At 37.3% G+C, this 57,671-nt stretch carries 50 protein-coding genes and 1 pseudogene (1 of these 51 running past the window's edge); 42 read left to right on the forward strand and 9 right to left on the reverse strand.

The annotated features are described in order from the left end of the window. Window positions 1-483 precede the first annotated feature (483 nt). The 7 genes from rpoB (at window position 484) to tuf (ending at window position 12,843) form a co-directional block, all read left to right on the forward strand. Window positions 484-4,398 carry a DNA-directed RNA polymerase subunit beta gene (gene rpoB, locus HPY74_02190; protein ID NSW89486.1) on the forward strand — a complete coding sequence of 1,305 codons (3,915 nt, stop codon included), beginning with the start codon at window positions 484-486 and terminating at the stop codon, window positions 4,396-4,398. An 81-nt stretch (window positions 4,399-4,479) separates the two neighbouring features. Further along, window positions 4,480-7,977, forward strand: a complete 3,498-nt coding sequence (gene rpoC, locus HPY74_02195) for a DNA-directed RNA polymerase subunit beta' (protein NSW89487.1) — start codon at window positions 4,480-4,482, stop codon at window positions 7,975-7,977. A 106-nt stretch (window positions 7,978-8,083) separates the two neighbouring features. Then, on the forward strand, window positions 8,084-8,326 hold the full coding sequence (locus tag HPY74_02200; GenBank protein NSW89488.1) for a ribosomal L7Ae/L30e/S12e/Gadd45 family protein: 243 nt from the start codon (window positions 8,084-8,086) through the stop codon (window positions 8,324-8,326). A gap of 23 nt (window positions 8,327-8,349) precedes the next feature. Further along, entirely contained in the window at window positions 8,350-8,778 is a 429-nt protein-coding gene (gene rpsL / locus HPY74_02205; GenBank protein ID NSW89489.1) for a 30S ribosomal protein S12, read from the forward strand. Between the two features lie 82 nt (window positions 8,779-8,860). Then, window positions 8,861-9,331, forward strand: coding sequence for a 30S ribosomal protein S7 (gene rpsG / locus HPY74_02210; protein ID NSW89490.1), 471 nt, complete (start codon window positions 8,861-8,863; stop codon window positions 9,329-9,331). 91 nt (window positions 9,332-9,422) lie between these two features. Then, entirely contained in the window at window positions 9,423-11,489 is a 2,067-nt protein-coding gene (gene fusA / locus HPY74_02215; GenBank protein ID NSW89491.1) for an elongation factor G, read from the forward strand. 151 nt (window positions 11,490-11,640) lie between these two features. Continuing rightward, entirely contained in the window at window positions 11,641-12,843 is a 1,203-nt protein-coding gene (tuf, locus tag HPY74_02220; protein ID NSW89492.1) for an elongation factor Tu, read from the forward strand. A gap of 70 nt (window positions 12,844-12,913) precedes the next feature. On the opposite strand, the gene HPY74_02225 is transcribed toward tuf, so the two are convergent. Then, window positions 12,914-13,480 carry a biotin transporter BioY gene (locus HPY74_02225; protein ID NSW89493.1) on the reverse strand — a complete coding sequence of 189 codons (567 nt, stop codon included), beginning with the start codon at window positions 13,478-13,480 and terminating at the stop codon, window positions 12,914-12,916. Window positions 13,481-13,713: 233 nt separating this feature from the next. Between HPY74_02225 and HPY74_02230 the strand changes: the two genes are divergently transcribed. From HPY74_02230 to lon, 6 genes are all read left to right on the forward strand, one after another. Next, complete coding sequence (locus tag HPY74_02230; GenBank protein ID NSW89494.1) at window positions 13,714-14,331, forward strand: hypothetical protein; 618 nt, start codon at window positions 13,714-13,716, stop codon at window positions 14,329-14,331. A gap of 26 nt (window positions 14,332-14,357) precedes the next feature. Next, complete coding sequence (locus HPY74_02235) at window positions 14,358-15,035, forward strand: YkgJ family cysteine cluster protein (protein ID NSW89495.1); 678 nt, start codon at window positions 14,358-14,360, stop codon at window positions 15,033-15,035. Window positions 15,036-15,069: 34 nt separating this feature from the next. Next, a complete protein-coding gene (locus tag HPY74_02240) occupies window positions 15,070-16,026 on the forward strand; it encodes a MoxR family ATPase (protein NSW89496.1) in 957 nt (318 codons plus the stop codon). Then, complete coding sequence (locus tag HPY74_02245) at window positions 16,027-17,166, forward strand: DUF58 domain-containing protein (GenBank protein NSW89497.1); 1,140 nt, start codon at window positions 16,027-16,029, stop codon at window positions 17,164-17,166. Next, window positions 17,156-18,538: a hypothetical protein gene (locus HPY74_02250; protein ID NSW89498.1), complete on the forward strand. Its 1,383-nt coding sequence runs from the start codon at window positions 17,156-17,158 to the stop codon at window positions 18,536-18,538. The genes HPY74_02245 and HPY74_02250 overlap by 11 nt, the downstream gene beginning before the upstream one ends. Window positions 18,539-18,769: 231 nt before the next feature. Then, window positions 18,770-21,223 carry an endopeptidase La gene (gene lon / locus HPY74_02255; protein NSW89499.1) on the forward strand — a complete coding sequence of 818 codons (2,454 nt, stop codon included), beginning with the start codon at window positions 18,770-18,772 and terminating at the stop codon, window positions 21,221-21,223. Between the two features lie 72 nt (window positions 21,224-21,295). Here the strand turns inward: lon and HPY74_02260 are convergent, their stop codons facing one another. Beyond that, window positions 21,296-21,919, reverse strand: a complete 624-nt coding sequence (locus HPY74_02260) for an adaptor protein MecA (GenBank protein NSW89500.1) — start codon at window positions 21,917-21,919, stop codon at window positions 21,296-21,298. Window positions 21,920-22,113: 194 nt separating this feature from the next. Here HPY74_02260 and HPY74_02265 point away from each other — a divergent pair, with 194 nt between their 5' ends. From HPY74_02265 to pdaA, 13 genes are all read left to right on the forward strand, one after another. Further along, window positions 22,114-22,386: a hypothetical protein gene (locus HPY74_02265; GenBank protein NSW89501.1), complete on the forward strand. Its 273-nt coding sequence runs from the start codon at window positions 22,114-22,116 to the stop codon at window positions 22,384-22,386. A gap of 7 nt (window positions 22,387-22,393) precedes the next feature. Further along, window positions 22,394-22,966, forward strand: coding sequence for a septum formation inhibitor Maf (gene maf / locus HPY74_02270; GenBank protein NSW89502.1), 573 nt, complete (start codon window positions 22,394-22,396; stop codon window positions 22,964-22,966). A gap of 327 nt (window positions 22,967-23,293) precedes the next feature. Further along, window positions 23,294-23,992: a DNA repair protein RadC gene (radC, locus tag HPY74_02275; protein ID NSW89503.1), complete on the forward strand. Its 699-nt coding sequence runs from the start codon at window positions 23,294-23,296 to the stop codon at window positions 23,990-23,992. A 1-nt stretch (window position 23,993) separates the two neighbouring features. Next, the gene (locus tag HPY74_02280) at window positions 23,994-25,016 is read left to right on the forward strand and encodes a rod shape-determining protein (protein ID NSW89504.1); all 1,023 of its coding nucleotides are present in this window, start codon (window positions 23,994-23,996) and stop codon (window positions 25,014-25,016) included. A 25-nt stretch (window positions 25,017-25,041) separates the two neighbouring features. Beyond that, a complete protein-coding gene (mreC, locus tag HPY74_02285; GenBank protein ID NSW89505.1) occupies window positions 25,042-25,881 on the forward strand; it encodes a rod shape-determining protein MreC in 840 nt (279 codons plus the stop codon). Between the two features lie 28 nt (window positions 25,882-25,909). Continuing rightward, a complete protein-coding gene (gene mreD, locus HPY74_02290) occupies window positions 25,910-26,428 on the forward strand; it encodes a rod shape-determining protein MreD (GenBank protein NSW89506.1) in 519 nt (172 codons plus the stop codon). 45 nt (window positions 26,429-26,473) lie between these two features. Then, window positions 26,474-27,166, forward strand: coding sequence for a septum site-determining protein MinC (gene minC / locus HPY74_02295; protein NSW89507.1), 693 nt, complete (start codon window positions 26,474-26,476; stop codon window positions 27,164-27,166). Between the two features lie 91 nt (window positions 27,167-27,257). After that, window positions 27,258-28,058: a septum site-determining protein MinD gene (gene minD, locus HPY74_02300; GenBank protein NSW89508.1), complete on the forward strand. Its 801-nt coding sequence runs from the start codon at window positions 27,258-27,260 to the stop codon at window positions 28,056-28,058. A gap of 24 nt (window positions 28,059-28,082) precedes the next feature. Continuing rightward, entirely contained in the window at window positions 28,083-28,370 is a 288-nt protein-coding gene (gene minE / locus HPY74_02305; GenBank protein ID NSW89509.1) for a cell division topological specificity factor MinE, read from the forward strand. A gap of 14 nt (window positions 28,371-28,384) precedes the next feature. Next, window positions 28,385-28,789: a methylglyoxal synthase gene (mgsA, locus tag HPY74_02310; GenBank protein ID NSW89510.1), complete on the forward strand. Its 405-nt coding sequence runs from the start codon at window positions 28,385-28,387 to the stop codon at window positions 28,787-28,789. 266 nt (window positions 28,790-29,055) lie between these two features. Further along, window positions 29,056-29,853 (forward strand): M23 family metallopeptidase, encoded by a 798-nt coding sequence (locus tag HPY74_02315; protein ID NSW89511.1) that lies wholly within the window; start codon window positions 29,056-29,058, stop codon window positions 29,851-29,853. Then, window positions 29,840-30,685, forward strand: a complete 846-nt coding sequence (locus HPY74_02320; GenBank protein ID NSW89512.1) for a peptidase M50 — start codon at window positions 29,840-29,842, stop codon at window positions 30,683-30,685. The genes HPY74_02315 and HPY74_02320 overlap by 14 nt, the downstream gene beginning before the upstream one ends. A 105-nt stretch (window positions 30,686-30,790) precedes the next feature. Further along, a complete protein-coding gene (gene pdaA / locus HPY74_02325; GenBank protein NSW89513.1) occupies window positions 30,791-31,849 on the forward strand; it encodes a delta-lactam-biosynthetic de-N-acetylase in 1,059 nt (352 codons plus the stop codon). 11 nt (window positions 31,850-31,860) lie between these two features. Here pdaA and HPY74_02330 read toward each other — a convergent pair whose 3' ends face one another. Then, window positions 31,861-32,262: a hypothetical protein gene (locus HPY74_02330; protein NSW89514.1), complete on the reverse strand. Its 402-nt coding sequence runs from the start codon at window positions 32,260-32,262 to the stop codon at window positions 31,861-31,863. 359 nt (window positions 32,263-32,621) lie between these two features. On the opposite strand from HPY74_02330, the gene HPY74_02335 reads away from it, so the two are divergent. The 4 genes from HPY74_02335 to proB all read left to right on the forward strand — a co-directional run bounded on the left by HPY74_02335 (window position 32,622) and on the right by proB (window position 35,944). Further along, on the forward strand, window positions 32,622-33,797 hold the full coding sequence (locus HPY74_02335) for a hypothetical protein (protein NSW89515.1): 1,176 nt from the start codon (window positions 32,622-32,624) through the stop codon (window positions 33,795-33,797). Beyond that, on the forward strand, window positions 33,784-34,203 hold the full coding sequence (locus tag HPY74_02340; protein ID NSW89516.1) for a 4Fe-4S binding protein: 420 nt from the start codon (window positions 33,784-33,786) through the stop codon (window positions 34,201-34,203). Before HPY74_02335 ends, HPY74_02340 begins: the two co-directional genes overlap by 14 nt. Window positions 34,204-34,284: 81 nt before the next feature. After that, window positions 34,285-35,007, forward strand: coding sequence for a UPF0280 family protein (locus tag HPY74_02345; GenBank protein ID NSW89517.1), 723 nt, complete (start codon window positions 34,285-34,287; stop codon window positions 35,005-35,007). A gap of 43 nt (window positions 35,008-35,050) precedes the next feature. Then, window positions 35,051-35,944: a glutamate 5-kinase gene (gene proB, locus HPY74_02350; protein ID NSW89518.1), complete on the forward strand. Its 894-nt coding sequence runs from the start codon at window positions 35,051-35,053 to the stop codon at window positions 35,942-35,944. Between the two features lie 13 nt (window positions 35,945-35,957). Here the strand turns inward: proB and alr are convergent, their stop codons facing one another. The 3 genes from alr to HPY74_02365 all read right to left on the reverse strand — a co-directional run bounded on the left by alr (window position 35,958) and on the right by HPY74_02365 (window position 39,601). Further along, window positions 35,958-37,043: an alanine racemase gene (alr, locus tag HPY74_02355; protein ID NSW89519.1), complete on the reverse strand. Its 1,086-nt coding sequence runs from the start codon at window positions 37,041-37,043 to the stop codon at window positions 35,958-35,960. Continuing rightward, window positions 37,024-38,049: a peptidoglycan bridge formation glycyltransferase FemA/FemB family protein gene (locus tag HPY74_02360; GenBank protein ID NSW89520.1), complete on the reverse strand. Its 1,026-nt coding sequence runs from the start codon at window positions 38,047-38,049 to the stop codon at window positions 37,024-37,026. The genes alr and HPY74_02360 overlap by 20 nt, the downstream gene beginning before the upstream one ends. A gap of 103 nt (window positions 38,050-38,152) precedes the next feature. Beyond that, window positions 38,153-39,601: a hypothetical protein gene (locus HPY74_02365; GenBank protein NSW89521.1), complete on the reverse strand. Its 1,449-nt coding sequence runs from the start codon at window positions 39,599-39,601 to the stop codon at window positions 38,153-38,155. Between the two features lie 190 nt (window positions 39,602-39,791). On the opposite strand from HPY74_02365, the gene mrdA reads away from it, so the two are divergent. Further along, window positions 39,792-41,924, forward strand: coding sequence for a penicillin-binding protein 2 (mrdA, locus tag HPY74_02370; protein NSW89522.1), 2,133 nt, complete (start codon window positions 39,792-39,794; stop codon window positions 41,922-41,924). 7 nt (window positions 41,925-41,931) lie between these two features. On the opposite strand, the gene HPY74_02375 is transcribed toward mrdA, so the two are convergent. Next, a complete protein-coding gene (locus HPY74_02375; GenBank protein ID NSW89523.1) occupies window positions 41,932-44,361 on the reverse strand; it encodes a PBP1A family penicillin-binding protein in 2,430 nt (809 codons plus the stop codon). Window positions 44,362-44,585: 224 nt separating this feature from the next. On the opposite strand from HPY74_02375, the gene yunB reads away from it, so the two are divergent. After that, the gene (yunB, locus tag HPY74_02380; GenBank protein ID NSW89524.1) at window positions 44,586-45,272 is read left to right on the forward strand and encodes a sporulation protein YunB; all 687 of its coding nucleotides are present in this window, start codon (window positions 44,586-44,588) and stop codon (window positions 45,270-45,272) included. A gap of 33 nt (window positions 45,273-45,305) precedes the next feature. Here the strand turns inward: yunB and HPY74_02385 are convergent, their stop codons facing one another. After that, entirely contained in the window at window positions 45,306-45,680 is a 375-nt protein-coding gene (locus tag HPY74_02385) for a polymer-forming cytoskeletal protein (protein NSW89525.1), read from the reverse strand. 88 nt (window positions 45,681-45,768) lie between these two features. Then, the gene (locus HPY74_02390; GenBank protein ID NSW89526.1) at window positions 45,769-46,941 is read right to left on the reverse strand and encodes a M23 family metallopeptidase; all 1,173 of its coding nucleotides are present in this window, start codon (window positions 46,939-46,941) and stop codon (window positions 45,769-45,771) included. Between the two features lie 329 nt (window positions 46,942-47,270). On the opposite strand from HPY74_02390, the gene rlmD reads away from it, so the two are divergent. The 10 genes and pseudogenes from rlmD to HPY74_02440 all read left to right on the forward strand — a co-directional run. Continuing rightward, window positions 47,271-48,644 (forward strand): 23S rRNA (uracil(1939)-C(5))-methyltransferase RlmD, encoded by a 1,374-nt coding sequence (gene rlmD / locus HPY74_02395; GenBank protein ID NSW89527.1) that lies wholly within the window; start codon window positions 47,271-47,273, stop codon window positions 48,642-48,644. Window positions 48,645-48,863: 219 nt separating this feature from the next. Continuing rightward, window positions 48,864-49,457: a type IV toxin-antitoxin system AbiEi family antitoxin domain-containing protein gene (locus HPY74_02400; GenBank protein NSW89528.1), complete on the forward strand. Its 594-nt coding sequence runs from the start codon at window positions 48,864-48,866 to the stop codon at window positions 49,455-49,457. Further along, window positions 49,454-50,293, forward strand: coding sequence for a nucleotidyl transferase AbiEii/AbiGii toxin family protein (locus HPY74_02405; protein ID NSW89529.1), 840 nt, complete (start codon window positions 49,454-49,456; stop codon window positions 50,291-50,293). The genes HPY74_02400 and HPY74_02405 overlap by 4 nt, the downstream gene beginning before the upstream one ends. Window positions 50,294-50,424: 131 nt before the next feature. Beyond that, window positions 50,425-50,520: a hypothetical protein gene (locus HPY74_02410; protein NSW89530.1), complete on the forward strand. Its 96-nt coding sequence runs from the start codon at window positions 50,425-50,427 to the stop codon at window positions 50,518-50,520. Window positions 50,521-50,722: 202 nt separating this feature from the next. Continuing rightward, window positions 50,723-53,647 (forward strand): DEAD/DEAH box helicase family protein, encoded by a 2,925-nt coding sequence (locus HPY74_02415; GenBank protein NSW89531.1) that lies wholly within the window; start codon window positions 50,723-50,725, stop codon window positions 53,645-53,647. Window positions 53,648-53,663: 16 nt separating this feature from the next. Next, window positions 53,664-54,194, forward strand: coding sequence for a hypothetical protein (locus HPY74_02420; GenBank protein ID NSW89532.1), 531 nt, complete (start codon window positions 53,664-53,666; stop codon window positions 54,192-54,194). 57 nt (window positions 54,195-54,251) lie between these two features. Next, entirely contained in the window at window positions 54,252-55,172 is a 921-nt protein-coding gene (locus HPY74_02425) for a radical SAM protein (GenBank protein ID NSW89533.1), read from the forward strand. Between the two features lie 26 nt (window positions 55,173-55,198). After that, window positions 55,199-55,438 carry a hypothetical protein gene (locus HPY74_02430; protein ID NSW89534.1) on the forward strand — a complete coding sequence of 80 codons (240 nt, stop codon included), beginning with the start codon at window positions 55,199-55,201 and terminating at the stop codon, window positions 55,436-55,438. A gap of 400 nt (window positions 55,439-55,838) precedes the next feature. Continuing rightward, complete coding sequence (locus HPY74_02435) at window positions 55,839-56,351, forward strand: hypothetical protein (protein NSW89535.1); 513 nt, start codon at window positions 55,839-55,841, stop codon at window positions 56,349-56,351. Window positions 56,352-56,435: 84 nt separating this feature from the next. Continuing rightward, window positions 56,436-57,671 (forward strand): annotated as a pseudogene (locus HPY74_02440) (toprim domain-containing protein); it runs 459 nt beyond the window's last position.

Below are 57,671 nucleotides of genomic sequence, written 5' to 3' on the forward strand. Positions count from 1 at the left end.
ATTGCCTAAAAAAATTGTTGACAAGGACCAGACTCTATGTTAAAATTTTATTCTGTGTTATTATAAAAAAGGAATAATATGCAATTTTATAATTTTTTTATTAAGGAATGATTTTATGGGTACATTTACCTATTATAATTATAACATAGAAGAATAAATAAAACAATAAGTGTTAATAATAATTTAATAGTATTATAAATAAGCAGGACAGAATAAGTAGAACAGTATATTATTTAACTGTTATTTAAATTAGGTATTTATTTGATATACTTCAAATATATACTTACTTTTATATTAAAAAAATTATAAATGTGAATTTCATTGTTTTTTATAATTAAAAATATATAATGGTAATATATGGTATATGGGAAATATTATCTATTACAATTCTTTAACTTAAAAATAAAATAATAAAGTTTATACTTTGATGTTGAAAGAATAGGATTTCTGTCTAAAACACAAAAAACTATGAGGTGATTTTTAATGGTGCATCCCGTGTCTGTGGGAAATAAAAAAAGAATGAGCTATTCAAGAATTGAAGAAATCTTGGAAATACCCGACCTTATTGAAGTCCAGAAAAATTCTTACAAATATTTTTTAGAAGAAGGCCTTATGGAGGTACTAAGGGACGTTTCTCCAATTACTGATTATACAGGGAATTTAATAATGGAGTTTGTGGGCTATTCACTTGAAGAGAAACCTAAATATTCTGTTGAAGAGTGTAAGGAAAGAGATACTACCTATGCAGCTCCTTTAAAAGTAAAAGCTCGTTTGATAAATAAAGAAACAGGCGAAGTTAAGGAACAGGAAATATTTATGGGCGATTTCCCGTTAATGACAGAGAACGGTACCTTTGTAATTAACGGGGCAGAGAGAGTTATAGTCAGTCAGTTGGTACGGTCACCCGGAGTTTATTATGACATGAAAATAGATAAGACAGGCAAGAAACTCTACTCAGCTACAATAATTCCCAATAGAGGAGCTTGGCTTGAATATGAGACTGATTCAAGCGATGTTTTATATGTCAGGATAGATAGAACAAGGAAATTACCTGTTACTGTATTAGTTAGGGCTTTAGGATATGGTGTTGACCTTGATATTGTGGAGTTGCTTGGGGATAATGAAAGGGTACTTGCTACAATACAAAAAGACAGCGCAAAAACAGAAGAGGAAGGTCTATTGGAAATTTACAAAAGATTGAGACCGGGAGAACCACCTACTGTAGAGAGTGCCCAGCAACTGATAAACAACCTCTTCTTTGAACCAAAAAGATATGACCTCGCCAGATTTGGAAGATTTAAATTCAACAAAAAGCTTTCATTGGCTGCCAGAATTAACGGTTTTGTTGCAGCAGAAGATGTTATTGACCCCAGAACTGGAGAAATTATAGTAGGAGAAGATGAAATTATAGATAAAAAGAAGGCTAAATCCATACAAAATGCGGGAATAAATTCGGTTTATGTAAGTATCGGAGAAAAAAAAGTTAGGGTTATTGGAAATAATACCGTTGATCTTGGCGAATATGTTGATTTTGATGTAAAAGATCTTGGTATAGATGAAAAAGTTTACCTGGTTGTTTTAAATAAAATACTTGAAGAAAATAAAACTCCTGAGGATATAAAGAGGGCCATAAGATTAAATAGGGATAGCCTCATACCTAAGAATATAACACCTGATGATATTTTAGCGTCAATAAATTATCTTGTTAATTTAAGTTATGGAATAGGAGATACTGATGATATTGATCATCTGGGTAACAGAAGGCTTCGTTCTGTGGGCGAATTGCTTCAAAACCAGTTCAGGATAGGGCTTGCCAGAATGGAGAGAGTAGTCAGGGAAAGGATGACAATCCAGGATATAGACATAGTTACGCCTCAGACATTAATTAATATAAGGCCTGTTGCAGCGGCTATAAAGGAGTTTTTCGGTAGCAGCCAGCTTTCCCAGTTTATGGACCAGACCAACCCACTTGCGGAATTAACACATAAAAGAAGGTTAAGCGCATTGGGCCCGGGAGGGCTAAGCAGGGAAAGAGCGGGGTTTGAAGTTAGAGATGTCCACCATTCCCATTACGGAAGAGTGTGCCCGATAGAGACGCCTGAAGGTCCTAATATCGGACTTATAGGGTCACTCAGTACTTATGCAAGAGTAAACAGCTATGGCTTTATTGAGGCTCCATATAGAAGAGTTGATAAAGAAAAGGGGATAATTACGGATGAAATTGTGTATTTGTCTGCCGACGAAGAAGATGAGTATATAATAGCCCAGGCTAACGAGCCCTTGGACGAGGAAGGGCGGTTTATTAATGAGAAGGTTACTGTGAGGTTTAAAAATGATATATTCCAGGTAGAAAATAATAAGGTTGATTTTATAGACGTTTCACCCAAGCAACTTGTATCTGTTGCAACGGCATTAATACCTTTTTTGGAAAATGATGACGCAAGCCGTGCTTTGATGGGTTCAAATATGCAACGCCAGGCTGTGCCGCTTATAAAAACCGAAGCGCCGATAATTGGTACAGGAATAGAATATAAGGCAGCCAGGGATTCAGGTGTTGTTGTCATTGCAAAAAATGGCGGTGTTGTCGAAAAAATCAGTGCCAATGAAATAATTGTCAGAAGAAAAGACGGAATAAGAGATACTTACAAACTTTTAAAATACATGCGTTCTAACCAGGGTACCTGTATAAACCAAAGGCCACTGGTTAAAAAAGGAGATGTAGTAAAGGCAGGGGATGTTATTGCAGATGGACCTTCAACGAGTATGGGAGAACTGGCCCTGGGTAAGAATGTGCTTGTAGGATTTATGCCCTGGGAAGGTTATAATTATGAGGATGCCATACTTATTAGTGAAAAATTAGTGAAAGATGACACCTTTACGTCAATCCATATAGAAGAATATGAAGCAGAGGCAAGGGATACCAAGCTTGGTCCTGAGGAAATAACGAGAGATATACCGAATGTAAGCGAAGAATCATTAAAAGATTTGGATGATAGAGGAATAATTAGAATTGGTGCCGAAGTGAGAGCGGGAGATATTCTTGTGGGCAAGGTTACTCCTAAAGGTGAAACAGAGCTTACAGCTGAAGAAAGGCTTTTAAGGGCGATTTTCGGTGAAAAGGCGAGGGAGGTGCGAGATACGTCCCTAAGAGTCCCTCATGGGGAACAGGGAATAGTTGTTGATGTTAAAGTATTTTCAAGAGAAACCGGAGATGAACTTCCTCCTGGTGTAAATCAGATGGTTATGGTATATGTTGCCCAAAAGCGGAAAATATCCGTAGGAGATAAAATTGCGGGAAGGCATGGAAACAAGGGTGTAATTTCCAGGATTTTGCCTGAAGAAGATATGCCCTTTCTACCAGACGGGACTCCATTGGAAATAATTCTTAATCCTCTTGGAGTGCCTTCAAGAATGAATGTAGGTCAGATCCTTGAAGTACATCTTGGATATGCCGCTAAGGCATTGGGCTGGGAAATTGCTACGCCTGTCTTTGATGGGGCCAACGAGATGGATATTATAGAAACTTTAAAGATGGCAAATCTTCCTGAAGATGGGAAAAGCATACTGTATGACGGAAGAACGGGTGAACCTTTTGATAACCGGGTTACCATAGGATATATGTATATTCTAAAACTTGCTCATTTAGTTGATGATAAGATACATGCCCGTTCTACAGGACCTTACTCTCTTGTAACCCAACAGCCTTTGGGAGGTAAAGCGCAGTTTGGAGGCCAAAGGTTTGGGGAAATGGAAGTTTGGGCACTGGAGGCATACGGCGCTGCCTATACACTGCAGGAAATACTTACTGTTAAATCTGATGACGTTGTAGGCAGAGTTAAGACGTATGAAGCAATAGTCAAGGGAGAAAATGTCCCGGAACCTGGTATTCCTGAATCATTCAAGGTCCTTATAAAGGAACTTCAGAGCCTGGCATTGGATGTTAAGGTCTATTCTGAGGAAAATGAAGAAATATCAATTAAAGAGTCTACAGATGATGACATTGAAGACCTTAATGTAAACATAGAGGGAAGGGAAGATGAAGAGCCATTTAGTGGTTATGATGAGGAGGAAGAAGATATTTTGGATGAAGACGACCTTGCATTAGATGACCTTGATCTGGATAATATAGTTTCTTCTGAAGCTCCTACAGAACATGATATTATAAAAAATCTGTTTATTGACACCAACAATTTTGACAGTGATATTGACGATGAAATTAATATTGATGGTGAACTGGATATTGATGAAGAAATTGATATTGATAGTGAATTGGATGATTTAGACCTGGATGAATTGGGTGATTTAGGAGATTTTGACAGTGAACTTGTTGATGAATTCGATGATGAATTAAATCATGATCTGGATGAACTGGATGATGATGATGAAGATGATTTGTAAGGAATTTGTATCTATGTTTATGTCGAAAATTTAGCGATATATGAATATGCATAAGAAAGTTATGGAAAGGGGTTAAAAGCTGTGCTTGAACTCACTAATTTTGATGCAATTAGAATTGGACTTGCTTCACCGGAAAAGATCAGGGAATGGTCCAGGGGAGAAGTTAAAAAGCCGGAAACCATTAATTATAGGACTTTAAAACCTGAAAGGGATGGGCTTTTTTGTGAAAGAATATTCGGGCCTACAAAAGATTGGGAGTGCCATTGTGGGAAATATAAAAGAATACGATATAAGGGTATTGTGTGCGACAGATGTGGAGTTGAAGTAACCAAGCAGAAAGTTAGACGGGAAAGAATGGGGCATATTGAGTTGGCTGCTCCCGTATCACATATTTGGTATTTCAAGGGGATACCCAGTCGCATGGGTTTAATTCTTGATATGTCCCCTCGTTCATTGGAAAAGGTATTATACTTTGCTTCTTATGTAGTTTTGGACCCAGGACAGACACCTTTGTTTAAAAAGCAAATTCTGTCTGAAAAAGAATATAGAGACAGTGTAGAAAAATTTGGTAATAAGTTTAGAGCCGGTATGGGAGCAGAAGCTATAAAAGAGCTATTGGCTGAAATTGACCTTGAAAAACTTTCAAAAGAACTTAGGGCTGAACTTGAGGAGATATCGGGACAAAAAAGAATGAGGGCTATAAAAAGACTGGAAGTTGTTGAGGCATTCAGATTATCGGGAAACAGGCCGGAATGGATGATTCTGGATGTTATACCGGTAATCCCTCCGGAGCTTAGGCCTATGGTACAGTTAGACGGTGGAAGGTTTGCTACTTCAGACTTGAATGACTTATATAGAAGGGTTATAAACAGGAATAACCGTTTAAAGAGGTTGCTGGATCTTGGCGCTCCTGATATAATAGTCAGGAATGAAAAAAGAATGCTCCAGGAAGCTGTAGATGCACTTATAGACAATGGAAGAAGAGGCAGACCCGTAACCGGTCCGGGTAACAGGCCTTTGAAATCTTTATCTGATATGCTTAAGGGTAAACAGGGGCGTTTCCGTCAAAACCTGCTTGGTAAGAGAGTAGACTATTCGGGACGTTCCGTTATTGTAATAGGCCCGGAACTCAAGATATACCAGTGTGGATTACCTAAGGAAATGGCATTGGAACTGTTTAAGCCCTTTGTAATGAAAAAGCTGGTAAATGATGGATTAGCACATAATATAAAAAGTGCAAAAAGAATGGTAGAAAGAGTAAAAGATGAAGTATGGGATGTTCTGGAAGAAGTTATTAAGGAGCACCCTGTACTTCTGAATAGGGCTCCTACACTGCACAGGTTGGGAATTCAAGCTTTTGAACCCGTCCTTGTAGAGGGAAGAGCTATAAAACTCCATCCTTTGGTATGCACTGCCTATAATGCCGACTTTGACGGAGACCAAATGGCAGTTCATGTCCCCTTGTCTGCCGAAGCCCAGGCTGAGGCTAGGTTTTTAATGTTATCGGCAAATAACCTTTTAAAACCCCAGGATGGAAGACCTGTAACCGTCCCTACACAGGATATGGTTTTGGGTACCTACTATTTAACTATAGAAAAGGAAGGGGATAGAGGAGAAGGGAAAATATTTTCATCTCCTGAAGAAGCGTATATGGCTTATAATGAAGGAGAAATAAGCCTTCATTCCATTATAAAGGTCAGAATTACTAAAACAATTAATAATAAAAAAGCTTCAAAAATTATTACTACAACTGTCGGGAAGCTGATATTTAATGAAGCAATTCCCCAGGACCTTGGTTTTGTAGACAGGGCAGATCCGGAAAGGATGTTTGATCCGGAAATAAACTTTCTTGTTGATAGAAAGAGCCTTCAGAAAATAATTGACAGGTGCATAAAAGTCCATGGCACTACTAAAACTGCTGTTGTTCTGGATAAAATTAAAACTCTCGGATTCAGGTACTCTACCAAAGGGGCCATCACAATTGGCATAACGGATATGATAATTCCTGAAATCAAGAAACGTTATGTAGCTGAGGCTGAAAGTAAAATTGACAATATAATGAATCAGTATAAGAGGGGACTTATATCCGAACAAGAGCGTTATAACGCGGTTATTTCAGCCTGGACCGAAACCGGTGAAAATATAACTAACGCTCTTATGGAGAACCTTGATAAGTTAAACCCTCTTTATATGATGTCAACATCAGGTGCAAGAGGTAATGTAAACCAGATTAAACAGCTGGCTGGGATGAGAGGATTAATGGCAGATACCCAGGGAAAGACTATAGAGATACCCATAAAATCGAATTTCCGTGAGGGACTTAATGTGCTGGAGTATTTTATATCTACCCATGGTACCAGGAAAGGACTTGCTGATACAGCATTAAGGACTGCAGATTCGGGTTATCTGACACGCCGGCTTGTTGATGTAAGCCAGGATGTTATTGTTAGAGAGGTGGATTGCGGTACAGACAATGGTTTTGAGGTTACTGAAATTAAAGATGGAGACCAAATAATTGAAAACCTATCGGAGAGGATAGTGGGTAGATACACTGTAGAACCTGTAATCAACCCTAAAACAGGTGAAGTAATTGTGGAAAAGGATAAGATGATAACTGATAGTGATGCAGAAAATATTGAAAAAGCAGGGGTAGGGAAAGTAAAAATCAGGTCTATTCTTACTTGTCGCTCGGAATATGGAGTGTGTGCAAAGTGTTATGGTTCCAATCTGGCCACGGGTGGAGAAGTAAATGTGGGTGAAGCGGTAGGTATTATAGCTGCCCAATCCATAGGAGAACCCGGGACCCAGTTGACGATGAGGACATTCCATACGGGCGGTGTTGCAGGAGAGGATATAACACAGGGGTTGCCCCGTGTAGAAGAGCTGTTTGAAGCGCGTAAACCCAAAGGATTAGCTATAATTTCCGAAATTCATGGTGTTGTAACAATAAATGAGACCAAGAAGCGAAGAGAGATAGTTATAACTTCGGATACGGGAGAATCCAAGAGTTACTTGATACCTTACGGCTCAAGAATAAAAGTGATGGATGGGGATTATGTAGAAGCTGGGGATGAGCTGACTGAAGGTTCTGTAAATCCTCATGATATTCTGAAAATAAAGGGAGTAAAAGGAGTCCAATCTTATCTTTTGCAGGAAGTACAAAAGGTTTACAGGTTGCAAGGTGTAGATATAAATGATAAACATATTGAGATAATTATCAGGCAAATGTTGAGAAAGGTGAAAGTAGAAGATCCGGGAGATACAAATATGCTGCCTGGCGGTTTGATAGATATGTTTGAATTTGAAAAAGAAAATAAGAAAGCTTTGGAAAAAGGCCTTAAACCTGCAACAGGAAGGTATACCCTGCTTGGTATTACCAAGGCTTCATTAGCTACAGAGTCTTTTCTTTCTGCTGCGTCATTCCAGGAGACTACGAGGGTATTGACCGACGCTGCAATAAAGGGTAAAACTGACCCACTGGTGGGGTTGAAAGAAAATGTAATTATTGGTAAGCTTATACCTGCAGGTACAGGAATGAAAAGGTATAGGGATATATCCGTGAAAATTGTAGAGGGTTGAAAAAAGGTAATAGTTAATTTTTTGTTGACAAATAAGGCTTTACGGTGGTAGAATAATTCAGTATGTAAAATAATAGACTGCTGTCTTTTATAGGAGGGTAAATGAAGTGCTGGAACTTCTAAAAAACAGCAAAAAAACTGTGGGGTTAAAACAGTCATTAAAGGCCTTGCAAAATGGTCAGGTAAAAACTGTTATAATTGCTAGGGATGCTGATGAAAAAGTTGTTAAAGAAGTTAAGGCTATCTGTGAGAAGAACTCTATAGAAGTGTTTTACGTAGATGAAATGAAGAAACTGGGCATGGCATGTAATATTGATGTCGGAGCTTCGGTTGTGTGTATTTTAAAATAGTATTAGTGGAAGGAGGTGTATGGATGCCTACGTTTAATCAACTGGTCAGGAAAGGTAGAAAAGCTGTTGAGAAAAAGTCAGCATCACCTGCATTACAGAGAGGTTTTAATTCTCTTAAAAAGAAGCCGATTGATATAAGCTGTCCCCAAAAAAGAGGTGTTTGTACTGTTGTAAAGACAACTACGCCTAAGAAGCCTAATTCTGCTTTAAGAAAGGTTGCGAGGGTAAGATTGACAAACGGTATAGAGGTTACAGCATATATACCGGGAATAGGTCATAATCTGCAGGAACACAGTGTTGTGCTTATTAGGGGAGGGAGAGTAAAGGACCTTCCCGGGGTAAGATATCATATTATTAGAGGGACACTTGATGCAGCAGGAGTTGCAAATAGAATGCAGGGACGTTCTAAGTATGGTGCCAAGAGACCTAAGAGTGTAGCAGGCAAAAAGTAATTATGAGAAAACAGTAAAGGCACGACGTTGGTTATAAACAACGAGTACCTATGAAAATATTAACCGGAAGGAGGGAAGTAATGTGCCGAGAAAAGGACATGTACCAAGAAGAGAGGTTTTGCCTGATCCTATATATAACGATGTAGTTGTAACAAAGCTCATTAATAAAATAATGTTGGAAGGCAAAAAAGGTATTGCACAGAAAATTTGTTATGGAGCTTTTGATATAATCAGGGAAAAAACAGGGAAAGATCCTAAAGAAGTCTTTGAACAGGCTTTAAATAATGTAATGCCTGTACTGGAAGTAAAGGCTAGAAGAGTGGGAGGAGCTACTTATCAGGTTCCGGTTGAAGTCAGGCCTGAAAGAAGACAGGCTTTAGGTATAAGATGGCTTGTAAATTATGCCCGTGAGAGAGGCGAAAAGACGATGAAAGAAAGGTTAGCAGCTGAGATTATGGATGCTGCAAACGGTGTCGGCGGGGCATTTAAAAAGAAAGAAGATACCCATAAGATGGCAGAGGCAAACAGAGCATTTGCTCATTACAGATGGTAAAAATTATCGGCGTAAAAACACTAATGACAAAACGTGAATGCAAAATAAGTGAAATAAAAATAAACTATCGTGAAGTGAAAGGAGGATAGGAATGCCCAGGCGGTTTAGTTTGGAAGATACAAGGAATATAGGAATAATGGCACATATAGATGCAGGTAAAACTACTACAACTGAGCGAATATTGTTCTATGCAGGGAGACTTCATAAAATGGGTGAAGTCCACGAAGGCACAGCAACTATGGATTGGATGGAACAAGAGCAGGAGAGAGGTATAACAATTACTTCCGCCGCAACTACTGCCGAATGGAAAGGAAAAAGGGTTAATATTATAGATACGCCGGGGCACGTTGATTTCACGGTCGAGGTGGAGAGGTCACTTCGCGTTCTCGATGGTTCAGTAACACTTTTTTGTGCAAAGGGAGGAGTTGAGCCACAAACTGAAACTGTGTGGAGGCAGGCAGATAAATACCATGTCCCACGCATTGCTTATGTAAATAAAATGGACATCAGCGGTGCAGATTTCTTCCGTTGTGTCCAGATGATTAAAGACAAATTAAAGGCCAACCCTGTTCCTATAGAATTACCGATAGGCAAAGAAGATGAATTTAAGGGTGTTGTGGACCTTATAGAGTTAAAAGCATTCTATTATAAGGACGACTTAGGTAAAGAGATAGAAGAAGCACCCGTCCCTGAAGATATGGTTGATATAGTACAAAAATACAGGGAGAAACTAATTGAAGCTGTTGCTGAACAAGATGAAGCTATTTTAGAAAAGTACCTGGAGGGAAAAGAAATAACTATAGAAGAGTTACGTGCATGTATAAGGAAAGCCACAATTAATGTAAAAATTATACCGGTTACATGTGGTTCGTCCTATAAGAATAAAGGTGTACAAAAATTGCTTGACGCAATTGTTGACTACTTGCCTTCACCTCTTGATATTCCTCCAGTTAAAGGAATATCGCCGGATGGTGAAAAAGAAGAAGAACGGGTTGCTAATGATGATGCTCCTTTTTCAGCACTGGCTTTTAAGATTATGACCGACCCTTATGTTGGAAAGCTGTGTTTTTTTAGAGTATATTCGGGCAAAATATCAACAGGAGAACATGTACTAAACTCAACGAAGGGCAAAAGGGAGAGAATGGGAAGAATATTGTTGATGCATGCAAATCACAGGGAAGAGATTGACACGGTTTATACCGGGGACATTGCTGCAGTTGTGGGGCTTAAAGATACTACTACAGGTGATACTTTATGTGACGAAGCTAACCCAATAGTGCTCGAATCCATGGATTTCCCTGAACCGGTTATTTCAGTGGCTATAGAACCAAAAACAAAAGCAGGCCAGGAAAAATTAATTTCGGCTTTGCAAAAATTATCGGACGAAGACCCTACATTTAAGACCAGTTTTAATCCTGAAACAGGCCAAACAATAATATCGGGAATGGGGGAATTACATCTTGAAATTATAGTTGACAGGCTTTTAAGGGAGTTTAAGGTTGAAGCGAATGTAGGTAAACCTCAGGTAGCGTATAAAGAAACTATACGGAGAGCTGTAAAATCAGAAGGAAAATTCGTGCGTCAGACAGGAGGACGCGGACAATACGGCCATTGTGTTATTGAAATTGAACCCCAGCCACCAGGTAGTGGATATACCTTTGTCAATAAAATAACAGGCGGAGTTATACCAAAAGAGTATATAGGTGCAATAGACGCTGGTATACAGGATGCCATGAACAGTGGTGTATTAGGTGGATATCAGGTTCTCGATGTGAAAGTAACTTTGTGTGATGGTTCTTACCACGAAGTGGACTCATCAGAAATGGCCTTTAAGATAGCAGGCTCAATAGCATTTAAGGATGGATGCCGTAAAGCAGATCCTGTATTAATGGAACCTATTATGAGGGTTGACGTAATTGTTCCTGATGATTATCTTGGGGATGTAATTGGAGAGTTGAATTCGAGACGGGGGAAGATAGAGGGGATGGAAGCCCGGGAAGGGTTCCATGTTGTTACTGCTTATGTTCCTCTTGCAGAAATGTTTGGATATGCAACAGAACTAAGGTCAAAAACCCAAGGAAGAGGGACATTTACTATGCAATTTGACCACTATGAAGAGGTTCCGAAAAATATACAAGATGAAATTATTAAGTACTAAAATATTTAAGTGCTAAAATATTTAGTATTTAGCCAGTAATGTATTTCCTGGGAACTGAAAAATTTGCAGGTCCCGGGTAAAGATATATTAACAATAAAATATTAAATTACACTACCGGTTGAATATACCGGAAAGAAGGAGGAGTTGTTAAATGGCAAAAGCTAAATTTGAAAGAACTAAACCACATGTTAATGTTGGTACAATTGGTCATGTTGACCACGGCAAAACTACTTTAACAGCAGCTATAACAAAAGTACTTGGTTTCTTAGGTAAAGCACAATTTACTGCATATGATCAGATTGATAAAGCTCCGGAAGAGAAGGAAAGAGGTATTACAATTTCTACCGCTCATGTTGAGTATGAAACTGATAAACGGCATTATGCTCATGTCGACTGCCCTGGACACGCAGACTATGTTAAGAATATGATCACAGGTGCAGCCCAGATGGACGGAGCAATTCTTGTAGTATCTGCAGCAGACGGTCCAATGCCTCAAACGAGGGAGCATATTCTCCTTGCCAGACAGGTTGGCGTACCTTACATTGTTGTATTCCTAAATAAAGTAGATATGGTTGATGACGAAGAACTTATTGAATTAGTTGAAATGGAAGTCAGGGAGCTTCTCAGTTCTTATGAATTCCCGGGGGATGACATTCCCATAGTCAGAGGTTCTGCTCTGAAAGCTCTTGAATCTGCATCTACAGATCCTAATGCCCCTGAATACAAGTGCATATTGGAACTTATGGATGCAGTTGACCAGTATGTTCCTACTCCACAGAGAGAAGTTGACAAGCCTTTCCTTATGCCTATTGAAGATGTATTTTCAATTACCGGACGTGGTACAGTTGCAACAGGGAGAGTTGAAAGAGGTACTCTGAAAGTTGGGGATGAAGTTGAAATTGTTGGGTTAGCAGATGCACCAAGAAAAACTGTTGTTACCGGGGTGGAAATGTTCAGGAAGCTCCTTGACCAGGCAGTTGCCGGTGATAATATTGGTGCTCTTCTTAGGGGTATACAGAGAGATGAAGTTGAAAGGGGACAGGTACTTGCAAAGCCTGGTTCAATTAAGCCTCATACCCATTTTAAGGCTCAAGTTTATGTATTAACTAAAGAAGAGGGCGGAAGACATACTCCATTCTTCAATGGCTACAGACCTCAGTTCTATTTTAGAACAACAGACGTTACCGGTGTTGTAGAACTTCCGGAAGGTGTTGAAATGTGTATGCCCGGTGATCATATAAATATGACCATTAAACTTATTACTCCAATAGCAATGGAGGAAGGTTTGAGATTTGCTATCCGTGAAGGCGGAAGGACTGTCGGTGCAGGAACCGTAACTGAGATAATTGAATAATTGAATAGGTAACAATAAAACAGCTTCCCTCAATAAGAAGGGAAGCTGTTTTAATTAACTTGAGTTTATGTCAATTTAAACCTCTTTGATGGTAAAGAAGGTTTGACCTTATTAAAGCCAGCCTAATCTCATAACCTAAGAAAGAAGAGATAGTTACTTTCAAAATGTCTAGGGGAAGATACCATCCAACTCCCATTGCCAACGCTTCAAAAAAGCCCAGCTTTAGTATAAAGGCAAGCCATAATGTGCCAAAAGAATAACACACCAAAAGACCGGCAGCCATTGCAAATCCTATAGAAACCCTGGTAATGTATTTATGTTTTTCAATAATATAGCCAATTAAAAATGCAACAAACGGAAAACTTATTATGTAGCCTCCTGTTGGGCCAAGTATAGCGCTAAAGCCTGAATTGAAACCGGAAAAAACGGGAAAACCGCATGCACCTAAGATTACATAAACAATTTGGGACAAAGTGCCGCATTTTTTCCCCAACACAACTGCAGCCAGACAAACTGAGAGTACCTGCATTGTAATAGGTACCGGGGAGAAGGGTATTTTAATTGATACCTGAGCCAGCACTGAAGTTAATGCTGTAAAAATAGCGGTAAGTATCATTTCTTTTATGCTGAGTTTCATGTTACATCGCCTCCTTTTCATGATTTAATGTAACATATAGATTCAGGACTGTCAACTGCACCCTTGCCGTATGGGTGCATTTTCTTCATAAAAATAAAATGCGCCCTGCCGTATTGCCGTATAAAATCGGATTTTTATGTATAATCTAAAATTATGTGTTATAATAATATTTACATGGGTAAATTCGATTTGCTAATAAAGTTAAATTTATGGGAAATGGAAGGATCAGACCTATGGATGTTGATATGGATATAAGTATGGACATGGTTATGGAAAAAGACAAGGAAATAAAGCAGATTATATTAGTCGTATTTACATTAATTTATATTATAATTACCATACTATTCATGGTTAATAAAGAAATATCTTATGTAGCAGAATCTATAGCAATATATTCCGCATATCTATTTTATATTAATCTTGAGAAAAAAGGGAAGCTGTTTATTAGATGGTCCATTGTAGTCCTTGGATTGATTACTTCAGTTATACACAGCTTTCTGGGCCATTACATGAAACTATACGATACTTCCCCTTATTTTGATAAATTACTTCACATGTTCGGTATATTTGCATTTTCTCTTGCAGCTTACTCAATAATTGCAGGTTCGCCCAACATAAGATGCAACTCAAAGTTGTGGGTTTTTATCATAGTAGTTTTGTGTGGAATTGCAATTGGCGCAATGTTTGAAATTGTTGAATTTACCCTGGATGTTGTATTAAAAACTCAAAGCCAAAAAGGATTATTGGATACAAACCTGGATTTGGTATCTGATGTTATCGGAGCTATAGCTGCAGGTTTGTTTGCTGCAAACAGCAGAATGTTCAATAAAAGTAAACAAAATACCGGATAGAAGGTAAATACGAAGAGGGGGTCCATATGGTAAAGTTGGTTTTGGAAGAGGATAAAATTGAACTTAAGGAATATTCGGAAGACGCAACATTACAAGAACTGTCAGATGAAGTTGAATCTTTCCGCCTTACTAATGGCTTAAAAACCCGTTACTGCAAAGGGTGTGGTGAATGCTGCAATCAACCGATCCCTGTTATGGGATTGGATATTATTGTAATTCAAAAAAAGACAGGTTTGAATTTAGACGAAATAATTGAAAAGTATATAGTACTTCCTCAAAAACCTGACATTAATTCAAGGCATGTCGGTATTAAGGAGTTTATGAATACGTGTAATCTTTCTAAAATTGAAGCTGCTATGCTTTATGAGTATAACCAGTGTGAACCTTTAATATTACCGCGAAAAGGGGACGGCACCTGTTCATTCCTTGATAACGCAACGGGCCTTTGTACTGTATATGGCCAAGAGTTCAGACCTTTTACCTGTAGCCTTTATATATGCACCATGGGAGATGAGCTATCAATGATTCAGGAAATGATTGTAAGGCAAGGTACCTGGCATGCGTACTCTTTGCTTGGTTGGATAAGTACAGGTGAAATTTCTCATAATCCTTTCCTTAATACTGACACTTATGATAAAGTATATATAAAGAATTTTAAATTCAATTCCAAAATGGCAATAGAACAATTATTTTTTTACTTTTAAATTATTGCTAATAATAGGGGGAAAGTGTGTAATTATGAATATAGATGAGATTAGGAAACTGGGAGAAAGAATAAGAGATAACATATCAAAAGTAATAGTGGGTAAGGAGGATGTAATAGAGCTTGTAATAACTACTCTTTTTTGTTCGGGACATGTATTGCTGGAAGATGTACCTGGTGTAGGAAAAACTTTACTTGCAAAGTGTTTGGCCAAATCCATAGAATGTGAGTTTAAAAGGATACAGTTTACTCCGGACTTGCTTCCTACCGATTTGACCGGTATAAACTATTATAACCAAAAGATTGGAGAATTTGTTTTCCGGGCAGGGCCAATATTTACAAATATTGTTTTGGCTGATGAGATTAACCGGGCTACGCCAAGGACACAATCCAGTCTATTGGAATGTATGGAAGAAGGGCAGGTTACAATAGATGGAGAAACAAAAAAATTATCCAGACCTTTTTTTGTTATAGCAACACAAAATCCGGTTGAAATCCAAGGTACTTTTCCTCTTCCCGAAGCACAGCTTGATAGGTTTTTTATGAGATTAAAGATTGGGTATCCCAATTCGGAAGAGGGAACAGCCATATTGGACAGGTTTGAAAAGTCCAGCCCTTTTCCAGCAATAACAAACGTTGCAAATGCAGAAGATATAATAGATGCCCAGGATTCCATAACCGGGGTAAAAGTGAGTAATGACCTGAAAAAATATATAATTGAAATAGTTGAAATGACAAGAAATCATGATAAAATTATTTTAGGGGTAAGTCCGCGGGGGAGTCTTGCATTAATGAAGGCTTCCCAGGCCTATGCAGCAATAAAAGGCCGGGATTTTGCAACCCCTGATGATATAAAACATGTTGCCGTGCCTGTACTTGCCCACAGAATAATTCTAAAAAGTCATGCCGTTACTTCAGGGATGGCAAATTCTGAAGCAGTGGTATCCGATATACTAAGGAAAGTACCGGTACCCCTGGAGAGTGGTGAGTGAATGGAAGTATTGGCTCTGGCTGTGATTGCTGGTGTTATAATATTATTGCAGGCGTCTTTATTTAAACGTACAGCTTTTAAAAAACTGGACTATAAATGTGGATTTAGCGTTAAGGAAGCTCATGAAGGCGATGAAATATACCTTGTTGAAACCGTTTACAATAAAAAACTTATTCCGGTACCCTGGCTTAAAGTTGAAATAAATTCATCCAGGTGGTTGGAATTTGCAGAGACAAGGTCGATTATTGCCCAGGAAAACAGGCATGTGACAAGCAGTTTCTTTTTAAAGAGTTACCAGAAAGTAACCAGGCGCTGGAAGCTCAAATGCTTAAAACGAGGAGTATTCCGTATTGATAAAGTTACCCTCATTTCCGGAGATTTGCTCGGAAATGCTACCGACTCATTGCCGGTGGAAATAAATGCTGAAATCCAGGTATATCCTCAAACCATAGAACTGGAGGAAACATTTACCCCTGTCAACTACCTTCAAGGAGACACAATTGTAAAAAGATGGATAATAGAAGACCCTTTTATTGTTTCAGGCACAAGGGAGTATACAACAAGAGACCCCATGAAAAAGATCCATTGGATTTCTACTGCACGTATGGGAAGGTTAATGGTACGGCGGGAAGATTTTACTTCCAGATATGGTTTGTCGGTAATTTTAAATATACAATCCATAGAAAATGAATACTTTGATGCAGTATACAAGGATTTTATTGAATTAGGGATAAAAGCAGCCGCCACAATATTTGACAGGGCTTTAAGAAACGGAATTCCTGCAAGGCTTGCCACCAACGGCAGTACAATAGATGGTGGACGGCAAATGATATACACACAGGAGGCTTCCGGACGGTCTCATATTTCAAGTCTCCTAAGTATTCTGGCAAGGCTTGAATTACGTAGAATAAAGGATTTTGAGGATTATGTGAGAGATATATCGGAGGACATTACCAATTCCGAAATCATAATAATAACTTCATATTTAACTGAAGCTATTTGCAGTGTATTAAGAAAAATGAGACTAAAGAATAATGCTATCACAATACTTGTTACAAATAAATCTATAGATCCGGCTGTATTACCGGCAGATATGAACATTTATATCCTTAAGGAGGATATTTTAAAAGATGTGGAGTAAATTATGGAATATATCGAAGCGCGCAGTTTCCCTGGCGGCTAAATTTTCTTTCCTGTATCCTGTCATATTTCTGCCAAGGGCAGCTTTATTTAAGGATACAGGTGGAATAGCCGGTTTTTTAATTGGTTTGGTTATACTGTTTTCAGGTTATATCATTACAGGGCTAATAGTAAAAAATAAGCAGGATTTTTCCCGTATGCTCCTGTCATACCTGTTGTCAATTATTCCTGCGGCAGTATTGGCATTTGTCCATATAAACCAGTTCCCGCATGGTGTATTGAGAGCTTTCTTTGAAGGGATGGCAGCCTCCTTGTTGTATTTTACAGGAGCAAGGACAAGAGTCTTAGCCTTTGACTTAATATTAAGCAGAAAAGTTATAATTACGGGGGTAATTATTTTTCTTGTTTCAATTATTTTTGTTAATTATTATAAAGAACTGGCATATTTAAAAAACCTAATATACTATTTAGGTTACGTCTTTACAGCACTTACATTACTTATAAAGAACCAACAAAACCTTGATAGGGTCTTTATTAAAAAACATATTGAACTCTCGACTGTACCGAAGGATATAAGGAAGTATAATTCTATTATAGTAATGGTGGTATTTCTGGTAATCTTAGCTTTATTCAATATAAAAACTTTGATAGACTTTATTACCGTGGTTTTGGGAAATATGCCCAAATACTTATTGAGAATAATATTCTTCATACTTTACCTTTTATCTAAGCTTCTGCCGGAAAGCGAGGGTGGAATGGAGCAGGACCAGGGAGGACCACACTTGCCTGCTTTGCCTGATGGAGAATCAAATAGTATTGTCGGCTTAATACTTACCATTGTATTCGGTTCATTGTTCGTAGTTGTAGCAGTATTTTTATTATCAAAATTTCCCAAACTATTGCGCGCCTTTGGAGAAAAAATAAAGAAACTTTTCATGCAAATAGCCGTAATTTTTAAAAAGCTTTTTAAATTTCAAAAAGAATATATGGACAAAGAAGAGGATTATGTTGATGAAGTGGAAATAATAAGGCCTGACAACCCACGTAAAGGCTTTGGAAAACAAAATAGGATATTTCAAAAAATTAGCAGAAAACTAGGAAGGAACCTCACCCCTGCAGAAAAAGTGAGGAACATGTATGCTGGTATTTTACAACATCTTAAGGCGAAGGGGATTAATTTGCTAAAATCTGATACAACCCATGAAATCTATAAAAAAATCCCTCAAACAGAAAATCTTGGAGAGATAATGGGGTATATTACTAAAGTATATGATAAAGTAAGATATGGAGAAAAGACACCTGAAAGAATCGAGTTTGAATATTATGAGGATAAGGCTAAAGAAGCTGTTGATATTTTAAGATCAAAAATATAAAGCAATATCTTTCCTTTAATACCATATAAAACACAATATGCCATATAAAACAATTGAAATTAATTTATTTAAAGGTTATAATAGTGTCGAAAAATGTAATTACTTTATGTAAACCAAAAAAATAGGATATTTATAGGATATTTAGAGGATATTTATTGGATATTTAATGCATAAACTTTACTCTGTAATTATTATGAAAAATATTAAATTAAACATTAGGGGTTGGTCAAAATGTCCGGACAGAAAAAAACTGAAAACAAACTGGTATTGCCACTGTTGCCTCTAAGAGGGCTTACGGTGTTTCCATATGTAATTATGCACTTTGATGTAGGGAGGTTGAAATCCATTAAGGCACTTGATGAGGCAATGGTAAATAACCAGCTTATCTTCCTTGTTGCCCAGAAGGATGCAAAAAGTGATTCACCTACTGAAGATGAAATATACCGGGTTGGCACTATATCAAAAGTAAAACAACTGGTTAAACTTCCTGGAGACACTATAAGAGTGCTGATTGAAGGCATAAGCAGAGCAGAAGTTGAGGAATTTGTACAAGTGGAGCCTTGTTTCATGGCAAGGGTTGTTGAGTATGAAATTCCAGTCGATGAAGGACTCGAAATTGAAGTTGAAGCACTAAAAAGACGAGTAATGGATGCCTTTGAAGAATACGTAAAGCTAAGTAATAAAGTAACACCTGATATACTCTTGACCATTTCAACAGTTGAAGATGCGGGACAAATGTGCGATATGATAGCGTCCAGCATATTTTTAAAGGTTGAGCAAAAACAAGAGATATTAAATGAGTTCAACCCTATATCCAGGCTGGAAAAACTTCTCGAAATCCTTATAAAAGAAAATGAAATCCTGGAAGTTGAAAGAAGTATAAACCTTAGAGTCCGCAAGCAGATAGACAAGATGCAGAAGGAATACTATTTAAGGGAGCAATTAAAAGCAATACAAAGCGAGTTGGGAGATAGAGAAGGAATAGTAGGAGAAGTAGAAGCTTATAAAGAGAAGATAGAAAAGGTAAACTTGCCCCGAGAGGTGGAAGAAAAAGTCAACAAAGAATTAGACAGGTTATTAAAGATGCCTCCAGGTTCTGCAGAAGGCGGGGTCATAAGGACGTATCTTGACTGGATATTGGACCTTCCTTGGAACAAAAAAACCGAGGAAATTATTGATTTGAAGAAAGCAGAAGAAATACTTAACGAGGACCATTATGGCCTTGAAAATGTTAAAGAAAGAATAATTGAATACCTTGCCATAAGAAAGCTGACAAATAGTCTAAAAGGGCCCATACTTTGCCTTGTAGGCCCGCCTGGAGTTGGTAAAACGTCTATTGCAAAGTCTATTGCCAGAGCATTAAACAGGAATTATGTAAGGATGTCATTGGGAGGAATCAGAGATGAAGCTGAAATAAGAGGACACAGGCGTACTTATGTAGGCGCTATGCCCGGCAGGATTATTTCGGCAATGAAGCAGGCAGGTTCTATGAACCCGCTTATTCTACTTGATGAGATTGACAAAATGAGCAATGATTTTAGAGGTGATCCTGCGTCAGCAATGCTTGAGGTATTAGATGGAGAACAGAATTTTGCCTTTAGAGACCATTATCTTGAGGTTCCTTTTGACCTTTCGGATGTACTTTTCCTTACAACTGCAAACAATAGGGATACTATACCCAGGCCTCTTTTGGACAGAATGGAAGTAATTAATATATCAGGGTATACTGAAGAGGAAAAGGTGAATATTGCAATAAAGCACCTTATACCTAAGCAGATTAAAGCCCATGGCCTCAAGAAACGTAATCTGATATTTGAAGAGCAGGCAATAAGGGATATAATTGCTTACTATACCCGTGAAGCAGGAGTGAGGAACCTGGAAAGAGAGATAGCAGCTATTTGTAGAAAGGCGGCCAGACAGATTATCAGTAAAAACAGAAAGGTTATCCGGGTAACATCGGGAAATCTTGAAAAATATATAGGAGTTAAAAAATACAGGTATGATAAAGCTAGTGAAAGGGATGAGGTTGGAATTGCCAGAGGACTTGCGTGGACTCCGGTAGGAGGAGATACATTGTCAATCGAGGTAAATATAATGGAAGGCAGTGGTAAACTGGAATTGACAGGTCAACTTGGAGATGTTATGAAAGAATCTGCGCGGGCGGCTATGAGCTTCATACGTTCAAGGGCGGATGATTTTAATATTGCCAAGGATTTTCACACAAAATACGATATTCATGTCCATGTTCCTGAGGGCGCAATACCAAAGGATGGTCCTTCAGCCGGGATAACACTTGCCACTGCGATTGTTTCGGCCCTGACCAACATTCCTGTAAAAAGAAATGTTGCTATGACAGGGGAGATTACTTTAAGGGGAAGAGTATTACCTGTAGGAGGATTGAAAGAAAAAGTACTGGCAGCACACAGAGCGGGTATTGATATGATAATTGTACCTATTGATAACAAGAAGGATATTGAGGAAATACCTGAAAGCATCAGAAAAAAAGTAAAAGTTGTTTTTGCTTCCGACATGGATACCGTATTGGATATAGCTCTAATAAAAAGAAGCGAAAAAGTGAAACATAAAGTAAAAAATACCCACGATGAAAAGGGGAGTATTTTACTTTCAGAAAAACAACCGGTGATAAGCAATATTGAGAACGGAACTGCAGAGCTAGAACAGTAAATTATAAGTAAGAGGTGGGAAGAGGAAAGGGGGAATCTCATCTCACCTTTTACTTCCACCTCCTCACATTTATTAGAAATAAGTGTTGAGTACATCAATTGCACCTTTTTCGATCATCATTTCTCCGTATTCGTTAAGATAACCTTCATAGAAACTTGTATTAAAAACTTTTTTTCCGTATTCACTCAATAAAGATTCCAATTGCATGTAATTAAGAGGTTTCGTACTTTTTAAAAGCAGGTAGAATTTATTTTCAAGCTTATAAAGATAGCTTTCACCTGAATATATAAGATATACCTTATCAACCACATTACAGATATCATCAAGGGTATCAAAACAATATATGATTCTTACAGGGTAAACTATTCTATGGCCTTTTCTCTTTATCCTGGGGTCAGCCTTTCTAAACCTGTTTTTAATATATTTTTGTAATGATTCAAAATCTGCATCTTCATCCAGCTGGGTTATTGTAATTATAAAGCCTTCTGTCAAATCACAAACAGGTTCAAACACAATATGGGCATTTGAAAAATCAAATCCGTATTGTATTTCTGCCTGTTCCATCATATCCCAGAGCAATTCCTGTGCAGCTGTAGAATTATAGGTCAGGGATTGAAGGTCGATATTTCTTTCTTTCAGATCATTTAATGAAATGGTAACTTTAATTATATTGTCACTTATTTTTTCAATTTTCATATTCATCACCACAATTCATTTTTTTTTCTACCATCCTCCAACTCTATTATACTTTGTAATTTAAAAAATGAGAAGACCCAAAATTTTTATAGATTAATAAAGAAATTTACTTTCATTAATATTGGAATTCCTGCATTTTTCGAGTATAATACTCATATGTACTCTATGTACAAAAATGTTTTTTGGAGGATATTATGCGCCGTTCAAGAAATCCTTTACTTTTTGTGATTTTTATATTAGTGGGCGGATTATTAGGGGGCATTCTCGGGGAAATATTATCCCAGCTGCAAGGGTTGGCATGGATAAAAATGGGGGGAGTAAATGGTTATAGAGAATTATTTTCTTTTTCTTTCGACCCCTTAATCAGCACTAATTTCTTAAATGTTGGTTTAAGCCTTGCCGTAAGGGTTAATTTTGGCAACCTTGTGGGGATAATAATTGGAGGATTACTTTACTTAAGGACGTGAATGCTATATGGAGAAAATAATATTAGCTTCAGCATCGCCTCGCAGAAGACAACTATTAGAGCAGTGGGGTATACCTTTTACAGTTATACCCTGTGATCTTAATGAAGAAAATATCAAATTGTCTGGGGATCCTGGAGAGAAAGTAGAAAAACTGGCATTGGTAAAAGCTGAAAATGTAGCAAAAAAAATTGGAAAAGGTTTGGTAATAGGAGCAGATACCATTGTTGTCCTGGATAATGCAATTTTTGGAAAACCTAAAAATGATCTGGATGCTTATAATATGTTGAAGAAGTTAAGCGGAAAATGTCATGAAGTGCTAACGGGTGTTGCCGTAGTAAATTCAGAAAACGGTGTTTATAAAACTGCTCATGAAAAGACAAAAATTTATTTTACTCATATTAGTGATATGGAAATATGGACATATATAAATACAGGAGAACCAAAAGATAAAGCCGGTGCATATGCCATACAGGGAAAGGGAGCATTATTTATTGAGAGAATTGAAGGATGCTATACCAATGTTGTAGGACTACCCCTTGTACTTGTTAAAAGGATGTTGAAAGAATTTGGCATAGAGTAAATGAACTTTGGAAAGTAAAATAATTCTTGAAAAGCTAATATTGAAGATCTTCCCCGAAAAATAATGGAAATATATATCATATAATCCATATAAAATATTTTTTACAAAAAGAAGGAAATTTGAGTTATGATGTCGAATAATAAAAAAGAAAGACCGGGGAAGGATAATTAATAACAACTTGAAAAAAAGGTAAAGATAAGTTTATAATATTAATGTATATGACGTTATATAAATAGGGTAATCCCCGGCAGGTGGAAATTTATGTCAACTTAACTTACTTAATGTGATAAAAATATAATAAAGCCTTACGGGGAGGTAAAACACAAAATGACAAAAAAACTAAAGGTAAAGGATTTACCATTGGATGAAAGGCCATATGAGAAGCTAGAGAAATATGGTCCGGAAATGCTTTCTAATGCAGAACTTTTGGCAATAATTATTAAATGCGGAAGCAGGAATGAAACTTCAGTTTCTTTAGCCCAGAGGATACTTATGCAGGATGATGAGGGAAAAGGTCTAGCTTACTTGCATGACATTTCTCTGGAACAATTGAGAACCTTAAAAGGTATTGGGAAGGTGAAAGCGATTCAAATTAAAGCTCTCATGGAGTTTTCGAAAAGAATTGCATCAACCTTCAGTAGTAACGGCAGGGTTACAATAAGGTGTTCAAGTGATGTAAGCAGGTTATTGATGGAAGAAATGAGACATTTAAAGAAGGAGGTTTTTAAAACCATTCTTTTAAACACGAAAAATCAGTTAATAAAACAAATAAATGTCTCGGTAGGCAGTTTGAATGCTTCTATTGTGCATCCGAGAGAAGTTTTTTCCGAAGCTGTAAAGGCAGCTGCTTCAGCAGTTTTGTTTGTGCATAATCATCCTAGCGGAGATCCTGAACCCAGTATGGAGGATATAGAAACTACAAGAAAATTGGTAAGTGCAGGAGACATATTAGGGATAAAAGTACTGGACCATATAATTATTGGTGATGGTATTTATACTAGTTTAAAAGAGAAAGGATTAGTTTAGTATGAGTATATTTAGTAAGGATATAGGTATTGATTTGGGTACTGCTAATACTCTTGTGCATGTAAAAGGTAAAGGTATAGTGATAAGAGAACCGTCTGTAGTAGCTATAAATAAAAAGACAAATACAATAATTACTGTTGGTGATGCAGCCAAAAGCATGATAGGCCGCACACCTGGAGATATAGTAGCTATAAGGCCACTGAAAGATGGTGTTATAGCAGATTTTGATATAACTCAGAGTATGCTGAAATATTTTATCAAAAAAGCAGTTAAAACTACACTTATCTCAAAGCCCAGGGTATTAATTTGTGTCCCGTCCGGTGTTACCGAAGTTGAGAAAAGGGCAGTTGAAGAGGCTACTTACCAAGCTGGAGGTAGGGAAGTGTTACTGATGGAGGAACCAATGGCAGCTGCTATTGGTGCAAATTTACCTGTAGAAGAGCCATCCGGGAGTATGGTTGTGGATATTGGAGGAGGTACAAGTGAAGTTGCCGTAATATCTTTAGGGGGAATAGTTACGAGCAGGTCTTTAAGAATTGCGGGTGATGAGTTTGACCAGAGTATTGTTAATTATATAAAAAGACAATATAATTTAATGATTGGGGAGCGCACGGCAGAAGAGATTAAAGTAACCATTGGTGCTGCCTATCCAAAACTATCGGAACAGGTTATGAATATACGTGGAAGAGATATGGTTTCGGGACTTCCAAAAAATATAAATATTACATCTTCTGAAATAACTGAAGCGTTAAGAGATCCGATTAATGCTATTATCGATGCAATAAAGTATACAATGGAGAGGACGCCGCCTGAATTAGCATCCGATATTATGGATAGAGGTATAATGCTTACGGGCGGAGGGGCACTTTTAAGCGGCTTGGATAAGGTCATTTCCAAAGAAACGGGGATGCCGGTCCATATTGCAGAAAATCCGCTGGATTGTGTTGCATTAGGTGCTGGGAAAGTATTGGAAGGAATAGAGACAATGAGAAAGGTATTAATTTCTTCAAGAAGATTTAGATAGAAGGGAGACTTAACCATTGGGGCGCCTGGCACGGTTATTTAAAAACAGGTTATTGTGGCTTGTGTTAGTTACAATTATATTGATAGTGGTAATGGGGGTGTCTTTTTCAAATAAAGATATTTTTAAGGTTGCAAGAAATATTATAACTATTCCGTTATCACCACTACAGAAATTTTTTTTCTTAACGGGACAAAAGGTAGAGTATTTTTTTTCCACTTTTAAAGAAATAAAAACTCTAAAAGAAGAAAATGAAAGGTTGAAGATAAGAGTAAATGAACTGGAAAAAGAAAATAGAGAACTTATTGGGTATAGAGATAAAATAGAAGAGTTGAGAGAAGCATTGAAACTGAAATCTCAATTTGAAGACTATGAGATAATAGGTGCTAATGTAATAGCAATAGATGCCGGTAATTGGTTTAATGTGTTTAAGATAGATGTTGGAACAAAAGACGGTATTGATGTTGATTACCCTGTAATTACAAGTACAAAAGGATTGGTTGGCAGAGTTTTGAGCTCTGATTTAACTTCTTCTAAAGTTATATCCATTATTGACGAAGATAGTGTTGTAAGTTGTTGGCTTTCAAAAAGCGGGGGGGGCCATGTAATAGTTAAGGGTGACTTGACTTTGAAAGAACAAGGACTTTGCTTTATGTATAATATCCCCATTAATGTAGATGTGGCTGTTAATGATGTAGTTGAAACTTCAGGACTAGGAGGTATATACCCGAAAGGTATCCTTGTGGGAAGGGTAAAAGAAGTAAGGCAAGCTAACAGTGAACTGGACAGATATGGGATTATAGAGCCGGAGGTGGACTTAAAAAGGCTTCAGGAAGTGTTTGTTTTGAAAAAGAAAGAAAAAAAGTAGTGGAAAAATCGGATAAGAGGAAAAATCCATGAGAATGAAGGTCCTTATTTATGTAGTGAGTATTTTTGTTATCATACTTGTGCAGACAACTGTTTTGGATTATATTGAAATTAATAACATTAAACCGAACCTGATCCTGGTATATAGTGTATGTATATCAATACTGGAAGGAAGTATGGGAGGAGCAGTTATAGGCCTTTTTGCGGGATTGGTACAGGATATTGTGTCAGGTAAGACATTAGGATTTTATTCGCTATTGGGCATGTATCTGGGAGCAATTGCCGGTTTAGCGAGTAAAAAGCTATATAAAGACAATATCCTTGTTGTGGTGTTGTTTACTTTTTTTTTAACGATGGTTTATGAAAGTGGAGTGTATTTGCTTAGTAGATTTGGAAATTTAAGAAGCCCCGGTTTGCTTTATATATTTAAGACAGTGGTCTTCCCCGAAGCTTTATATAATAGTGCTTTTTCAATATTAATACATTTTATGGTGATAAAAGTTAATAGTAAACTTAATTTTAGAAGTAAAGTAATAAGACGGTATTAATATGCTGTGCAAAGGTTAGTTTAATATTGGTGGGGGTATGAGTTTATGGACGAAAATAGCAGTATAATTTTCAAAGCAACAAACAATGGCTTAATCCTTATAATGAAGGAAGAAGATGATTTTGAAAAAATATATGAACAAATAGGCAAAAAGCTTACTGCTGCCGGTAAATTTTTTAAAGGGGCTTCTCTTGTAGTAAAGTATCGCGGTAAAAAATTACTGCAGGATGAAGCAGAAAAACTTTGCCGTTTGATGTCTGATAAAACTGAAGCAGAAATAACAGCTTTTGAAGAAGATACCGACTATGATCCCAAAATATCGGAAGATGGTGTTGAAGTTGAAGAAAACAGAGGAGCAATACCTTATGTAAAGAGTTATTATTTTGAAGGTATAGAAGAAGGAATAACAAAGTTTTACAGGGGAACAGTACGCTCAGGTCAATTAGTAAGCTTTAACGGCAACCTGGTTATTCTGGGTGATGTTAACCCAGGTGCAGAGGTACAGGCAACAGGTAATATTATTGTGATGGGTTCCCTGAGGGGGATTGTCCATGCTGGCATGGACGGTAATAAAGAAGCGATTATTGCAGCTCTTAATTTGCAGCCTGTGCAGTTAAGGATTGCAAACATTATTACTCGGCCTCCCGATGAAATAAAGGGTAAGGGCCCTATAGCACCTGAAATAGCATATATTAAAGATGAACTGGTGTATATTGAAAGTTTTTTACCCCAAAGATAGGACAGAAAAAATAAGCCATAATAATTGACAAATTGAGAAAACAGAGATATATTTTTCTAAGATGTATACGTATATAGGGGGTTTATATTTAATGGGAGAAGTCATAGTAATTACTTCCGGAAAAGGTGGAGTAGGTAAAACAACAACTACTGCTAACGTGGGAACCGCTCTTGCTCTAAGAAATAAAAAGGTTGTTCTTGTAGATGCCGATATAGGTTTAAGAAATTTGGATCTTGTAATGGGACTAGAAAACAGGATTGTGTTTGACCTTGTGGATGTAGTGGAAGGAAGGTGCAAATTAAGGAATGCCCTTGTAAAGGACAAGCGTTTTGAGGGGCTTTTCCTTTTACCTGCTGCTCAGACCAGGGACAAGTCTGCAGTAAAGCCTGAACAAATGATTAAGCTTTGCGACGAATTAAGAAAGGAGTTCGATTACACTATAATTGATTGTCCGGCAGGAATTGAACAGGGTTTTAACAATGCTGTTGTTGGAGCTGATAAGGCAATTGTAGTTACCACTCCTGAAGTTTCTGCCGTAAGAGATGCAGATAGGGTTATAGGACTTCTTGAATCCAAAGAATTGCGAGATCCTAAGCTCTTGATAAACAGGATAAAAATTGATATGGTAAGACGTGGTGAAATGATGAGTATAGAAGATGTTAAGGATATATTGGCTGTTAGTTTGATCGGCATAGTGCCGGATGATGAAAAAATTGTGGTATCTACCAATAGGGGAGAACCTATTGTTACAGACCAAAAGTCGCTGGCGGGACAAGCTTACAGAAATATTGCGCAAAGGATAGACGGTGAAGAAGTTCCGTTCCTTAGCCTTGAAGATGATGAAGGATTTGTATTTAAATTAAAGAAATTGTTGGGCATTAAAACTACCTGAAAATACCTGAAAAGGAGAAGAAATATGATTTTAGATTTTTTTAACTTTTTTACAAAACCAAAAGCATCAAAAGATGTAGCAAAGGAAAGACTGAAACTCGTATTGATTCATGACAGGGCCAATGTATCCCCTCAGTTTTTGGAAATGATAAAGAGTGAAATTATAAAAGTTATAACCAATTACATCGATATTGATGAGGAAGCCCTCGATATACAACTGACACGCACCAAAAGTGAGGATGGAGAGAGTATTGTGCCGGCATTGGTGGCCAATATTCCTATAAAAAGTGTAAAAACAAAAAAAATAACATAATTTGGCTGATAGTTATGAATATAGCACTGATAGCACATGATAAGAAAAAAGAACTAATGGTAGATTTTTGCATAGCATACAAGTCCATACTTCAGAACCATACCTTATATGCAACGGGTACAACGGGAACAATTATTGCTGAATCAACGGGATTAAACGTATACAAGTTTTTCCCTGGCCCCCTTGGGGGAGCTCAACAAATAGGAGCCAGGATAGCCTGCAACGAAATGGACCTGGTTATATTTTTTAGGGACCCTTTGACTGCACAGGAATATGAACCTGATGTAAATTCTATTCTTCGACTTTGTGACATCCATAATATACCTGTAGCAACAAATATTGCTACTGCAGAAATGTTAATCAAAGGTGTCGAAAGAGGGGACCTTGCATGGAGAGAATTGGTAATTAAGCAGATATAAGCTATTATAGCACATCAATGTAATTATTTTGCTCATACAGTTGATTTGCTTATCCCTCGTCGGATTAACAGGCTCTACGAGACCTTCCGCAATGTTTCTGTCATTATATGGGTCATATATAAAAAATGCGCCCTCATTATTGTTGGTTTAAGCCATGCTGTACTACAAATTACTCGGTTCAGTGACGTTAACAGTAATAAATTCTGGACTTGGACAATATAATTTAGATGAATAAAAAATGCTACTTAAGAAAGGATGTGGGTAGTATGGACGATGTTATTGTAAGGGCAAAGTACTCCCGTAATACTCCCCCTTATAGAAGAAAAAGGTTACAGGCAAAAGAAAGCAACACATTGGGGGAAATTGTAAAAAGACAAATTCTTATTTCCATACTAATATTTATTATTATTTTGAGTATTAAGAACATTAATACCTCCATAACAAATTTTATTATTGATAAGGTTAAATGGACTTTGTTGTGGAATATAGACATTAACGATATTTACAGGCAAATTAATAATATAATTGAGGGTGAAGAAAACACAGGATACGAAAATAATAGCCCAATGGAAAACGATAATCAAACTAAAAATGAAAAACAAATACAAGATGAAAATTCCTCTGAAAATAGTGAAAGTATTGAACTTGAGTTCATATTGCCTATAGAAGGAGTGGTTTCATCATATTTTGGTGAAAGAATTGACCCCGTTACTAATAAAATTAAGTTTCACAGCGGTATAGATATTGAAGGGGATGAAAGTTCTCAAATTAAAGCAGTTGAAGATGGTGAGGTAATAGAAATATCCGAGCACCGTATGTATGGTAAATATGTAAAGATAAGACATTTAGGGGGAATAATAAGTTTATATGCCCATTGCTCAAGAATTCTGATAGAAGAAGGGATGAAAGCCAGTAAAGGCGATATAATAGCGGAAGTTGGAAATACCGGTGTTTCCACAGGTACTCATCTGCACTTTGAAGTGTGGAAAGATGGGAAACCTGTGGACCCCCTTGAATTTATAAAAGTGCCGATAAAAACAGATAATAAAAATGAAGTACTTTGAAAGTCTCTTATTTGCTCTTATATCAATATCACTACATGAGGCGGCCCATATTATTACTGCTGTAATTTTGGGAATTAAAGTAAATGGTATAAGAGTTTTACCGGTTGGTTTAAACGCAATTATTGAAGAAGATTTTAGTCCCCTATGGAAGAAAGTATTGGTTTATTTAAGCGGGCCGGCAGCAAATGGAATATTGTATGTAGCAGGCATATTAGCTTTGAAATATATGTATGCAGCAAACATATATGGATGCAAATACATAACAGTAATGTCGGCTTATAAAATTAATATAATGAATTTTATAAATGTAAATTTGTACCTTACGATATTTAACATTTTACCTGTTGTACCTCTGGACGGAAGCAGGATACTTATTAATATACTAATATCCGGAAAAGGTATTTACGTTGCTCATAAGTATATAAAGAAGTTATCTGCAGTTTTTGCTATAGTTTTTATATTTATTGGTTTTATTCAGTTATTTTATTCTTCTTTTTTCAATTATAGTTTAATAACTATAGGTATATATATAATTATTCAAATAATATCGAAAGGGGCTGAGGCAGCTTTTATGAATATGAAACAAATAATTTTCCGACGCTCAAGACTGTTAAAAAAAGGTATATACCCAGTGAGGGATTTAGTGGCTGTAAAAACTATGCCTCTTGGGGATGTTTTGAAAAATATGGATTTCGATAGGTTTCATATTATCTATGTCTTGGACGAAAACTTCAGGATTTTGAAAATGTATACGGAACAGGAGATAGTAGATGCAGTTATCAATTATAATTCGGAAATAACCTTTGAGGAATTTATCAGGAAAGTTCAATAGATAAAGCAAAGCATATGGCCAAACTTTATATGAATTTTACTGTGTAGATTTTTGTAGAAATGTGATATAATAAATTAAAAATATATAATGCGAAGGATGAAATAAATGGGAAAAAACAACAAGAATAGCAAAAAGGTGAAGCTCACAAGAAATAAAATCAGACTTGTAGTAATTACTGCAGTCGTGTTTTTTATAATCGGCTTTGGTTTTTCATATTTAGTGAGTAGTTTTAATGCAAGGAAGGATTTACCTGATGGCACGGCCAGTCCCAATGATATTGAAAGGACTCAGGATACTACTCTAAAGGATGGAGAAAATACTGGTAGAACTAATGATACGGGAAATAAACAATCGGGTGGGAAAAATAGTAAGGAAGATGAACGGGATACATCTAAAGTTGGTGAAAATTCTCATGCCCAACTACCTACCAATCCTACAACTCCAAATGTTGAAAAACTGAATATTGATGCATTGGAAAAACTTGACAACGAAAAACTTTCCTGGTGGATTAGGCTCAATAGTGAAAATAAGCCCTCAACCATACCAGATGACATAAGGAATCTCATTAGCAAATATGATGGAGTATTCCAGGGAGATACTTCAGAAAAAGTTGTTTACTTGACTTTTGATGAAGGGTATGAAAATGGTTATACTCCAAAGATATTGGATACTCTTAAGGAGAATAATGTAAAAACCATATTTTTTGTCACAGGGCCCTATATAGAAAAGAACCCTGATCTTGTAAAAAGAATGCTGGATGAAGGGCACCAGGTGGGTAGCCATACAGTTAACCATCCAAGTCTGCCTGATCTTAGCTATGAAGAATTGGAGAATGAGCTTTTAGGTCTGGAGAATAAGTTTTATGAAAAATTCGGAGTGGGGTTTAAATACATGAGACCTCCTTCAGGGGAATATAGTGAGAGAGTGCTTGCCGCAGCGCAACAGCTTGGTTACAAAACAGTATTCTGGAGTTTTGCCTATGATGACTGGTATACAGATAAGATAAGAGGGGCAGATTATGCTTACAACAAGGTTATGGAAAACCTGCACAATGGTGCGGTGCTGCTCCTCCATGCAGTATCGAAGGATAATGCTGATGCCTTGGACAGGATTATAAAGGATATAAAGGCCCAAGGGTATGAGATAAAGCCTTTTGATCTATAAAATAACTTTTTTCAGGTATTAAGTATCTCATATATTTTAAGTACCTTATCAACAATAACTTTACGTTCATTTTTCAACAAGGGTCTAACTATGGCAAGGGTTTCTACAAGCTTATTTTTGTTTAGTTTTCCATTCCTTGCTGAAATTAGCTGTTGTTTTAGCTTTTTATAGGTATTGATATATATGGCGCTTTTATCAACCATTTCTTTAAGACTATTTCCCCGGTAGTTGTTACTGTTAGGCAAATAGTCGGCAATTACCCTTATGACTTCTCCAAAAACGGATATGTTATTATAAGCCCTTTTCCCTGGTGTATAACTGTTTCGCGTATTTGGGTCTTTTAATATATTACGGATTTTATCTGCGGCATAGATAGCATTGGCAATACTCTGAAGATTTTTGCGTTTATCCACTATATTTCACCAACCTAAATGTCTATATATTTTCTATGATTTATTTTACGTAAGAGTAAGAATTAAAGTTACAATTGCAATGAAAAGACATACCAGGTTATAACCGAATGTAAAAAATAATCAAGGAGCGTAAAATCCGGACTTAAAAGTGGCCAAATAAGGTTGTGGAAACTTTTTTATAAATCGAAGCGAAGTTTCACAAAATTATTGAAATTAATTAAATATAGCACTATAATATAGATAATGTAAAGTTAAGACTGCATTATCTATATTTTTGTAATTTGAATATACGCGAATATACGCCAAAAACGGTCGTCATTGTTTTAAACTAAAATTTTTGTAAAGGGACGAGGTTTAGTATGAGTTATAAGAGTTTTGACGAAATAAACGAGAAAATAAAAACAGGAAAGGCTGTTGTGGTTACTGCTGAAGAGATAATTGATATAGTGGTTGAAAAAGGCGTAAAGCAAACTGCTAAGGAAGTGGATGTGGTTACAACAGCTACATTTGGACCCATGTGTTCAAGTGGGATGTTTATAAATTTCGGGCATTCCGACCCACCCATTAAGATGAGCAAGGTATGGTTGAATGATGTCCCGGCTTATGCAGGTATAGCAGCCGTTGATGCATATATAGGAGCAACCGAACTTTCAGAATCCAAAGGCATGGAGTATGGGGGTGCCCATGTTATTGAAGATTTTATTGCCGGAAAGAATATAAGTTTATGCGCTGAGTCATACGGCACTCATTGCTATCCAAGGAAGGAAATATCAACCTACATAAATAAGTACAATGTTAACCAGGCATATATGTTTAATCCGAGAAATGCATACCAAAACTATAACGCTGCTACAAATTCGTCGGACAGAATAATGTATACTTATATGGGCACGCTTTTACCCCGCTGCAATAATGTGACCTATTCCACTTCAGGGCAGTTAAGCCCCCTCCTAAATGATCCTTTTTACAGGACCATTGGCATAGGTACCAGGGTGTTTATAGGAGGAACACAGGGGTATGTAGCGTGGGAAGGGACTCAGCACAATCCCTGCCAGAAGAGGGGAGATAACGGCGTACCTATAGGTTCTGCAGGAACACTGGCGCTTATAGGCGATGCAAAGCAAATGGACAGAAGATTTATAAGGGCTGCCATATTCCAGCAATATGGAGTTACATTGTTTGTTGGTGTAGGTATTCCTATACCCATACTTGACGAAGATATGGTTGAAAAGACTGCTGTAAGGAACAGGGACATATTTACCAATGTGTTGGATTACAGTGTATCTTCCGGACCCAGGCCTATTCTAAAGCAGGTTTCATACGAAGAATTAATGAGCGGCAGTATTGAATTAAATGGAAAGAAAGTGCCTACTGCTCCATTGTCAAGTGTTAGAAAGGCCAGGGAAATTGCAGGGCTTCTCAAGGAAATGATAAAAAGAGGCGAGTTCTTTATCACGGAACCTGTGGCATTTTTGCCAAAAACAAATGTTGTAAATAAACTGGAAGTTAGGGAGAATGGAAATGAAAAAGATTAAAGTTACAATGTATTTTCCTGCAAACATAATTACTAAGCCTGTAACGTACCATCTTGTAAAAGACTATAACCTTATGGTTAATATTCTAAATGCAGATGTCAGTCTGAACAAGGTTGGGAAACTGGTTGTCGATATAGAAGGAGAAGAAAAGGATATTGAGGCAGGGTTGGAATTTGTCAAAAAAGTAGGCGCAGAGTATGAAATATTCTCCAAAGCTATTATATGGAAGGAGGAAAGCTGTGTACATTGCGGCGCATGTACTGCTGTTTGCCCTTCCGGTGCTTTACAGATGGATAAAACCGATTGGCGGTTGACTTTTGACAGAGAAAAGTGCCTTATGTGCGAATTATGCGTTAAAGCCTGCCCTTTGCGTGTAATGTGTATAAAAAATGGAGGACAGAGTTAGCCGGTGAGTTTTTTCAGGTAATTTTGCAGGCTTAAGATTGGCTTGAGATTACTGGAGAGTGAGGACTATATATTGAGTTCTATGTATCAAGAAAGATTTTATAGAAACTTGTTTAAAGGTGTTAACCTGGAATTCTTCGATGTTTGTGTATATGAGACAGACTTAAGGATAGGCGCTTCTAAAAACCTATACGAGGAAGCTCTAACCGGTGTTAAAAGATATAGAAAACAAATAGAAGAATACATTAAGCAAAATCCTGACTTCTTAAAGAGCCTTGAACCTATTAAAATTGAAGAGGGGGCTCCTCTTATTGTTGAGAGAATGGGCAGGGCTGCTGAAAAAGCAGGGGTTGGGCCTATGGCAGCTGTTGCGGGCGCAATAAGTGAAATGATAGGAGTAGAGCTTTTAAAATATTCGAAAGAAGTAATAGTGGAAAACGGTGGAGACTTATTTTTAAAAACTAATGTGCCAAGAAAAGTAGGGGTTTATGCCGGAAATTCACCTTTAAGCGGGAAAATTGCGTTAAAAATATATCCTGAACAGACTCCGCTAGGGATTTGTACTTCTTCGGGTACAGTGGGCCATTCATTAAGCTTTGGAAAAGCAGATGCAGCTGTTATTGTCTCTAAAGATACATTCTTAGCTGATGCAGCTGCTACGGCAGTATGTAACAGGGTAAAAACTCCTTCCGATATACAAGATGCAATTGAATTTGCCACGAGGATAGGAGGCATAGAAGGTGTGTTGATTATTATAGGAGACAGGATAGGGGCATGGGGAGACATAGAACTGATTAGAATATAGAGTTATAGAGCAAATAACATTTAATGGTAAATGGGGTAAAGATATGAGCATTAATACTGTTAATGATTATAATGACGCAAATGATACAAAAGAGATTTTAATTGAGCATGCAATAAGAAATTCACGCATACATTTACGGGATGCAAAAAGAATAGTGGTGAAAGTCGGAACTTCCACTATAACCTATAATACAGGGAAAATAAACTTATCTACTATAGATAAGTTATCAATGGTACTTTCGGACTTAATAAACCAGGGCAGAGAGGTTGTGCTGGTTACGTCCGGTGCTATTGGGGTTGGTATTGGTAAACTAAAACTTAAAGAGAGGCCTAAAACAATCAGAGAAAAGCAGGCTGTGGCTGCGGTAGGACAATGTGAGTTAATGCATATTTACAGCAAGTTTTTCTCGGAATATGGTCATATTGTAGGACAGATACTCTTGACACGGGATGTTGTTGAGGATGAATACAGGAGAAATAATGTTATTAATACCTTTGAAACATTATTGGAAAAAGGGATAGTTCCTATTGTCAACGAAAATGACTCGGTTTGTGTAAAGGAGTTGGAAGGGGAAAACGGAGGAAACATAGTATTCGGCGACAATGATACACTATCTGCTATTGTTGCAAAACTGATAAAAGCAGATTTATTAATAATATTGACCGATATAGACGGGTTTTATGATTCCGATCCCAAGAAAAACTCTTGCTCCAAAAAGCTATCGGTCATTACTGAGATAACGGCTGATATAGAGAACTGTGCAGGGGGAGTAGGTTCAAAGCAGGGGACCGGAGGTATGGTTACAAAGCTTACAGCCGCAAAAATTGTAACTTCTGCAGGTATAAATATGGTATTAGCGAATGGAAACGATCCCTCTGTTATAATGGATATACTTAAAGGCGAAGATGTAGGAACACTGTTTGTAAGACAGGTATAAGGATATAGTCAGTTTAAATATACTTCCTTTCTATATGGCTCCCTACAAGCATTGGGTTTACATCCAATATTACTTCATCCCCTACATTTGCATTAATACCTGTTAAATCTACTACAATGTTGTAAGTGCCTATCCTTCCAAGCACACGTGCATATTTGTCACCTATATTTACATATATTTTTCTATTTAGTGATTTTATATCGTTATATATATACCTCAATATATCTATTAGCCTAAAGGTATCTCTTGATTTTTCAACTCCAAATCCGTCCAGGTAACCCACCGGTATAATTCCTATTCTTGTTGCTTTTCGGGTTTTATAAGTATTGGCGTACCCAATGTTATGATTTTTGGGTAACTCTTTGGCTTCAATAATTCTTGACTTCAAATATCCTATTTTTTGAAGTTTATATGTATTTTCAATGGGAATTCTACCTAAAAACGCCGAGCCTATTCTTACAGCATCCAGGTGCATTTGAGGAAACCTTAAAAAAGCTGACGAATTACATATATGCAGCATACCGGGGTCTAATCCCTTTTGGCGGATTAATTCGACGGCATTAATAAATCTATTGTATTGAGAATAAACATCTTTTTCTTTCCTGGAAAAAGAAAAGGAAAAATGGGAATATGTGCCTGCAACCCTAATGTTTTGCATTGTCTGCAGAAAAGTACAGGCTTCGGAAATTTCATTGGGGAGAAACCCAAAACGCCCAAATCCTATATCAATTTTCAAGTGAAAATCTACTATTTCATTGAGCTTTAAACCTGTATCATTCAGAGTAAGAGCTGATGTTATGGAACCTACAGAAGGTATTATTTTGCTCTTAACAATAAGCAAGGCCTCATCCTCAATGCTGGTCGGGGTAAGAAGAAGCACTTTGCCTGAAAATCCGTTTTCTGCTAAACAGACTGCGTCTTTAATTTCAGAGACAGCAAATAAATCTATTCCATTTTCTTGTAAAAACTTTGCAAATTCCAGCATTCCAAGGCCATAACCGTTCCCTTTTAAAACTGCGATTATTTTCGAACGTGACATACTCTTTATAATGCCGATATTTTGGCGAAGCTTGTCCTTTTCAATTATCAGCTTCTTCATTTTGATGTTCTCCCCTTGACTCATCCTTGTTTTTAATAACAAATAACCTTCTTCTTGCTTCCCGGAATATTTTTTCTCCTTTTTCTATTGCAAAATAAATGAAAGGGTTAAATACATAGTCCAATTCTCCTATAAATTCAGTAAATTTACCTCCAAAACCTTTTTTAAAACGATATAAACCGTATAAGGGGTTATTTTCATCAATATCTCCCGATACGCCCCTAAAATCGTATATGTCACAGCCACTCTCAAGAGCCCATTTAATCATTTCCCACTGCAAAAGATAGTTGGGCATTACATTTCTATACTCATTACTGCTTGCACCATACAAATACCAGCATTTATTACCATATACTACGGCGATAGTACCGGCAATCATCTTTCCCTGGTAGTAGGCAAGATAGAGTCTTATATTTTCGGGACCCAAGCAGTCAAGCATTTGTTCGAAATATGAAGGGCTTCTTACAACAAATCTGTCCCTTATGCCTGTCTCAACCATTATTTTATGGAATTCGGGGATATCCTCCTTTGAGCCTATCTTTATTTCTACTCCTTTTCTGGCGGCTAAACGTATATTGTACCTTACTTTTTGATGAAAGGACATCAATAACTCTTCTTCAATCTTATTCCTTATGTCAAGCCGGAAAACAAAGCGTGGCTGAATGCCTTCAAAATCTGTTGAATCACTTTTTACCTTAAATCCGAGCTCTTTAATTATCCTTTCAAATTCCTTATCATCTTTCTCTATATCCGGGTCTAATTTCAGTACATAACTTTTATGTGCCCGGGCTACTTCTTTTGCTTTTTCTATTAGAGCCTTTATTGTCCCGAAATCATGTATATCGCATACCGGTCCGCGGGGGGAATACATTATAGTACGGTTTATAAAGGGTATCTTTCTGATAAGAAGGCTCATGGACCCCTTGATATTTCCTCCGTCGTCTTCTACCGTAACTATTTCGTTTACCCAATTTGATTTAACTTTTGCCCACTTCACAGATTGCATGAAATGCCCTTTAGGGTGTGTTTGCAAAAACTCCTCATATTTTACTATATCAATACTCAAAACTTTTATCCTCCTCTTCTTTATTCGGCCCTTAATTCAAAACTCATTTCATGAAGCAACTCAAATACTGCAAAAACTCGTCAAAATATAAAATTGAAAACTTCTTTTCGTTATATATCATCTGTAATAGCTTGTAAAAATCGTCGCCCAATTTTTTATGAATACCGGCAAAATATATTGCGGCATCAATATAAGCAAGGCGGTAGTATTCATCTTTTGATGAGTAGCTTTTTAAATCCATATCAAAAAATTTATTGTTATAAGTACTACCCAGCTTGTCTACACTTAACATTATTGCCAAATAACTTACAATTCCTTCATCCATAAAGGGTTCATTTACCTGGTCTGTTCCAATAATTCCATAGAACCATTGGTGTAACACTTCATGATACAAAACTCGTTTAAAATCTTCTTTATCATTATCATTGAAACAACTGTCTGCTATGAAAATCATATTGGAAAATTCCATTCCCTTCAACGGTATAGAGGCTTTTACCACAAAAAGCTTTTTATAAGGGTATGGGCCTATTTTCTTACTGGCAAACAAAAACGCTTCCTTGACATATTTTGCTGCATCTTTGGAGTTTATAAAATATATTTCTGTATTATTAACTTTTTCAACATGGATAATGTTAGCATTCAAGTTACCATTCTTAACTATAGCTGCCGGGAAATCCCGCAAATTTTTTGCAGTAAAAACTACCTTTAAACCTTGTACTTCATCATTTATACTATCCTGAATCTCCTTTTCCCCTGGGGCATATACTTCAATATTTTTGTCAATGTTAAAAACTATACGGTAATTATTCATTTCATATATATAAGGGTCTCCAAAACTTGAGTTATATACAAGTATAGGCTTATCCTCCTTATATACTGCAGGAGTAATAAGGAAGTTTGTAAGAAGAATTTGATTATCGGAATAAGAAATAGTGCCGGGAATTTTATTCAGGATTATTTCATATTCTATATGTATGGAAATGAAGTCTTTAACCGGACTTTCAAGCAGACAATTATCCGAAGCATTAAGTGGATCCGGGGCCATTTGAATCTCCAACACCATGTCATTGGTTTTCCAATCCCTAACTGTTATCGGTCCGGAATATTTATCTTCTACATCTATACTTTTTATAGTTGTTTTAGTAACATTTACAGAAGGTACATATAAAAAGACGGTGTCATTAAACCTATTGCCATCCTGATAGCCGGTCTCATTAATTATATCTGTTTTATGAGTCTTATCAGTCTTATCAAGCTTTATGGTTTCTTTTACAGTAACGATATTATCAGAAAAACTTACATCAGCTTCAATATTGTATATATCGGCATTTTCTTCGTTTATATTATTATAACCGGATATCTTATAAATATCATCGGTGTTGGCCATGGTTTCATTACCCAACACATGTGTAAACAAGGCCAAAACCCCAATTATTGCTATAACTTCGCTTACTATAGCTATTGCAACCAGAGTGGCAATACGTTTTTTCATTTGCCTGCAACCCCTTATATAAGTTAATAAAATTATAGCATGCTTATTTCATAAGTGTCAAAAATTATTTAATTAGGCATGCATATTGAAAAGTGAAGTTTAATTGAGTATACTTTTAATTAAGGACAAGCAGGCATAAGTGATACAAATATTACTTTAATTATATATTTTGGATTGCAATGGGGGTTCTATGGAAGATAGTGCCATTAAGAAGTTTTTTGGAGATAGGTACAATATTTTAATAATACTTATACTGTTGATAGTTTGTGCCATTATATACAAGTTGGCCAATTTGCAAATTATTCATGGAAATGAATACTACGAACGTTCTCAGTATAAACTTTTACTTGAAAGAAGAATTATGCCTGCTAGAGGAAGTATACTTGACAGGAATGGGGTACCTATTGCAATAAACCGTGCAGGTTATAACGTTTATATAGTCAATGCAAGGCTTAAACAAGAAGAATTAAATGAAATGCTGTTAAAATTATATAACATATTTGAAAAAAATGGTGATATTTTTAATAAAAGCCTTAGTAAATATTTAACTTTTGACCCGGTTGATTTCGGCAGCGAGTTGAAAAAATCCGAAGACAGGCCTGAAAAATGGGCAAAAGACAATGGCATAGAGATTGATACAAAAACGCCTATTACTCCTGAAAAATTGTTTAAAACTCTAAGGGAACTCTATAATATAGATAAAAAATACACCGATGAAGAAGCATACAAAATAATTACAATGAGGTATGAAGTAAGAGGTTTTACCTCTTATGACCCTGTTTTACTGGCAAAAGATGTTTCAATAGAAACTGTGGCGGAAATTGAAGAAAAACATCACATATTCAGGGGAGTAACAACTGAAATTGAATACTTGAGGGAATATGTAAATGCTGATTTGGCATGCCATGTAATTGGCTATGTAAGAGGTATAGATGCAGAGACGTACAACAAACTTAAGGGTGAAGGGTACGGAATTAATGATATAATCGGAAAATCCGGAATAGAGTATGCTGCTGAAAAGGAATTAAGAGGAAAACCAGGGAAAAAGAAGGTGGAGGTAGATATACGAGGTCGCTTGACAAAAGTGGTTGAGGAGACACCTGCAATTCCCGGAAACAATATAGTACTCACCCTCGATATGAATCTTCAAAAAATAGCAGTTGAAGCCCTTGAAAGAAGAATAAAGGAAATCAGGGAACTGAATGGGCCATATCATTATCACGATGCTTTCGCCGGAGCTGTAGTAGCCTTGGATGTAAACAGCGGGGAGATACTTGCCATGGCCAGTTACCCCGGATATGACCCTTCCATTTTTCTAGCAGGTCCTGAAGATAAAGAAGCACAACAAGCAATCAGAGATTTGAACGATCCGGCAAAAACCCACGTTACTTCTGAATTTAACAGGGCTATAGCAGGAAGATATGCGCCAGGTTCCACATTTAAACCACTTGTCGCTATTGCAGCTCTTGAAGAAGGTGTAATTACTCCGACGACTACCATATATGACAGGGGTTATGTATACTATGATGGTATGAGATTTACCTGCATGGATTGGCGGAATGGGTATGGCGCCCATGGGGCTATTACTTTAAGCAGGGCTTTGGCTGTTTCCTGCAATATATTTTTTCACGAAATTGGAGTAATGACAGGAATAGATAACATTGATAAATGGGCAAAACTTTTCGGACTCGGAGAAAAAACAGGTATCGAAATTCCCGGCGAGCAGAAAGGTATCCGTTCAAATAAAGAATATAAAAAACAGGTTTCGCCTTATATATGGGGAAAGGCTGATACAGCTTCTTCATCAATAGGACAGCTTTATCATGAATATACTCCACTTCAGCTTGCAAACTATGTAGCAACTATTGCTAATGGGGGTAAAAAGTATAAACCTCACCTGATAAAATATATAACAGAATATAACGGTAAACTAATAAAAGAAACAGAAATTGAATACGAAGAAATACCTGTAAGTGATAAAACCATTGAAGCAGTAAAAATAGGTATGATTGCTGTTGCAAATTCAGTAGATGGAACAGCAGTTCATATATTTAGGGATTTACCCTATAAAGTTGGTGCAAAAACAGGTACTGCCGAGGCTTATAAAGAAGGCCAATCAAATAATGGAGTGTTTATCTGCTACGCACCTGCCGAACTGGACAAAACACCTCAAATTGCTGTTGCAGTGGTTATTGAGCATGGTGTATACGGTATGTATGCAGCTCCTATTGCCCGGGAAATAATTACAGAATACTTCAAACAGCAAAGCCAGGATGATAAAGGTATTAAAGCTGTGCCTGGAATACCTGTTTTTACACCATAGGATATATCTATTCCTCGTCTCCATATACGTGACCGCTGGGCCCGTGTATATTACAGTATTCACCTGCAGGCAGTTCATAAACCCAATCCAAAGGATATGGATCCCAAGGTTTTAGAGGTCTGAAGGGTATTATCCTTTGTATGAAAATTTTTTCTATAACAGACTCAGCAGGACAGTACGGACCGGCAAGGAGGTTTCGTCCCCATATATCTTTTGCATCTTTGCAAACTTTTGCCGAAACGTGTACATCACAAGACTCAGAAGGCTCGGTACCTTTGATGAAATATTCTTCAAAAGATGCATCCCCTCTTGGGTCCTGGGTACATAAATCAGTGGCCAACTTCCCTGAATAAACACATATCCTTTTTTTTACTATGTTGTCCGGCATAGGGAAGTCGACAGGTTCCTTATTCTGGTGAATTTTGTGCATTACCGCATTCCATATTAATGCCGCAGGGTTATCATTATTTGGAACTCCTTCTATAGGAGTAGGCTTATCGTAACCATACCACACAGCACCTACATAATAAGTAGAATAGCCGATAAACCACCTATCTTTATCATCATCGGTAGTACCTGTTTTACCGGCTGTAGGTATAACTTGATTCTTTGAGTTTGTTATTGTTCCAAGCCTTGCAGCGGTACCACCCAATTCTCCAGGCCTTCTGCTGGGCCTGCATACATCCTTCATCATGTCGGTCATTAAAAAGGCGGTTGCTTCATCGTATACCACATTAAAATCGGGTTTCTTTTCCAGAATAATATTACCGTTTGAATCTGTTACTTTAGTATATGAAATAGGTTCATAATACACTCCCCTGTTTGCAAAAGGCACATATGCAGCAGCCATTTGCAGGGGGCTTACGCCCTTTTCAAGGCCTCCCAGCGCTATTGAGAGATTTTTCTGATTACGCTCAATCCCAGCTTTTTTCAAATACTCTAGGGGGATATTAGGATTACCGAACTGCATGTAAATTTTTGCAGCCGGAACATTTACCGAACGCTTTATAGCATAACGTACAGTCATTAAACCCTCAAAGCTTCTTGTGTAATTCTCAGGATATCTTGGCTTATCTTCACCTAAAAAGTATACAGGAACATCATCTAATACTGTTGCAGGAGTTATCATTCGCCTGTCTATGGCAGGAGCATACACTGCTAATGGTTTGAAACTTGAACCTGCAGGTCTTTCTATTGATGTTGCCCGATTAAGAATATTGCTTGCAGTCTTTTCTCCATAACCTCCGCGGATGGCAAGTATATGTCCGTTCGAGGGGTCCATTATTACCATGCCTGCCTGTGGATGCTGTGTTACTTTTGGATTTTCATGAAAATATTTATCATCCATGAAAACATTATCCATAACTTTCTGGATGTAAGGGTCCATTGTGGTATAAATCCTTACGCCGTAGTTATATATAGTTGTGAGGGCCATTTGCTCTGACATGCCTTTTTGTTCCATCAGGTCATTGGTGACTTCTTTTACTACATAATCCACAAAATAGCTTTGTACAGGTATATTCTTCTCGGCATCACCTTTTTCGGCAAACTTAAGCTCCTCGTTAATAGCCTCATCATATTCATTTTGGTCAATCCAGCCTAATTCCAACATTTTGTTCAATATTAGCTGTTGTCTTTTTATTGCGTTTTCCCTGCCTTTTTCAGTAAAAGGGTCATATGTTGCGGGACTATTGGTAATTCCGGCAAGAAGTGCGCATTCCGCAAGAGAAAGCTCCCCTACATCCTTATTAAAATACATTTTTGATGCAGACTGGACCCCATAGCACCCATTTCCCATATAGATAAGGTTCATATAAAGCTCCAGAATCTGCCACTTGTCAAGGCGCCTCTCAAGCTGTATGGCAAGCCATTGCTCCTGGACTTTTCTTTCGAGGCGTCTTTCTGTTCTTCCCGTAATATTCCTTATTACCTGTTGTGTAATAGTACTTCCTCCATGGGTTGGATTGCCCCTGTTTAATACAAATTCCACAATTGCACTGCCTATGCGTCTTAAGTCTACCCCAAAATGCTTAAAAAAACGCTCATCTTCAATAGAGACAAGAGCCTGCCATAGATACTCCGGTACATCTTTATAATATACAACCTCCCTGTTTATGTTTTCCGAACCTGTAAACCTTGCTATCTCATTGCCCTGTGAGTCATACACATAAGAGGTTTCCTTTTTAATTTCAATCTGCTCTCTTGTTATAGGTTCAGCGGTCCTGATATATCCTAGCATTGCTCCTCCAAGTACCCCTGCACCTGCACAACCTATGACAATAACTAACAGTATAAGTGTTTTTAATGCTGTCAAAGCAAATTTACCAACAACTACGGGTTTTATATTTGTCAATTTCTTTATGATGCCACTTATTCCTTTTTTTCTTTTTTGCTTCTTTGCAGCTCCTCTTAAAGTAGCTGCTTTTTTTGGAACCATATCCGCCTCCTGTATATTCTCCGGTGTATTAATAATCTTGCAATAATCTTGTTTATTTCTATCTTGGTAATTACAATTATAACATAAAAATTTACTATGTAGTAATAAAATTAAGACAATACTATTACAAATTATTGACAATATTTGCTGTGATTTATTCTAAGATGCCTTTCACAAAAATCTCTTAATATTCATATAATGATTTTTGCAGGGGGTTTATATGAATGTCGATAAAAAACACTATGTTATATAGGCGCTTTTGGTATGTAAAAAAGCGTTATAGAGGGAAGATACATATTCACTTTTTAACAGTAGGCATAATAATTATATTCTTTATTCTTGCTAAATATACCGGTCATGTTTTTATCCCTTATATTGATGAATTTTCGGAATACAGGGTAAAATCGGTTTTAAATATTGCAATTTATGATGTTGTCAGAGAAAACTTTTTATTAGATGGGCTTGCTTTTGAAGACCTGGTAAAAATAAGCAAAGATGTTGACGGCAATATTACTGCAATTACCATGAACAGCGTGAAGGTTAATGAAATAACTGCAAAACTGTCCCGCGAAATCCAACATAGGATTAATTCAATTGGTGAAATAAGAATTAAAGTACCTTTTGGAGCTTTGTTTGGCGATACTATTTTCTATAATATGGGACCGGATGTAAATATTAATTTAAGGCAATATGGAAACATAGAGACAGAATTTACATCCGAATTTACCGGGGCAGGTATAAATCAGACTAAACATAGAATTGTCCTGGTTGTAAAAGTAAATTTCGGGGTGAGTGCAGCTTTTATTAAAAAAAAATGTAATATGGTTACTACTGTACCCATAGCAGAAACTGTAATTGTTGGTAAAACTCCTTACATGTTTTTTGAAACAAAAAATGAAAATTCTCCATGAAACGGGAAAGGGAAACTACTTGAAGTATCGTTGCTAATCTTTCTGGTTACCGGACGGACTAATCATGTTACATTTGCCATTGAAAAATGCACCTTCTTCAGTAACAAAACTCATGGCTTCAACATCCCCATGCAAGCGGGCTGATGAACAAAGCCTCACCATGTATTTTGAATAAATGTTTCCATCGACTGTACCTGAAATTTGAATGTTATTTCCATAAATATTTCCGTTTACCTGAGCAGTTTCTCCTATAACAATATCTTCAGCAGCTTTTATGTCACCCTTTACCTTTCCGTCAATCCTTATTGCACCCTCACAATTAACATTGCCTTCAAACACTGAATTTTCCCCTATTAATGAATCAAAACTCCTGCTTGTGCTTGGGCCGGTAGTTTTGCCTTTAAACATTTCATACTTCTCCTCTCATTTATGTTTGTTTGGTTGCAATACTGAATTTTGATGCTGTTTACCCGGTGCTAAAATTTTTATAAAAAAATCATCTGCTCAAATATTTATATGGGTCAATTGGTTCACCATTAATATGTATCTCAAAATGCAGGTGGGAGCCGGTTGTTCTACCGCTGCTGCCGACTCTTGCTATAATATCACCCTTTTTTACTGTTTGACCTTTTTTTACTAGCAATTTTGAGGCATGGCCGTATACAGTGCTGATGCCGTTACCATGGTCGATAATAACCGTTTGGCCTAACTCATTGTAATATCCGGATAAAATAACTTTGCCGCTGGCAGAAGCTTTTATGCTTGTACCGTATGGAGCAGCAATATCAATACCGTTATGATAGGCTCTTCTAAAGGTAATTGGATCCAACCTGTAACCGAATTTCGATGTAATATTTCCTATAACAGGCCAAAGTGTAGGGAGAGAATTAAGATATTCGGTTAATTTCTTTTCCATTTCGGTTAAATCAATAAGGTTTTCGTCTTTTTGCTTATTAATTTCGTTGAGGGCAGTTAAAATCTCATTTAATTCATTAATATCTTTTACAAATGAAGATGAACTTGCAGTGCTTGAACGACTTGCAAGTCCGGCATTTATACGCCCGGATACATAATTGTCTATAATATCTTTGAATTTTTCTATATACTCGGATATATTAATATTTGAAGAGTTTTCCTCTTTTATTAAAGCATTTATTTCTTCGATTTTCTCACTCAAAAGAGTTTCCTGCTGGCCAGTTAAAGCATAAAGCTTGTCCATACTGGATTTTAGAGCCATATTTTCGCCTACTATACTGGAAATATATAAATAGAAATAAATGGTAAAAGCTGCTAATAATACAATAATTATTACTGCAATTTTTGTGTACACACGTGAAATCCTGATTGTTTTTACTTTGTCGGATGAATGAGGCACCAGCATGATTGTAAAGTATTTTTTTTGTTCTTTCATGTTCTTGTCTGATTTTAGAACCCTGCTTTTCTTCAAAACCCAATGAAGTTTTATTGTCCTGTTTAACTCAATCAGTCCGATTTTTACTTTTTTCATTAAGTTATGTATTATTTTAACACAATATTTAAAATGATTCTTAGATGATTTTATCAATGGACCTATTAATGATTTTACTGTAAATACCAGGTCTTTATTTTGTTTTTTGTTGGCATTAGGTTTAGCCGGCAATTTATTTTCATGAGTAACTTTATATATCATTTTACACATCCTTAAGTGTTTATTATTTATTATTTATGTAGCAATTTATTTTTTTATTTATATGCTTTAATTTATGTCATTTAATTGCTTATTATTTAAATATGTCATATAAAAGTATTTTTTTGTAATATTAAGATTATATTTCATTTATATTACCTTACTATATTTTACACAAATTAAGATAATAATTCCATAGGAAATTTAAAAAATTTTTTTAATTTGTGTTAAAATATTTAAGCAAAGTATTGAAAATAAGAGAATTGACAACAAAAAGTATGAAAAACAAAAGAATCAACAACAAAATTGGGAAATTATATTGAGGTGTGTAAATGACAGTTGTAGAAAAAAATGAGGATTATGTTTTGGAAATTACGGATGTTAATCATGAAGGACAGGGAGTAGGACATATTAACGGTTTTGCTGTTTTTGTGGATGGAGCGCTCATTGGAGAAAAAGTAAAGATTAAAATTATAAAAGTACTGAAGAATTACGGGGTAGGAAAACTTCTGGAGATTCAACGTCCCAGCCCTGTGAGAACAAAACCGTTTTGTCCGGTCTATAAACGCTGTGGAGGCTGCAGCCTGCAGCATATGGATTATAATGCGCAGCTGGAATTCAAGACAAAGCTGGTTAAAGAAACACTCAAAAGAATAGGAAAGATTAATAATGCTGATGTTTTAGTCCAGGATACCATAGGGATGAAATATCCGCTTAAATACAGGAATAAGGCACAGTACCCGGTGGGAATGAAAAATGGGAGACCGGTGATAGGTTTCTATGCCAAAAGAAGCCATGATATTATTGATGGGGGGAATTGCGACATTCAGGAGCCTGTCGGGAATATAATACGGGAAATATTTAGAAGGTTTATTGAAGAGAATAAAATAAGTGTATATGATGAAATAAGTCATAAAGGGTTAATAAGGCATTTAATGATCAGGTCAGGATTCAGGACAGGAGAAATAATGGTGGTAATAGTGATAAATGGAACCGACCTTCCCCAAAAGAGAAACCTGGTTAATTCCCTGTTGACTGGAGTTCCGGCAATAGAGAGTATAGTATTAAATATTAACACTTCAAAAACAAATGTAATACTTGGAGAGAAAAATATAAAAATATACGGTAAAGACACTATTACGGATTATATAGGGAATTTTAAATTCCATATATCACCGCTGTCTTTTTTCCAGGTAAACCCTGTCCAGACAGAAGTGTTATATAACAAGGCTTTGGAGTTTGCATCCCTTTCAGGATCCGAGACAGTCTTTGATTTATATTGCGGAACAGGTACAATTGCTTTATTTATGGCCCAGAAGGCTAAAAAAGTATACGGCGTAGAAGTGGTGGAGGAGGCTGTTGCTGATGCGCGTAATAATGCATGTGCTAATGGGGTGCATAATGTAGAATTTATAGCCGGGGAGGTTGAAAAGGTGATTCCCGAACTTTATGAAAATGGGGTAAGGGCCGATGTCGTGGTGGTGGACCCGCCAAGGAAGGGATGCGATGCTTCTTTGCTGGAGACTATAGTGCATATGGGGCCTGAAAGGATAGTATATGTATCATGTAATCCGGCAACGCTGGCAAGGGATTTGATGTACCTGGAGGAGAGGGGGTATAGGATGGGCGAAGTGCAACCGGTGGATATGTTTCCATGGACGGTGCATACAGAAAGCGTTGCGAGAATTGAGAGGGCGACAGGCTGATGAATAAAGGGTTACAGGCGATTTGCAAAGTTGCAGGTTTTGGGTAACCCTTGAGTGTATAAAAAAGATATCATTCCCAAATCCAATAAACGAAATAAAAAAGGTAATTTTATTAAGCACAAGTATTATTGGCGGGCTCAGATAAATCTCATTTTCCATTTACAAGTATGCTGTTCTTGATTATAATAATAGCATACTTGTAAAAGGCAGGTGCCACAATTGGATTACTCAAAACAACTGGAAGAATTAATTTTAAAAAATGATGGTATTGTTTTTACTAAGACCGTGAGTGAGGCAGGTATCCCAAGAACTTATCTTTCTGAATTTGTAAAACGAGGAAGTTTAGAAAGATTGGAACGTGGTGTGTATATTTTAAAAGATTGTCATGATGATGAAATGTACCGTTTGCAGGGCAAATTTACACAAGCTGTTTTTTCTCATGAAACAGCCTTGTTTTTGCATGATTTGACCGATAGAGACCCGCTCCAATACTCAGTAACTGTCAAGGCAGGATACAATGCGAAAAATATAAAGGATAGCGGAGTAAAGGTCTATTCTATCAAAAAGGATTTATACGATTTAGGGCTTATCACTGCAAAGACCCCATTTAATCGTTTAGTGAAAACCTATAATATGGAGAGGACAATTTGTGATATTATTCGAAGCCGGAGTCAAATGGATATTGAAATTTTAACAGACGCTTTAAAAAGATATACAAAACGCAAAGACAAGAACCTTCCACAGCTTATGCGTTATGCAGATAAATTTAGGATCACCATTGTTTTGCGAAAATACCTGGAGGTGCTGCTATGAAATCATCAACGCAGCTAAAAGCACTGATTCGCAATTTGGCAAAAGAGAAGAACATCAATGCCCAGATTTTGATGCGCAACTATATGTTTGAAAGACTGTTGGAACGCATCTCATTATCAAAGTATCGTTCCAAGTTTGTGTTAAAAGGGGGGATGCTTGTTGCAGCTATGGTGGGACTCGATGCCCGTTCTACTATGGACATGGATGCAACAATCAAAGGCTATCCCCTTTCAGAAGAAACTATTAAAGAAGTTTTTGAAAATATCCTGGCTGTGCCGATTGATGATGGTACACAGATGAGAATTAAGGGTATTGAGGCGATTCGTGACGAAGCAGATTACAATGGCTTGCGAGTATCCATAGAAGCCCTGTTTGATGGGATTCATACACCTCTAAAGATTGATATAACGGCAGGAGATAAAATAACACCGAGAGAAATATTATACCGATTTAACCTCATGTTCGAAGAACGCCAGATCGATATTTTTGCTTATAACCTTGAAACAGTGCTTGCAGAAAAATTGGAAACGATTATTTCCCGCGGCACAACCAACACTCGCATGAGGGATTTCTACGATATATACATATTGCAAAAAATGCATTCGGAAATCTTGGATAAAGAACTGCTTGCGAAAGCTCTTGTGTCAACCTCAATAAACCGTGGCACATATGGTGTTCTGGCAGAGGGCCAAACTATTATAAATGAAGTTTCAAAAGATATTTTCATGCAAAAGTTATGGGAGAATTATCGCAAGAAATACAGCTATGCAGAAGATATTCGCTGGGATGAAGTTATAGTAGCGGTTAATGAAATTTGGCAAGTCGCAAAGGTTTAGAGGCCTGGCTGATAACCAGAAATACCAAGAAAAGTCTTTATGGAATGAAGGCAGGAGGAGTGTATGACGCATAAATTCGAACCAAAACTTTTGCCCTTCTGGTCAATGTGCTTCATGAGATTGAAGATAGAATGAAATTTATTGCAGAAGTTAAACGGGTATTAAAGCCGGAAGGTAAAGTAGCAACTATTAATTGGGAAAAAATGAAAATGAGGCCACCAAGTTGATTTTAGATAACCCTTGAGTGCACAAAAAAGATAATTAAATAAGAAATAAGAATCAAAATGAAGAATAACATTTCCTTGCATAATTTTGGACAAGAGGATAAAATGGTAGTAACTATATTTTAACAAATAGTATAGGCATTATGGGTATTTTGAATTGGGTGGATTGGTTCAAGAAAAAATGGGTATTGGGAAGTAACGAAAGATGGAATATAATGAGCTTTTTGAAAAATACCGGAGGCTGCTGGAGGAAAATCAAAGGTTATTGGCTGAAAATGAAAACTTAAGAAAACAGCTTGGATTATCATTACCGGTACCCTGTACTGAAAATGATGTTGAAGCCTCAATAGAGGTAAATGACATCCAGACAGTTGAGGCAGTCAAACCAGGACATGTAACCAATAGTAGCACCCCGGAGGATAAAATTAACCTGTTTATGTCGTTGTTTAGAGGCAGGGATGATGTCTATGCAAAAAGGTGGCAAAGCAAAGAGGGTAAATCGGGGTATTCTCCCGTATGTTTGAATGAGTGGGCAAGAGGAATTTGCAATAAGCCAAAGATTAAATGCTCCGAATGCAATAATAAAAACTATGCAGCTTTGGACTTTGCAGCAATAGATAAGCATCTCAGGGGCAAAGATGTTTTTGGCATATATCCTATGTTGCCTGATGAAACCTGCTATCTCCTTGCTATCGATTTCGATGATGAAGGCTGGGAAAAAGATATATCAGCTTTAAGGGATATCTGTGCAGAAAAAAATATTCCAATTGCAGTTGAACGTTCTCGTTCAGGGAATGGAGCGCATGTATGGTTCTTTTTTAATGACAAGGTAAATGCTGCATCGGCCAGAAAATTTGGTACGGCACTTCTTACGCATGCAATGGCCAAAAGACATGAAATTAAATTTACTTCATACGACCGCTTGTTTCCAAACCAGGATACACTTCCTAAAGGCGGTCTTGGGAATCTTATCGCATTACCTTTACAATTAAATGCACGCAGAAACAACAACAGTGTTTTTATAGATGAAAATCTCCGGCCCTATGAGGATCAGTGGAATTTTTTGAGCAGTATTCGAAAGCTCAGTGAAAGTGAAATTGACTTATACATTTCTCAACTATGCAGTGGCAGTGAATTGGGTGATTTAAGACAGAATGAAGATGAAGAATGCAAGCCATGGGAGAGAAGCAAGACAAATTATAAATTAAGCAAGTCCGATTTCCCAGTCACTGTTTATATAACCAAAGCAAATATGCTTTACATTAGTAAAAATCGCTTTTCACATAAAGCATTGAATATTATTAAACGTCTGGCAGCCTTTAAAAACTCTGACTTTTATAAGGCTCAAGCTATGAGATTGCCGACTTTTGATAAGCCCAGAATTATTTCCTTATCTGACGAGACGCCTGAGTACTTGTGTCTTCCAAGGGGATGTGAGCTTGATCTGATAAACCTGTTTAATGCTCACAAGGTGGATGTTAAATGGGTTGATAAAAGCTATTCAGGAAAACGGATTGACGTTGAATTCAACGGCCGGCTTCGTGATGAGCAGGAAGATGCTGTTAATTCCATGATACAATATGACATCGGTGTATTATCGGCAACAACTGCATTTGGTAAAACCGTTATTGGAGCGAAAATTATATCAGTAAAAAAGGTAAATACTCTTATACTTGTTCATACTCAGCAATTATTAGAGCAGTGGAAGGAACGTTTGAACCAGTTTCTTGTAATCAACGAAGATCTTCCTTCTGATGAGATTAAGAAAAGAGGCAGGAAAAAGAGCAGAAGTCTTATTGGTCAGCTAGGGGGAGGAAAAAACAATCTAAGTGGCATTATTGATATCGCTATTATGCAGTCATTGGTAAAGGGAGATGAGGTTAAGGACTTTATCCGCAACTACGGCATGGTGATAGTAGATGAATGCCATCATGTTCCCGCATTTAGTTTCGAACAGATATTGAAAAACGTAGATAGCAAATATGTTTACGGATTAACTGCAACTCCGGTAAGGCAGGATGGACACCACCCCATCATATTCATGCATTGCGGTCCGGTCAGGTATAAAGTGGATGCTAGAAAGCAAGCTGAAAAAAGACCTTTTGAGCATTATGTCATTCCGCGCTTTACTCCTTTCAGAAAGCCTATCAGCCAGGATGAAAAGGAATGGTCTATTGGACAAATTTATGCTGAAATCAGCACCAGTCAAATCCGTAACAAATTAATTGTTGATGATGTTATTAAAAGCGTAAATGAGGGTCGCAATCCCATTGTTCTAACTGAAAGAACTGCACATGTTGAGGTGATTGTAAACGCTTTAAAGGAAGCACTTCCAAATGTTATTACATTAACCGGAGGCATGTCTGCAAAGGAAAGAAAAGCTGCACTTGAAAGACTTTCAAGTATACCAGCAGAGAGTAATTTTGTCATAGTTGCAACCGGTAAATTTGTTGGCGAGGGTTTTGATGAACCAAGACTTGATACTTTGTTTCTTGCGATGCCTGTAGCTTGGAAGGGTACAGTTCAACAGTACGCGGGCAGGCTCCACAGATTATATCAAAATAAGAGTGAAGTTCAGATTTATGATTATGTGGATGTTCATGTAGGCGTACTTGAAAGAATGTATCAAAAAAGATTGAAGGGCTACGCCTCTATCGGATACTCAGCCAGAGGAGACTGCAAACCTTTTGAGTCTATTAATGCAATTTTTGACAATAAAAACTTCCTGACAGTTTTCAGCAATGATATTTCGTCTGCTAAATCAGACATTGTCATTGTCAGTCCTTATATCACCAAAAAGCGTTTAAGCCAGATGTTAAGTATTCTTATGACCGGGATTAACAATGGTGCAAAGCTTACCGTCATTACCCGCCCTGAAACGGATTATAAGGAAAGGGACAGGCTTACGTTTGAGGAGATGATTAGTTCCATAAAGAATACGGGAGCCAGTATTATTTTTAAATCAAATATACATCAAAAGTTTGCAGTAATTGATCAAAGAATTGTTTGGTATGGCAGCATAAATCTTTTGAGCTTCGGAAATTCCGAGGAGAGCATCATGAGGTTGGATAGCCTGAATATTGCAAATGAATTAATAGGTACGATTGAAGAAATATTAAACGAGAATTAAAAAGGATAGCGAAAATATGAAATCTAATTTGCTAAAGCTTTCAAACAGAGTCATAATAAGAAAAGAATATTTTGGCGGGATTCTTTTCAACAGGGATACCGGTGATGTTATCGAGGTTGATCGGGAAGCTTTTACCGTAGTTTCAATAATAAAAGATATTGAAGTTGTTTATATGAAAACCTTGTTGGATCTGCCGATATCCTATAAAGGGAGAAGAATTGATAGAGAAAGAATAAAAGGTGTTATATCAAGGCTTAAGGCTATGGGTATTATCAATGTAATGCCAAATGGAGTCCTGTCTGAAAATTATAGAAAGATGCTTGAAGAAAAAAGCCTTATAAAAATCAAGTGGCCGACTTATGAACATTTAAGTGCTCCTGAAACAGTTCACTGGGCAGTGACCTTTAAATGCGGTGAATCATGTCCTGATTGTTATATTGCACGTCACAAAAGATTGTTTGCATATGAACTTGATACTCAGGATGCACTTAAACTTATAAGTAAAATAGCAGATAGTGGTGTTTTCCAGCTTGCAATCGGTGGATGAGAACCCTTTATAAGAAATGATCTGGAGAACATCGTCCATAATACATCGGAAAAAGGCTTGATTGTTCATATTACAACTGGAAAATATGAAATCGAGCGGAATCGGCTTGATGCCATGGCAGGACATATAAAGACCCTTCAAATCGGGATAAGAACCGATGAGCTTTTGCTCAAAGGCACATGTGTTGTAGAAAAGCTTAGAGCATTAGTAACGCAGTTGAATGAACGTGACATAATTACCGGCGCAAATTTAATTATGACAAGGTCCTCCATATATAATTTCGATAAAATAGTTGAAATGCTTATAAGCAGTGGCTTTAAGCGGTATACTCTGCTTAGGTACAAGCCTCCTGGAAGTGTGAAACGGTGGCTTCAAGAGAAGCCGAATAAGCATGATCTGGATCTTTTAGAGGAAAGATTGACAGTGATGCAGGAAATGCATACAGATATACTTTTCCGGATTGATTGTGCCCTTTCTTTCCTGGAACGGAGATTGAATCCGCAGACAGCCTTATATTCAGGAATCAGAGGATGTATTGCAGGGGAAAGGATAGTATCTGTCGCGCCTGATGGTTCTGTTTACCCTTGTTCACAGCTTGTTGGGAATATTTTTAACGCAGGTAACTTGCTGAATGAGAATTTTGAATCTATTTGGAATAGGAGCAATGTAGTTAAAAAATACAGGGACTTCAGAGGAAAAAAGAGTTTTAAAAACGGCAGCTGTGGAAAATGTCAGGCAAAAGCTTTTTGCGGTGGATGCAGAGTCTTTGCAGAGGATGCAATCGGTTCTGATCCCGGATGTCCTGGACCTTTATATGAAGGTAAACATACTGATGATGAATATGATGTCATAGCTGATATACAGGATACCATAGGCTATACTGACGCAGGCTTTCCATATGCAACCCGTGAAGGAATTGAGGAATGGCTAGAAAAGGGTAATAATAGAAATTATCCGTCTTGGATCAATAATATATAATGATGAACTTACAGGAGGTAATTGAAATGAGGATAATAAGTATCAGAAAAGGCTTTACTTCAGACCATAGTTCAACATCCTATGAATTCTTAGCCGTAGATAAGGCACTTGGCAAGAAAGAGAAAGCAGAGGTAGTTTCTCTTTCCAGAAGGGCTAACCCTACATCAAGAAGAGTCAGCTTTATTTACCATGTTGATGGGTATGATATACCCGGCGGATGGGAGAATTTGATGAAGAAATATTATGATGTGATGTACCGCTTATAAATGGGGATTACAGGACTTTATATGCCGTATGGGAAAAATATGGAGGTTTTGATGATGAGGAGGAAGATGAATTTGACATTCCAATCCCTCAAGATAAAAAGGCAGGTAAGAATATAGTAGAACAATTCAGGAATATTTTGGACTAATCACTTTGTATTTTACCTAAATAAAATTATCTTTTTCATACCATCAAGGCATGTGGAGACCATGACAGTGCTATATAGGAGGTAAAGCGTTCATACAGCAGGGTTTGAGCAATATGAGTATGTTTTAATACATTCAAAAAATGCGTATACCTTAAAGTAGATGACATAATGAAAATGTATTTATGACATAGAGAAAAGCTTCGTTTTGTTATAACAAAGCTTTTAATCAGTGAATGTAATAAGGTGATTGATAAATGGAAACTTATAGAGAAAACCTTGAAATTTCAACTCGGCAATGGCTTGGACTTTTACAGGACAGCAGCGTTTTCAAAGATGATGATATTGCTCTTATGAAAACACTTTACAATTGCAGGGACTGCCGCGAAAAAGCTTCGGTACTTGCTGCGATTCTTGGCGTTTCAGGCCATCCAGTTTTGAATCTTCAAATCGGCAGACTGGGGAAAAGAATAATTAACAAGCTACCAAGTGTTAAATTTCCAATGAGGGAAGACGGAACTGTACGTTACTGGCATATTCCGTTTTGGGGCGAAGATGCTGAAGTGAAAGAGCAATACTATTGGCAACTACGTCCGGAATTAAAGGAAGCTCTTGAAATACTGTTGAATGCAAATAAATCTCTAAAAGAGTTTGAGGAAAATGTTTTAATAGCAGAGGAAATACCGGAAGAAAAATTAAAGGATTTGTTTGAAGGCGCAAAAAAGCAAATTACCGTAAATGCATTAGTATATAGGGGGGTCTTTTATTAGCTTTAATACAACTTAACTATAGCTTTTTTTCCCAACAGTCTCAAAAAGAGTGATTTTTTTATTCCCAAAGAGAGTGACTGCTAACAGCAAAAACGGCTGCTTGAAGAACAGATTGCGGAAATCACTAACGGCATCCGGGAGCTAAAAGAGGAACGCGGCGAGCGTTACGCCATCAAGCAGCTTGAAAAGACTAAAAAGACCTTGAAACTTAAGCTGGATAAGCTCAACGACACCAGCCGCAAGGACGATGTGGTGACCTTTGAGGAACTGGGCGTTGACCGGCTGTTTGTGGATGAAGCGGATTTTTACAAAAACCTCTTTCTTTACACAAAAATGCGCAATGTGGCGGGCTTATCCCAGACTGAGGCACAGAAGTCCTCCGACATGTTTGCCAAATGCCGGTATCTGGATGAATTAACCGAAGGGCGCGGCGTCATCTTTGCAACAGAAACGCCCATTTCCAACTCCATCACCGAGATGTACACCATGCAGCGGTATCTGCAATATGAAACCCTGCGCAAAAACGGGCTCCAGCACTTTGACTGCTGGGCCTCCACCTTTGGGGAAACCGTAACCGCCATCGAGCTTGCGCCGGAGGGCACAGGTTACCGGGCTAAAACAAGGTTCGCACGGTTCTACAACCTGCCGAAACTGATGAATATGTTCAAGGAAATCGCGGACATCAAGACGGCGGATATGCTGAACCTTCCTGTGCCCAAAGCGAACTACCACAATGTGGCGGTGAAGCCGAGCAAATTTCAGCAGGACATGGTGGTCGAACTTGCGGAGCGTGCCGAACGGGTGCGCGCCAGGCTGGTGGAACCGTATGAGGATAACATGCTCACAATCACCAACGACGGTCGGAAGCTGGCCCTTGACCAGCGGCTGATGAGCTCCATGCTTCCCGACAATGAAGAAAGCAAGGTAAATGCCTGCGTGGAAAATGTGTTCCGCCTCTGGCAGGAAAACAGCGATAAGAAGCTGACGCAGCTTGTGTTCTGCGACCTGTCCATTCCAAAGAACGATGGGAATTTCAATGTGTATGACGACATACGCCAAAAGCTTATTGCCCGCGGCGTTCCCGCCGATGAAGTTGCTTTCATCCACGATACCGACACAGAGATCAAGAAAAAGGAACTGTTTGCCAAGGTACGCAAGGGACAGGTGCGAATTCTGCTGGGCTCCACCTTTAAAATGGGGGCCGGAACCAATGTCCAGGACCTTTTGATTGCCCTCCATGACCTGGACTGCCCGTGGCGGCCCCGGGATCTGGAACAGCGCAGTGGAAGAATTGTCCGTCAGGGCAATAAAAACGATGAG

Source organism: Bacillota bacterium, assembly GCA_013314855.1.
In the GTDB taxonomy this organism is placed as follows: Bacteria; Bacillota; Clostridia; order Acetivibrionales; family DUMC01; genus Ch48.

Coding starts and splice junctions, on each gene's coding strand:
- HPY74_02245 (NSW89497.1), top strand. CDS start 16,027: ATGGAAGTATTGGCTCTGGCTGTGATTGCTGGTGTTATAATATTATTG.
- HPY74_02415 (NSW89531.1), top strand. CDS start 50,723: ATGGAATATAATGAGCTTTTTGAAAAATACCGGAGGCTGCTGGAGGAA.
- HPY74_02385 (NSW89525.1), bottom strand. CDS start 45,680: ATGTTTAAAGGCAAAACTACCGGCCCAAGCACAAGCAGGAGTTTTGAT.
- minC (NSW89507.1), top strand. CDS start 26,474: ATGGACGAAAATAGCAGTATAATTTTCAAAGCAACAAACAATGGCTTA.
- HPY74_02340 (NSW89516.1), top strand. CDS start 33,784: ATGAAAAAGATTAAAGTTACAATGTATTTTCCTGCAAACATAATTACT.
- HPY74_02430 (NSW89534.1), top strand. CDS start 55,199: ATGAGGATAATAAGTATCAGAAAAGGCTTTACTTCAGACCATAGTTCA.
- HPY74_02225 (NSW89493.1), bottom strand. CDS start 13,480: ATGAAACTCAGCATAAAAGAAATGATACTTACCGCTATTTTTACAGCA.
- HPY74_02280 (NSW89504.1), top strand. CDS start 23,994: ATGAGTATATTTAGTAAGGATATAGGTATTGATTTGGGTACTGCTAAT.
- HPY74_02420 (NSW89532.1), top strand. CDS start 53,664: ATGAAATCTAATTTGCTAAAGCTTTCAAACAGAGTCATAATAAGAAAA.
- rpoB (NSW89486.1), top strand. CDS start 484: ATGGTGCATCCCGTGTCTGTGGGAAATAAAAAAAGAATGAGCTATTCA.
- HPY74_02265 (NSW89501.1), top strand. CDS start 22,114: ATGCGCCGTTCAAGAAATCCTTTACTTTTTGTGATTTTTATATTAGTG.
- rpsL (NSW89489.1), top strand. CDS start 8,350: ATGCCTACGTTTAATCAACTGGTCAGGAAAGGTAGAAAAGCTGTTGAG.
- mreD (NSW89506.1), top strand. CDS start 25,910: ATGAGAATGAAGGTCCTTATTTATGTAGTGAGTATTTTTGTTATCATA.
- HPY74_02345 (NSW89517.1), top strand. CDS start 34,285: ATGTATCAAGAAAGATTTTATAGAAACTTGTTTAAAGGTGTTAACCTG.
- mgsA (NSW89510.1), top strand. CDS start 28,385: ATGAATATAGCACTGATAGCACATGATAAGAAAAAAGAACTAATGGTA.
- pdaA (NSW89513.1), top strand. CDS start 30,791: ATGGGAAAAAACAACAAGAATAGCAAAAAGGTGAAGCTCACAAGAAAT.
- fusA (NSW89491.1), top strand. CDS start 9,423: ATGCCCAGGCGGTTTAGTTTGGAAGATACAAGGAATATAGGAATAATG.
- alr (NSW89519.1), bottom strand. CDS start 37,043: ATGAAGAAGCTGATAATTGAAAAGGACAAGCTTCGCCAAAATATCGGC.
- radC (NSW89503.1), top strand. CDS start 23,294: ATGACAAAAAAACTAAAGGTAAAGGATTTACCATTGGATGAAAGGCCA.
- HPY74_02250 (NSW89498.1), top strand. CDS start 17,156: ATGTGGAGTAAATTATGGAATATATCGAAGCGCGCAGTTTCCCTGGCG.
- minE (NSW89509.1), top strand. CDS start 28,083: ATGATTTTAGATTTTTTTAACTTTTTTACAAAACCAAAAGCATCAAAA.
- HPY74_02365 (NSW89521.1), bottom strand. CDS start 39,601: ATGAAAAAACGTATTGCCACTCTGGTTGCAATAGCTATAGTAAGCGAA.
- HPY74_02260 (NSW89500.1), bottom strand. CDS start 21,919: ATGAAAATTGAAAAAATAAGTGACAATATAATTAAAGTTACCATTTCA.
- HPY74_02240 (NSW89496.1), top strand. CDS start 15,070: ATGAATATAGATGAGATTAGGAAACTGGGAGAAAGAATAAGAGATAAC.
- mrdA (NSW89522.1), top strand. CDS start 39,792: ATGGAAGATAGTGCCATTAAGAAGTTTTTTGGAGATAGGTACAATATT.
- HPY74_02360 (NSW89520.1), bottom strand. CDS start 38,049: ATGCAATCTGTGAAGTGGGCAAAAGTTAAATCAAATTGGGTAAACGAA.
- minD (NSW89508.1), top strand. CDS start 27,258: ATGGGAGAAGTCATAGTAATTACTTCCGGAAAAGGTGGAGTAGGTAAA.
- lon (NSW89499.1), top strand. CDS start 18,770: ATGTCCGGACAGAAAAAAACTGAAAACAAACTGGTATTGCCACTGTTG.
- HPY74_02335 (NSW89515.1), top strand. CDS start 32,622: ATGAGTTATAAGAGTTTTGACGAAATAAACGAGAAAATAAAAACAGGA.
- HPY74_02375 (NSW89523.1), bottom strand. CDS start 44,361: ATGGTTCCAAAAAAAGCAGCTACTTTAAGAGGAGCTGCAAAGAAGCAA.
- HPY74_02435 (NSW89535.1), top strand. CDS start 55,839: ATGGAAACTTATAGAGAAAACCTTGAAATTTCAACTCGGCAATGGCTT.
- HPY74_02390 (NSW89526.1), bottom strand. CDS start 46,941: ATGATATATAAAGTTACTCATGAAAATAAATTGCCGGCTAAACCTAAT.
- maf (NSW89502.1), top strand. CDS start 22,394: ATGGAGAAAATAATATTAGCTTCAGCATCGCCTCGCAGAAGACAACTA.
- HPY74_02405 (NSW89529.1), top strand. CDS start 49,454: ATGAAATCATCAACGCAGCTAAAAGCACTGATTCGCAATTTGGCAAAA.
- yunB (NSW89524.1), top strand. CDS start 44,586: ATGTCGATAAAAAACACTATGTTATATAGGCGCTTTTGGTATGTAAAA.
- HPY74_02315 (NSW89511.1), top strand. CDS start 29,056: ATGGACGATGTTATTGTAAGGGCAAAGTACTCCCGTAATACTCCCCCT.
- rlmD (NSW89527.1), top strand. CDS start 47,271: ATGACAGTTGTAGAAAAAAATGAGGATTATGTTTTGGAAATTACGGAT.
- HPY74_02230 (NSW89494.1), top strand. CDS start 13,714: ATGGATGTTGATATGGATATAAGTATGGACATGGTTATGGAAAAAGAC.
- HPY74_02320 (NSW89512.1), top strand. CDS start 29,840: ATGAAGTACTTTGAAAGTCTCTTATTTGCTCTTATATCAATATCACTA.
- proB (NSW89518.1), top strand. CDS start 35,051: ATGAGCATTAATACTGTTAATGATTATAATGACGCAAATGATACAAAA.
- HPY74_02410 (NSW89530.1), top strand. CDS start 50,425: ATGAAATTTATTGCAGAAGTTAAACGGGTATTAAAGCCGGAAGGTAAA.
- HPY74_02235 (NSW89495.1), top strand. CDS start 14,358: ATGGTAAAGTTGGTTTTGGAAGAGGATAAAATTGAACTTAAGGAATAT.
- tuf (NSW89492.1), top strand. CDS start 11,641: ATGGCAAAAGCTAAATTTGAAAGAACTAAACCACATGTTAATGTTGGT.